Origin of the sequence: Streptomyces sp. NPDC127092, assembly GCF_042722475.1 — a bacterium.
Lineage (GTDB): Bacteria > Actinomycetota > Actinomycetes > Streptomycetales > Streptomycetaceae > Streptomyces.
Window position 1 is genome coordinate 222,377 of the sequence record NZ_JBHXFE010000003.1, and the last position, 55,395, is coordinate 277,771.

Below are 55,395 nucleotides of genomic sequence, written 5' to 3' on the forward strand. Positions count from 1 at the left end.
CAGGCCCTGGACGCCGAAGACCAGACCGGTCTGGAAGCCGGACAGGCCCAGCGTCTCCTGCAGGTACAGGGTCAGGACGAAGACGACCGTCGACATCATCGCGAAGGTGACGAGCCCGCCCAGGTTGCCGAAGGCGACCGTGCGCCGCTTCAGCATCGGGAGCGACACCAGCGGGGCCTCGTGCCGCGACTCGACGACCACGAAGACCACCAGCAGCGCCACGCCCGCCACCAGGGTGACCAGGACGTCCGCGCCGCCGAAGCCGCGCTGGGCCGCCGTCGACAGGGCGTAGATCAGGGACAGCAGACCGCCGGTGACGGTCACCGCGCCCGGCACGTCGAGGCGGGGCCGCTCGGGGGTGCGGGACTCGGGCAGCAGGCGCGGGGCGAAGGGCAGCACGAGCGCGCTGAACAGGGCGAGCAGGCCCATGGTGGAGCGCCAGCCGAACGTGTCGGTCATGACGCCGCCCAGGACCATGCCGACGGTGAAGCCCAGCGACAGGATGGTGCCGGAGATGCCGAGCGCCCGGTCGCGCTGCGGACCCTCCGGGAAGGTCGTGGTCAGCAGCGCCATGCCGGTCGGCACGATCGCCGCCGCTCCCAGACCCTGCAGGGCGCGGCCGGTGAGGAAGGCGGCCGGGCTCCAGGCGAAGGTGGCGAGCAGCGAGGCGGCGCCGAAGAGCGCGAGGCCCGCGAGGAACAGCTTCTTGCGTCCGTACAGGTCGCCGATCCGGCCGGAGAGCAGCAGGAAGCCGCCGGACGGCAGGGCGAAGGCGGTGACCGCCCACTGGAGGGCGGAGGTGCTGAGGCCGAGGTCGGCGCCGAGCACGGGAAGGGCCACGTTCAAAACGGAGAAGTCCAGCGACACCATGAACTGGGCGGCGCACAGGACGATGAGGATGAGGCGGGCGCGGCCGGTGAGCGCGGGAGCGGCCGGGGCGGTGGGCGTCGGGGGAGCGGGAGCGACCGGGGCGGTCTTGTCCGGGGAGGTCTCGGGGGAGGTGACGGTTGCCATGGCCACGACTCTCGTGGCGCGGGAATGTCCGTGGGGAGCGGGAACTTATCCTGTTGGTCGCACCACCAGGCACCACCATGCATCCAGGGGGAGGAAGCACACGTGGCCACGGCACTGGAGAGTACCGACGGCAAGGCCCACCGGCTGGCCGAACTGCGCGAGTTCCTGATGAGCCGCAGGGCCCGGGTGACGCCCGCCGAGGCCGGCCTGCCCGAGGGCGGCGCCCGGCGCCGCACGCCGGGGCTGCGCCGCGAGGAGGTCGCCGTCCTCGCCGGCGTCGGGGTCTCCTGGTACCAGTGGCTGGAGCAGGGGCGCGACATCACCGTCTCGCCGCAGGTGCTCGACTCCGTCGCGCGGGTGCTGCGGCTGAGCCCCGCCGAGCGGCGCCATCTGTACGTCCTCGCGGGCCTCAACCCGCCCGCGCCGGAGGTCGATCCGCGGTCGGCGGACATGTGCCACGGGCTGCGGCGGCTGATCGACGCGTGGATGCCGTTCCCGGCGCACATCATGGACGCCTACTGGAACACGGTCATGTACAACGACGCGGCGTCCTTCGTCCTCGGGATGCGGCCGGAGATCGTCCAGAACTGCCTGATCTCGTTCTTCACCGACCCGATCTACCGCGCCCGGTCGAACGACTGGGCGGAGCTGGCGCCCAAGGTCGTCGCCCAGTTCCGGGCGGCCTGCTCGGAGAGCCCGGACGACGACGGCTTCCGGGCGGTCGTCGAGGAGGCGAAGGCGGCCAGCGCCGAGTTCACGGAGCTGTGGGAGCGGCGGGACATCATGCCGGGCGGCCAGACCCGCAAGATCCTGGACCATCCCCTGGTCGGGCCCCTGCACGTGGAGGCCACCCAGCTCCGCGTACCGGCCCGTCCCGACCTGGTGATCGTGCTGCACACCCCGCTCCCCGAGGCCGACACGGCGGCGAAGCTGGAATGGCTGACGTCGCCGGAGGGGCGGCGCGGGGCGATGTATCCGGTGGCGGGCTGACGTCCGGCCCCGCGGGCGCCCTGGGACCGGGCCGGTGACAGGAGCTTGTCAGCGGCCCCGTATATTCTCCTCGCCGTTCGGTCGTCGACTCGGTGACCAGGCGTTTTCCGCTCATTCACCCACCCCCAAGAGGCAGTTCACCATGCGTACTCGCATCAGCCGCGGCCTGGCCGCCGCCCTCGCCGTCTCCGCGCTCTCGCTGACCGCCGCGTGCGGTGGCGGGGCGAAGGACGACGCCAAGAAGGACGGCGCCGACAAGCCGGCCGCCGGCGCGACGACCTCCGCCGCGCCCACCTCCGAGGCGCCGGCCACGCCGCTGACCGCCGCCCAGATGAAGGCCGGTCTCCTGGAGCTGAAGGACCTGCCGTCCGGCTGGAAGGCCAGCAAGGCCGAGGACGACGACACCGTGTACAAGGCCGACAAGCCCGAGTGCGCGCCGATCGCCGATCTGATGAGCGGGAAGCTCGACGGCGGCACCGAGGGTGGCGAAGCCGGCTTCAGCATGGGCAACAACGACTCCGAGATCGACGAGGCGACCGCGACCTTCCCCGGTACCGGCGCGGCCGACTTCACCAAGAAGATCGGCACCGCCCTGGAGAGCTGCACCGGCTTCACCACCGAGGTGGAGGGCTCCCAGTGGAAGATCACGCTGACGAAGCTCACCGCCCCGCAGGGCGTCGAGGAGGCGCACGCCTTCGTGGCCGCGATCGAGGTCGCGCCCGGCATGAAGATCGAGCCGAACGTGTTCGTCGCCCGCCAGGGCACCGGTGTCCTCCGCTTCCTGCACCTCGCGGACGCCGCCACCGCCAAGAAGGACTTCCCCACCCTCTCCAAGCTCGCCACCGACAAGTTCGCCAAGGCCGCCCAGGGCTGAGCCCCGTCCCGACCTATCCTCGGATCATGACAATCAACCGCGAGCACGACGACCTCGGCGCCGAGGACCTCAAGATCATCACGCTGGCGCGCAGCGCCCGCGCCCGCAACGGGGTCGCGGAGGGCGCCGCGGTACGGGACGAGACCGGTCGGACGTACGTCGCCGGGACCGTCGCCCTCGAGTCGCTCAAGCTGAGCGCGCTGCAGACCGCCGTCGCCATGGCCGTGGCCAGCGGCGCGCAGTCGCTGGAGGCCGCGGCCGTGGTCTCCACCGCGGAGGCCGCGTCCGACGAGGACCGCGCGGCCGTGCGGGACCTGGGCGGGCCGGAGACCCCGGTGCTGCTCGCCGGGCCCGACGGGCGGCTGCGGGTGGCGGTCACGGCGGGCTGAACCGCCCGTACGCCCATGACGTACGAAGCCCGGGGCCCGGCGCGTGGACCACGCGCCGGGCCCTCGTGGTACCGCTCCCGCACGGGCCTTGTGCTCTTGTGAAGAATGCGCGTCAATAGCAGCGACCGGTCCGACGGACCGTCAGTTCTCCGCCCTTCTCGCGGAGTTCCCTGACGCAGTGTCCGCACCCCTGCGTTCGTCATCGGAAACGGAAGGGGTTCGACCTCGCCATGAGAAGCAGAAGCAGCTTAGGGATCGTCGCGGTGCTCTCCGGAGCCCTCGCCGCCGCCGGTCTCGTCCTCGCGCCCGGCGCCGCCGCGGTGTCGCCGGGTTCGGCGACGGCCACGTACGACTGCGGGTCGTGGGGCGGCGGCGGTGCCACGCTCACCGCCACGCAGAGCGGCACCGCCGCGACCATCACGCTCACCTCCGCGGTGAAGACGCCGATCGCGGTCGGCGCCGACCAGATCAACGCCACGCTGACGATGGCCAACGGCGCCGGCGGCACCCGGGTCTTCACGGGCCGGAAGAACCCGCCGCTCGCCGCGAACCAGGCCGTCACCATCGGCCCGCTCAGTGGGACGGTCGCCTCCGGCGACAGCCTCAACTCCTACTTCGCGGGCACCGCGCTCAAGATGGTGATCTTCGGCGTCACGGTGAACTGCGACGCGCTCACCTCGCAGTCGCCCGGGCCCTTCGTGTTCAGCTGAGCCCTTCCCGCACGGCCGGCCGGTACCGCCGGGGGCGGTACCGGTCCTTGCTGTGCCGTCGCTCCGTCCCGCCGCGTCCGAACGGGCTTGACCTGGGGAAACGTCGTCGCGCTCGCCGATCTTGACAGTATCTGATGGGTCATCAGTCGGTGCATTTCGATTCCATTGACTTCTCTCGGCCCGCAGCCGTCAATGGCGCCCTCTCATCCCTCAGGAGGGGACCCACATGGCACAGACCCGAAGCCGCGCGGCGGCCCGAAGACGGCGTCGCTGGACCGCCGCCCTCGGCGCCACCGCGCTCGCGCTCACTGCGGGCGGCGCGTTCGCCGCGCCGGCCGGCGCACTCACCACCGCCTCCAAGGCCGTGGAGTTCGCCACCCACTGCATCCCGCCGCCGATCGCCGGCATCCCGCCCATCGACGGCACCACCACCGCCGAGATCACGGTCGACAACCCGGCGCCCAAGGTCGGCGACACGGTCACCGTCACCTACACGGTCACCAAGCCCGCCGCCTCCAACCCGGTCGACCTGGCCCTCCCGGCCGACATCATGACCCCGAGCGGCAAGGTCACCCTCGGCGGCGCCCAGACCGGCTCCGTCACCGTCACGGGAGAGAAGAAGAACCCGCCCGTCCCCGGCAAGGGCGCCTTCCCGCCCTTCTCGATGAAGGGCACCTTCACGGTCACCGCGCCCGGCGCGATCGACCTCTCGCCCGGCGACTACAACATCCACACCAGCTACATCATGGAGCTGGACACGCCCTGCACCGTGACCAACCCGCCCGCGCCCGTCTCCGAAACGGTCACCGCCACGGCCCAGCCCGGCGCCAACGAGCGGGCCCTGCAGCTCGACAACGCCTCCGGCGCACCCGGAGTCCGGGTCACCGTCACCGGCAGCAAGTTCACGCCGCTCACCGAGGTCACCGTCGTCGGCCGGGCCGGAGCGGCCGAGACCGCCGACCGGATGACGGTCACCACGGACAGCCAGGGCGGCTTCGCCGCACGCCTGAGGGTCAGCGACCTGGCGACCACCGGGATCGTGGCGTACGAGGGCGCGGCATGGGACCCCGGCAAGGGCGCGGGCCCCGTCGCGTACCAGGTCATCGACGACACCCCGGCCCCGCCGAACAGCCAGAAGGTCACCGCGTCGGTCAGGGCCGGCGAGCTGTCGATGACCCAGGCCGGAGACGCCGTCGCACTCTCGGCCGTCGACTTCGGGCAGGGCGGCGCGGCCACCGGCGCGCTGAAGACGGTGACGGTCAAGGACTTCCGCGGCGGCCCCGCGGGCTGGTCCCTGACCGGCAAGGTCACCGACTTCACCGGCCCCGGCGGGGCCATCGGGGCCGGCAAGCTCAGCTGGACGCCGGCCTGCACGACCAAGCCCGGCAGCCCCAGCACCTGCGTGCCCGGCAGCGCGGGCGCCGTCGGCAGCACCGGCGCGACCCTCGCCTCCACGCCCAACGGCACCCTCACCGGCGGCGAGTTCACCGTCGACGCGGGCCTGTCCCTCGACGTCCCCGCGTTCACCGCGCCGGGCTCGTACGCGGGCGTGCTCACGCTGACGCTGTCCTGACCAGGCCAGACCGGACAAGGCAGACCAGGCCTCACTGGGCCTGACCGTCCAGCGGGCCGGGCGCGCACCCGGCCGGCCCGCCACCTACCTCAAGGGGTCCGCACCCGTGCGCACGCTGTACGTCCTCCTCCTGTGCACCGCCCTGGCGCTGCTGGGCCAGCTGCCCGCCGCCGCGCCCGCCTCCGCCGCCGAGAACGGCGAGTGGGCCGTCTATCCGGCCGCGTCGCGGCTCGGCAGCCGCCCGTACTTCTACCTCTCCGCCGATCCCGGGACCACCGTCACCGACGAGGTCACCGTCGCCAACAAGACCGCCGCACCGCTCACCTTCCTCCTGTACGGCGCCGACGCCTACAACACCGAACGCGACGGCGGCTTCGCCGTCCGCACCCGGCAGGAGAAGCAGACCGGCGCCGGCGCCTGGATCAGGCCCGCCCGCGACCGGGTCACCGTCCCCGCGCGTTCCGCCGTCACCGTGCCGTACACCCTCACCGTCCCCGCCGACGCCGAGCCCGGCGACCATCCCGGCGCCGTCGTCGCCCTCGACGAACGGATCGCCAAGGGCGCGGGAGGCTCCGTCGCGCTCGGCGTGCAACGGGCGGTCGGCGCCCGGGTCTACCTGCGGGTCGGCGGCCCCACCGTCCCCGCCCTGTCCGTCGAGGACGTCACCCTCAGCCAGGACCGGCCGCTCGTCCCCGGCACCCGCACCAGCAGCGCCGTCGTCTCCTACACCCTGCACAACCGCGGCAACGTCACCCTCAGCCCCAAGGTCGCCCTCACCGCCCGCGGCCTCTTCGGCCGCACCCTGCTCTCCCGTGACCTGGACCGGCTGCCCGCCGAGCTGCTGCCCCGGCAGAAGATCCGGCTCACCGCGCGGTGGACGGGATCGCCGCAGCTCGACTGGGGTGACGTGACCCTCACCGCGACCGCCAAGGACGTCCGCGAGACCGGCCGCGTCTCCTTCCTGGCGCTGCCCTGGCTGCCGCTGGCCGTCCTCGTCACCGGCGCCGCCGGCGGCGTCCTCGCCCTGCGGCTGCGCCGACGGCGGGCACTGAGTACGTGAGGCGGGCGCTCATCGGGGACAATGGCCCCCATGAGCGTTCGCACCCCTGAGACCGATGAGAACACCGCCCCCCACCGGGCGGGCTTCGCCTGCTTCGTCGGGCGACCCAACGCGGGCAAGTCCACCCTGACGAACGCTCTGGTCGGCCAGAAGGTGGCGATCACCTCCAACCGGCCCCAGACCACCCGGCACACCGTGCGCGGCATCGTGCACCGCCCGGACGCCCAGCTGATCCTGGTCGACACCCCCGGCCTCCACAAGCCGCGCACCCTGCTCGGCGAGCGGCTCAACGACGTCGTCCGCACCACCTGGGCCGAGGTCGACGTCATCGGCTTCTGCCTGCCCGCCGACCAGAAGCTCGGCCCCGGCGACCGGTTCATCGCCAAGGAGCTCGCCGAGATCCGGAAGACGCCGAAGGTCGCCATCGTCACCAAGACCGACCTGGTCGACTCCAAGACCCTCGCCGAGCAGCTGATCGCCGTCGACCAGCTCGGCAAGGAGCTCGGCATCGAGTGGGCCCAGATCGTGCCCGTCTCCGCCGTCGGCGACAAGCAGGTGCAGCTCGTCGCCGACCTGCTCATCCCGCTGCTGCCGGAGTCCCCGCCGCTCTACCCCGAGGGCGACCTCACCGACGAGCCCGAGCAGGTCATGGTCGCCGAGCTGATCCGCGAGGCCGCGCTCGAAGGCGTACGGGACGAGCTGCCGCACTCCATCGCGGTGGTCGTGGAGGAGATGATCCCCCGCGAGGGCCGCCCCGCGGACCGCCCGCTGCTCGACATCCACGCCAATGTGTTCATCGAGCGCCCCAGCCAGAAGGGCATCATCATCGGCCCGAAGGGCAGCCGCCTCAAGGAGGTCGGCATGAAGTCCCGCAAGCACATCGAGGCCCTGCTCGGGACCCCGGTCTTCCTCGACCTCCACGTGAAGGTCGCGAAGGACTGGCAGCGGGACCCCAAGCAGCTCCGCAGGCTGGGCTTCTAGGCAGCCGGGCCTCCGGCCTGAGCGGCGAGACACCCCCTGGCCAGGCGCCTGGCTAGGCGCCTTCCTTCAGGACCCTCGTGATCAGGGCCCGCTGCGTCTCCGTGAGGTCCGGGTCGCAGCAGTGGATCGTCCTGCCGTCGATCGTGATCTCGTACGAGAAGCCGTCCGGCACGGCCCGGCCGTCTCCCCCGCCCTCCCTGAGGACGGTCTCGGCCAGACCGTGCCACTCGGTCGCGTCGGCCAGGCCGGCGGTGTCCACCTCCGCCGACCGTCCGATGCCCGCGAAGCCTCCCGTGCGCTGTACTCGAATCCGCATGGGACCTGTCTACAGGGCTCTCAGTTCGCCGGCACCCCGACGAGCGACCACGCCTTGAGAACGGCCGCCAGCTCGTCGCCGTCCCCGAAGAGCCTCCGCGCCGACGCGACCGTCGCCCGCGCGAACTCGGAGAACCGGGCCTCCTCGGTCAGCGTGCCGCCGGTCATCACGTCGTACCAGATCCGGCCGGCCCGCTCCCAGGCGAAGCCGCCGAGCTCGGTTGCGAGCAGGTAGAAGGCGTGGTTGGGGATGCCCGAGTTGATGTGGACGCCGCCGTTGTCGGAGCTCGTGCGGACGTAGTCGTCCATCGTGGCCGGCTGCGGGTCCCTGCCGAGGACGTCGTCGTCGTACGCCGTGCCCGGCTCCTTCATCGAGCGCAGCGCCACGCCGTTGTCGATGGCGGGGCCGAGCAGCCCGGCGCCGATCAGCCAGTCCGCCTGGTCGGCGGTCTGGCCGAGCGCGTACTGCTTCACGAGCGAGCCGAAGACGTCGGACACGGACTCGTTGAGCGCCCCGGACTGGCCGAAGTAGGCGAGGTTCGCCGTGTGCTGGGTGAAACCGTGGGCCAGCTCGTGGCCGATGACGTCGACCGGGATCGTGAAGTCGAGGAAGAGCTCGCCGTCGCCGTCGCCGAACACCATCTGCTCGCCGTTCCAGAAGGCGTTGTCGTACTTCTCGTCGAAGTGGACCGTGGCGAGCAGCGGCATCCCGGCCCCGTCGATCGAGCGGTGGCCGTAGACCTTCGCGAAGAGGTCGAAGGTGGCGCCGAGCCCGGCGTAGGCCCGGTTGACGGTGGTGTCGGCGACCGCCGCCTCGCCCTCGCCGCGCACCTCGACGCCCGGCAGATCGGTGCCGTGCTCGGCGTCGTACACGGTCCGCTGCGGCTTGTCGGAGGCCTCGCCGCCGGCCGGGGCCGGGGGCGCCTCCGCGCGGGCCGACCGCTGGGTGGCGTCCACGAGGAGGGTGCGCTGGGCGGCCTCGGCGAAGGCCGGATTGTCGGACTCGGCGAGCCGCTCCAGCATGTGCGGCGGCACGATCGAGCAGAGGACGGGGCGGTCGGCAGACGTGTGGGGAGTCATCCCTGCAATGTGGCACTGCGTGGCCCCACTGTCACGAGCAGCGACGGCGATTGGCGAAATGGAGTGATGGGTCACCTTTCTCCCTTGACGTGGGAGCCGTCCCGCATACTGAAACGGGACGTCCGCCTCCGCCGGTCCTGGGCTATGGTGACGCACATCATGCGTTTCGGGCTGCTTCTCCTTAGCTGCCGCGGCGAGGGCCTGTAGTCGTAGGCCGACCCCCTCCCCGCGGGTTTCGGTGTTGCGTTCGACAGTCGGCCGTCCTTCCCGCAGGACCCCTGAGGAGCCCTACGCAATGTCCCAGTCGCCCTTCATCAGCCGTCCGACGCCCGTCACCAACGCGACGCACCTGCAGAAGCCGTCGGGCATGCCGGTGCACAAGTACGGGCAGTACGAGGCCGTCGACATCCCGGACCGCACCTGGCCCGAGCAGCGCATCACCAAGGCGCCCCGCTGGCTGTCGACCGACCTGCGCGACGGCAACCAGGCGCTGATCGACCCGATGAGCCCGGCCCGCAAGCGCGAGATGTTCGACCTGCTGGTCCGCATGGGCTACAAGGAGATCGAGGTCGGCTTCCCGTCCTCCGGCGAGACCGACTTCGCCTTCGTGCGCTCGATCATCGAAGAGGGCGCGATCCCGGACGACGTCACCATCTCCGTACTGACCCAGGCCCGCGAGGACCTGATCGAGCGGACCGTGGAGTCCCTGGTCGGCGCCCGGCGCGCCACCGTCCACCTGTACAACGCGACCGCGCCCACCTTCCGCCGGGTCGTCTTCCGCGGCTCGAAGGACGACATCAAGCAGATCGCGGTCGACGGCACCCGCCTGGTCATGGAGTACGCCGAGAAGCTGCTGGGCCCGGAGACCACCTTCGGCTACCAGTACAGCCCGGAGATCTTCACCGACACCGAGCTGGACTTCGCCCTGGAGGTCTGCGAGGCGGTCTGCGACGTCTGGCAGCCCGGCCCGGGCCGCGAGATCATCCTCAACCTGCCCGCCACCGTGGAGCGCTCGACGCCGTCCACGCACGCGGACCGCTTCGAGTGGATGTCCCGCAACCTGACCCGCCGCGAGTACGTCTGCCTGTCCGTCCACCCGCACAACGACCGCGGTACGGCCGTGGCGGCGGCCGAGCTGGCGATCATGGCCGGCGCCGACCGCATCGAGGGCTGCCTGTTCGGCCAGGGCGAGCGCACCGGCAACGTCGACCTGGTGACCCTGGGCATGAACCTGTTCAGCCAGGGCGTCGACCCGCAGATCGACTTCTCGCAGATCGACGAGATCCGCCGCACCAGCGAGTACTGCAACCAGATGGAGGTCCACCCGCGCCACCCGTACGCGGGCGACCTGGTCTACACCGCCTTCTCCGGCTCCCACCAGGACGCCATCAAGAAGGGCTTCGACGCCATGGAGGCCGACGCGGCCGCCCAGGGCAAGACCGTCGACGAGATCGAGTGGGCCGTCCCGTACCTGCCGATCGACCCGAAGGACGTCGGCCGCTCCTACGAGGCCGTCATCCGCGTCAACTCGCAGTCCGGCAAGGGCGGCATCGCGTACGTCCTGAAGAACGACCACAAGCTGGACCTGCCGCGCCGGATGCAGATCGAGTTCTCGAAGATCATCCAGGCGAAGACCGACGCCGAGGGCGGCGAGGTCACGCCGAAGGAGATCTGGTCCGTCTTCCAGGACGAGTACCTGCCCAACCCGGACAACCCGTGGGGCCGCATCCAGCTGCGCTCCGGCCAGTCCACCTCCGACACGGACGGCACCGACACCCTGAAGGTCGAGGCGGTCGTCGACGGCGTCGAGACCGTCCTGACCGGCTCCGGCAACGGTCCGATCTCCGCCTTCTTCGCCGCGCTGCAGGCGATCGGCGTGGACGCCCGCCTGCTGGACTACCAGGAGCACACGATGAGCGAGGGCGCGTCCGCGCAGGCCGCCTCGTACATCGAGTGCGCCATCGACGGCAAGGTCCTGTGGGGCATCGGCATCGACGCCAACACGACCCGCGCCTCCCTGAAGGCCGTCGTCTCGGCGGTCAACCGCTCCGCGCGCTGACGCCCTTCCGCCACGCGCCGACGCCCCTTCCCCGGCCGCCCCGCACTCCTCCGAGGAGTGCGGGGCGGCCGCTTTAGTGAGGTGCGTCACGGTTTCAGGTTCGCTTAAGGAAGATGGTGCGGACATGCCGGAATCGCTGTCATATCAGGTGTGTTGACGGCACATCAGGGTCTGGCGGAAGGTCGGCTCGTCCACTCGGACACGCCTCCTCCCCGCACTCCCGACCTGGAGTTCCGCATGCGCACGCCCGCCGCCGTGGCCGCCGTCCTCGCCGTGACCGGTGCCGCCCTCACCTGGGCCCCCACCGCCTCCGCCGCCACGGAATGCGCGACGAACCCGCTGGGCACGGCCGGCCGGTACGCCGAGTTCGTGGAGCAGGACTCGACCCGCTACTCGGACTCCGAGGGCGCCGTCGCGGTCGGCGGCGACGCGCACTTCGGCGACGCGAAGACCGGCCACGGCTTCTCCGTCGGCCACAAGCTGACCGCCGCCGACCTCGCCGCCCTGCCCGGCGGGCACAGCCTCGTCGTCGGTGGCACCCTCCACGCCAACCAGGTCGTCCTCGACAACGGCACGGGCATCGCCGGCAAGGTCGTCGACCGCTCCGCCAAGGGCTCCGGCTTCGGAGTCGACGGCGACAAGGTCAAGGAAGGCCCGTCCCCGGTCGACTTCGGCAAGGAGTTCGGCTCCCTGCGCACCCTGTCCGCCGGCTGGGCCGCCGTCGCCCCCACCGGCACCGTCGCCGCCTCCGGCGACGGCCTGTTCCTCACCGGCGCGGACAAGCGGCTCAACGTCTTCGCCGTGAACGCCGCCGACCTGGAGAAGGCCCGCGCGATCACCCTGGACGTCCCCGTGGGCGCCTCGACCCTGGTGAACGTGCTCGGCACCTCCTACGACATGAACAGCTCCGCCACCTACGGCGTCTACTACAAGAACCTCGACGGCGGCGCGCCCGTCGTCGACGACTACTCCGTGCCCGCTGACGCCTACCGGCAGATCCGCGCCAAGCTGCTGTGGAACTTCCCGCAGGCCACCAGCGTGAAGAAGAACCACACCTCCTGGCCCGGCACCCTCCTCGCGCCGAACGCCACCGTCGCCATGGGCGGTGCGAACACCGGCCCCGGCCACGTCAACGGCTCCGTCATCGCCAGGAACCTGCTCACCGTCCCCGGCGCCGAAACCCACCACATGACCTTCACCGGCTGCCTCCCCGGCGGGAAGCAGCCCGGCCCGGTCGTCACCCCGGAGCAGCCGCAGCCGACCGACACCCCCGTGCCGACGGCCCCCGCGACCCCGTCGTCGCCCACCGACACCGCCTCCCCGAAGCCGTCCACTCCGGCCACTTCCGCCCCGACCCCCTCATCGTCCACGTCGGCCGCGGCGCCCGCGCCCACGCCGTCGTCCACCCCGGAGGGTGATCTCGCCCGGACCGGTTCGTCCTTCGGACCTGGCGCGATCGGGGTCGCCGCGGGCGTGGTCGTGCTGGGTGGCGGCCTTCTGGCCTTCGCGAAGCTGCGCAGGCGGGTCTCCTGAGGCCCGCGGGGGCCCGGCGGGTCTCGGCCATCTCCCTGGCGTTCTGCTGACGAGGTGCTGACGCCACATCATCGATGTGGCTAACATCACGCCAACGCCGGCGGTGTTGCCGGGACGTTAAGGAGGTGCGGCGTGCGGTCAGCGCGGAAGTCACGGGACCGGAGCAGGGTTCTCTGCGGAATTCGCACCTCGTGGAACACGATCGGCGACGGCGAGTTCTTCTGCGAGGAGTGCGGCGGCGACCGCAACTACCGGCGCCGCACCGGCCGCCGCCGGTTCGCCGTCCTCGGCGTGCCGCTGCTGCCCCGGGGCCACGCCGGCCCGGTCGTGGAGTGCGCCGCCTGCCACACCCACTTCGGTACGGACGTGCTGGCGCACCCGACCACGAGCCGGTTCTCCGGGATGCTGCGCGACGCCGTGCACACCGTGGCCCTGGCCGTCCTCGCGGCCGGCGGCACCTCCTCCCGTACCGCCGTCGACATCGCCGTGGGCGGCGTGCGGGCGGCCGGGTTCGCCGACTGCACCGGGCTCCAGCTCGTCGAGCTGGTGGAGGCGCTCGCCGCCGACACCGGCCGCTTCCTGCCGGACGTCAGCAGCGGAGGAGCGGCCCTCGCCATCGAGCTCCACGAGGCGCTCGAACCGCTCTCGCCGCACCTGGCCCCCTCCGGCCGCGAATCGATCCTGCTCCAGGGCGCGCTGATCGCCCTCGCGGACGGCCCGTACAGCCCCGCCGAGCGGGAGGTCCTCACCACCGTCGGCAACGCGCTCGCGCTGTGCGCGGACGACACGGCGCGGCTGCTCGCGACGGCACGCAAGGTCGGCTGAGGACCGCGACCGCCACGGCGCGGGGTCGGGCTAGGCGTCGCGGACCCGGCCAAGATCCGGAAGAGACGGCCTAGGCCAGGCCGTTGGCGTACGCGTACGCCGTCGCCGCCGTACGGGACGAGACGGCCAGCTTGGCGAAGATGCTGTGCAGGTGGCGGGCGACCGTGTGCTCGCTGATCACCAGCTCCCGGGCCACGTCCCGGTCGCTCGCGCCCGAGGCCACGAGCCGCAGGACCTCCGCCTCGCGCACCGACAGCCCGCCGGGCAGCCGCCGCGGCGGCCGGCCGGCCAGCAGGGCGGCGGCGCGGCGGGAGTCCGGTACGGCGCCGAGGCGGTCGAAGGCCGCGCGGGCGGCGAGCAGACCGAGGCGGGCCGCCTCCTCGTCCCCGGCCGCGCGGTCGGCCGCCGCGAGCAGCATCCGCACCTGCGCCGCCTCGTACGGCACGCGCAGCCGGAGCCAGAGCGACAGGGCACGCCGCAGCGGCGCGGGCGCGAGCGTGACGGAGCCGCGGGCGGTCGCCGCCATCGCGGAGAGCAGCGGCACGTCGGGGGAGGCGAGCCGTTCGAGCCCGGTGGCGGCTTCGGCGGCCGCGGCCGGGTCACCGAGCGCGAGGCTCGTCTCGGTCAGCGCGGCGAGCAGCCGGGCCCGGCCCAGCAGGTCGTGCGCCGGGTCGGACTGGCAGTCGAGCGCGAGCCGCAGCCCCGCGAGCGCGGTGTCCGCGCGCCCCTGCGCGAGCCGCAGCAGCGCGAGCCCCGGCTGCGGCACCCGGCCCAGTTCGTACGCCCTGCCGTACGACCGCGCCGCCTCCTCCAGGCGCCCCTGCCGCCGCTGGATCTCCCCGGCCGCGTACGAGGCGGCCGCCGCCGTGTCCAGCGAGTCGACGAACACCTCCTGGCACACCAGCCGCGCCGCCTCCTCCGCCCGCGCCCACTCCCCGAGCAGGTCGAGCACCTCGACGTGGTGGATGCGGCACAGGCCGCGGAAGGGGTTGCCGGGGGCCGCGCACCAGGCCATCGCCGCGTCCGTCCACGCGACCGCGCGGCGCAGGTCCGCGGCCGACATGCACCGGGTGAGGGCCAGGCTGTAGAGCCGGCCGGTGAACAGGCCGCTCAGTTCGCCCGCCGTCACCGAGGCCATCGCTTCGTCGAGGAGGGCGAAGGCCTCCGCGCGCCGGCCCTGGGCGAGGAGGACGGAGGCCTCCGCGTGGCGGCTGAGGGCGAGGAGGTCGGGGCTGCCGGAGCGCAGGGCGAGGCGGGTCATGCGGTGGGCGGCGGCGAGGGCCGCGGCCGGGTCGTGGTGCCCGTCGGCCTCCTCCGTGTCCGTCCAGGCGAGGAAGCACTGCTCGGGGCAGTCGGGCCGGCCCTCCAGCTGGTGCCGGGCGCGATGCAGCCAGCCCGCGGCGGCGGCCGGCCGGCCGAGGCGGCGGTACTCGAAGGACAGCCACCACGCGGTGAGCCCGGCGCCGCGCCAGTCGCCCTCGGCCACGTACGCCGCGTGCGCCCGCAGCCGGGCCGCGACGGACTCCTCGACCCGGCCCGACCACCACGCGGAGTCCGCGAGCACGTCGAGGTCACCGGGGGTCAGCGCGCCGGCGGGATGCCGGTCGGCCTCGTGCAGGAGCCGGTACGCACCGGCCCAGTCCTCGCGGGCCGCCGCGCTCCTGGCCCGCTCCAGAACGGCCATGACGGCTCCTTCCCGGCCCTTTCAGAATAGGACCGGGAGGGAACCGCGGCTGGCCGGACGGCCGCCGGGCCGGTACGGGACCGGCGCGAGGCCGGCACCGGGCGGGTGTCAGGCGAGTTCGACGCCGCTCGCGCGCAGCATGTCCTCGCGCTCGACGATCTTCACGCGCTCGCGGCCCTGCGGCTCGCCCAGCGCCTTCTCGGCGGCGTCGAGCGCGTACCAGCCCTCCCACGTCGTGTACGTGATGCCCTTGCCCTCCAGGAAGGACACGACCGCGTCCTCCTCCGGGGTCTCGGGCGTGAGCAGCCGGCCGTTGGCGAAGTCGTCCAGCAGGTTGGCCACGGTCTCGTTCGCGTCGCCCTTGGTGTGGCCGATGAGGCCGACCGGGCCGCGCCGGATCCAGCCGGTGACGTAGGTGGAGGCCATGTGCTCGCCGCCCTCCTCGATCACCCGGCCGCCCTCGTCCGGGACGGTGCCGCTGACGGTGTCCCACGGCAGCTTGGGCAGCTCGTCGGAGAGGTAGCCGACGGCGCGGTAGACGGCCTGGACGTCCCAGTCGGTGGTCTGGCCCGTGCCCTTGACGTTGCCGGTGCCGTCCAGCTCGGTGCGCTCGGTGCGCAGGCCGACGACCTTGCCGTCCTCACCGAGGATCTCGACCGGGGACTCGAAGAAGTGCAGGAAGAGCTTGTGCGGGCGGTCGCCGACGTCGCGGATCGCCCAGTTCTCCAGGGTCTTGGCGACCATGTCGGTCTGCTTGTTCTTGCGCCGCTCGGCGATCGAGCCCTCGTCGTAGTCGATGTCCTCGGGGTTGACGATGACCTCGATGTTGGGGGAGTGGTCCAGCTCGCGCAGCTCCATGGGGCTGAACTTGGCCTGCGCCGGGCCGCGGCGGCCGAAGACGTGGATCTCCACAGCCTTGTTGGCCTTGAGGCCCTCGTAGACGTTCGGCGGGATCTCGGTCGGCAGCAGCTCGTCGGCGGTCTTGGCGAGGATGCGGGCGATGTCGAGGGCCACGTTGCCCACGCCGAGGACGGCGACCTTCTCGGCGGACAGGTCCCAGGTGCGCGGGACGTCGGGGTGGCCGTCGTACCAGGAGGCGAAGTCGGCGGCGCCGAGGGAGCCGTCGAGCTCGACACCGGGGATGCGCAGCTCGCGGTCGAACATGGCGCCGGTGGAGAAGACCACCGCGTCGTAGAAGGAGCGCAGGTCGTCGAGGTGCACGTCGGTGCCGTAGTTCACGTTGCCGAAGAGACGGACCTGCGGCTTGTCGAGGACCTGGTGGAGGGCGGTGATGATGCCCTTGATCCGCGGGTGGTCGGGCGCCACGCCGTAGCGGATGAGGCCGAACGGGGCCGGCATCCGCTCGAAGAGGTCGATGGACACACCCGGTTCGGCGGCGGCCTCGGACTTCAGCAGCGCATCAGCGGCGTAGATCCCGGCGGGGCCGGCGCCGACGATCGCGACCCGGAGGGGGCGGGGCATGACTGGTTTCCCTTCGCAAGCGACGTGGCGGCGAAGGCGCCGCCACTTAGGTCACCCTAAATAATCCTGATCGCGGAGGAGTACCCGCCCCCGGTCTATGGCCCCATAAGACGGACTTATGGCTTCCATAAGTCCGTCTCGGAGGTCGGTGCGCACGTTCCGTGCTCGCGGGCTGCCGCGGACGGCTCGTCCCGGCTGTCACTTCTGGTCGTCGAACTTCGACGTCGACCAGAGGTAGCCGAGTACCGCGAGGCCCACGCACCAGGCGGCGGCGAGCCAGCCGTTGTGGCCGATTTCGGTGCCGAGGAGCAGTCCGCGCAGGGTTTCGATGGCGGGGGTGAAGGGCTGGTACTGGGCGATGGGCTGGAACCAGCCCGGCATGGCGTCGACCGGGACGAACGCGCTGGAGATCAGCGGCAGGAAGATCAGGGGCATCGCGTTGTTGCTGGCGGCCTCGGCGTTCGGGCTGACGAGGCCCATGCCGACGGCGATCCAGGTGAGGGCGAGGGCGAAGAGCACGAGGAGTCCGAAGGCGGCGAGCCATTCGACGGCGGTGGCGTCGGTGGAGCGGAAGCCGATGGCGAAGCCGACGGCGCCGACCAGGACGACGCTGGCCACGGACTGCAGGACGCTGCCGACGACGTGTCCGACGAGGACGGAGCCGCGGTGGATGGCCATGGTGCGGAAGCGGGCGATGATGCCCTCGGTCATGTCGTTGGCGACGGAGACCGCGGTGCCGATGGTGGTGCTGCCGATGGTCATCAGCAGCAGGCCGGGGACGAGGTAGGCGATGTAGTCGGCGCGGTCGGCGCCGCTGCCGCCGATGCCGGCGCTCATGGTGTCGCCGAAGACGTAGACGAACAGCAGCAACAGCATGATCGGTGTGAGCAGCAGGTTCAGCGTGAGCGAGGGATAGCGCCGGGCGTGCAGCAGGTTGCGGCGGAGCATCGTGGACGAGTCGCGCACGGCGAGGGACAGGGAACTCATCGGACAACCTCCGTGGACGGGCCGGATTGGGCGGACTGGTGGGACTGGGGTGACTGTCCGGGCTGGCCGGGCTGGCCGGGCTGGCCGGGCTGGTCGGACTGGTTCGGGATGTGGGTGCCGGCGGCGCCGCCGCCGGTCAGGGCGAAGAACACGTCGTCGAGGTCGGGCGTGTGGACGGTCAGCTCGTCGGCCTCGACGCCGGCCGAGTCCAGCCGGGCGAGCACGCCGGCCAGCGCGCGCTGGCTGCCGTCGCTCGGGAGCTGGAGGGTGAGGGACTCGTCGTCGCGGGCGGCGTCGGTCAGGGCCGCGACGGCCCTCGTGTACGCGACCGGGTCGGTGAAGCGGAGGCGGACGTGCCCGCCCGGGACGAGCCGCTTCAGCTCCTCCGCCGTGCCCTCGGCGGCGATCCTCCCGTCGTTGAGGACCGCGATGCGGTCGGCGAGCTCGTCGGCCTCCGCCAGGTACTGCGTGGTGAGGAAGACGGTCACGCCGTCCGTCACGAGCTCCCTGATGATCCGCCACATGTTGTGCCGGGAACGCGGGTCGAGACCGGTGGTCGGCTCGTCGAGGAAGATGATCCGCGGATCGCCGACCAGCGTCATCGCGATGTCGAGGCGCCGCTTCATGCCGCCCGAGTACGTCGACGCGGGCTTCTTCGCCGCCTCGGTCAGGTCGAAGCGCTCCAGCAGCTCCGCGGTCACCCGCCGCCCCTCCCGCTTCGGCAGGTGGTGCAGGTCCGCCATGAGCCACATGTTCTCCTCGCCGGTGATCAGACCGTCGACGGCGGAGAACTGACCCGTGACACCGATCGCCGCACGCACCGCCTGCGGATCGGCGGCGAGTTCGTGACCGCCGACGGCGATCCGGCCGCTGCCGGGCCCGGGCGCGACGAGGGTGGAGAGGATCTTGACGGCGGTGGTCTTGCCGGCGCCGTTCGGGCCGAGCAGGGAGAAGATCGTGCCTTCCGGGACGGCCAGGTCGATGCCGTCGAGCACGGTCTTGTCGCCGTAGGACTTGCGCAGTGCGGTCGCCGAGATGGCCAGGGCGGTCATGGGTGCTCCTTGTGTCGCGCGGCGGCGGTACGGGTCAGAGGCTGCGGGCGGTGATGTCGCCGTAGGAGGTGGTGGCGTGGATGGCGAGGGCGGCGTGGGGGCCTTCGGTGTTGGTGAGGCTGTTGTGGATGCGGCCGTAGGAGGTGCCGGCGTCGAGGGTGGCGGAGGTGCCGGGGGCGGTGGCGATGGTGATGTCGCCCTTCTGGGTGCTGAGGGTGACGGTGCCGCGGTCGGCCTCGGTGACGCGGATGTCGCCGCGCTGGGTGCTGATCCGGGCGGGGCCGTTGAGGCGGCCGACGGTGATGTCGCCGTCCTGGAGGGTGGCGTGGAGGCTGGTGGCCTCGTCGATCTTGACGGGGCCCTGGGCGGCGGTGACGGTGACGTCGCCGAGGCGTCCGACGCCGCGGAGGTCGGCGGCGGCGCCGTGGGCTTCGACGCGGGAGCCGGTGGGCAGCTGGACGGTGATCTCGACGGAGCCGGAGGGGCCGAAGAGCTGGTTCTTCGCCGGCGGGGCGGTGATGGCCAGGACGCCGTCGGTGTAGTCGATCCGGATGTCCTCGGCGGCCTTGATGTCGCGGCTCTTGGCGGGGTTGGCGGGCAGGACCTCGACGGTGGCGTCGGTGCGGTCGGCGGCGATGAGGCGGATGTGGCCGGCGGGGATGTCGAGGACGGCGGAGAGGGCGGTGGTGGTGGCCGGGGTGGCGAACTTCTGCATGGTGGGTTCCTTGGTCTCGGGGGTGTTCCCGTTGTCGCTGTCGGGGTTTCCGACATGGGAAAAGCTACGTTGCCTTCACTCATCCGGCAACAGGCTTGTTGCGCATCAACCCATTAATCGCAGGTCAGGACAGGGAAATCGTTGCAACGGGTTTGCGAGTAACGCAACGTCAGCCTCATAGCTCGTTGCAATGGAGTGAAGGTGAACGCTATAGTGGGGCAGACCACGCACCCTGAAGGAGGCCGCGATGCCCGGAGGCAGGCTCACCCAGCCCGAACGTCAGCAGATCGCCCTCGGACTGGCCGACGGACTCGCCTACGCGGAGATCGCCCGGCGCCTCGACCGCCCGACGTCCACCGTCACCCGTGAGGTCATGCGCAACGGCGGCCCCGCCGGCTACCGCGCCGACCTCGCCCACCGCGCCACCGAACACCGCGCCCAGCGCCGCAAGCAGACGTCACCGCGCGGCACCGGAGCCGGGGCCGGCCCCGCCGCGCACGAGGAGGCCTACGGCAGGGACGTCGAGGCCGTGCGCGCGTACGAGGAGATGTTCACGACCGTCCTCATGCAGTCGGGCATGCCCAAGATGATGGCCAGGGTCATGGCCTCCATCACCATCAGCGACGAGGGCAGCCTCACCGCGCCCGAGCTGGTGCAGCGCCTCCAGGTGAGCCCCGCCTCGGTGTCCAAGGCCGTCGCGTTCCTGGAGAGCCAGGGCCTCGTGCGCCGCGACCGCGCGGAGGGCCGCCGGGAGCGCTACATCGTCGACGACGACGTCTGGTACGAGTCGGTCATGGCCAGCGCCCGCGCCACCGCCCACGTCACCGAGACCGCGCGGCAGGGCGTCGTCGTCCTCGGCCGTGACACCCCCGCCGGCATCCGCCTGGAGAACATCGCCCGCTTCGCCGACTTCGTCTCCGAGAGCATCACCCGCGCCGCCCAGCAGGCCCGCGCCATCCTGACCAGCAAGCCCCAGACCGCGGACCTCACGGCCGCCTTCGACGAGGCCCGGGCGGAGGCGTCGGCGGAGGAGCCGCCCGGGGGAGGGGCCTCCTAACCCTGGCCCTGGCTCCGCGTGAGCTCCCAGACCCGGAACTCGCCCTCGTCCTCCCGCAGCGGCGCCAGCTCGGTGAAGCCGAGCTTCGCCGGGACGGCGGCGCTCGCGTGGTTCTCCGGCATGTGCAGGACCAGCAGCCGCTGGACGCCGGGCAGCCGGAACCCCTCGCCGACGAGGGCCCGCGCGGCCCGGGCGGCCAGACCCCGACCGGTGGCGGCGGGGTGGAGCCAGTAACCGATCTCGTACGCGTCGTCGGGCGTCTCCTCGCGCCGGTGCAGACTGCACGCGCCGACCATCGCCCCGTCGAGCACGATGACGTACGTGAACTCCGCGCCCTCCGCCCACCTTTCGGCCCGCCGCGAGAGGTAGTGGGCCGTCCACTCCGGGCTGTGGTCCTCGGCCCAGTCCATCCACGGCCGCAGGTGCTCGACGGACTCGTCGACGAGCTGGTGCAGCTCGGGCAGGTCGGCGGGGTGCTCGGGACGACGGAGGGCGAGGCGGTCGTCGACCTCGATCGTGGGGCGGGGGTACGTCGTGTCCGTCATGAGTCGCGCCCCAGGAAGATCATGAGGTACCCCCGTCACCCCTTGACGCCGGCCACGAACGCGGCCCAGGCGGCGGCGGGGACGACGAGCGCGGGGCCGTCGGGGACCTTGCTGTCACGGACGGGGACGACACCGGGGATGTTGTCGAGGACTTCGAGGCAGTTGCCGCCTTCGCCGTTGCTGTAGGAGCTCTTGCGCCAGGCGGTGGCGCCGGCGAAGTCGTAGGTGACTTCGACGCAGTCGCCGCCCTGGCTGTTGCTGTGGGAGCTCTTGAACCAGTGGGCGTTGGTCAGGTCGTACTTGCGCATCGTCTGAAGTCCTCCGCCGCCGACTCGATCAGGGCCAGGGACGCCTCCGGCGACAAGGCGGCGACCCTGAGCAGATCGTAGGCGCGCTGGGCGCGCTTCACCACAGCCGGATCTTCGACGAGCGTTCCCGAAAACGATGTCTCCGTATACGCCGTTGGCGGCTGATCGATGAACTCCATGAGTCGGAGCGAGCCGTCCATGGAGGCGTGCGCTCCCGTAGTGCGCGGCAGCACCGTCACCAGCACCCACCGTTGCCGGATCAGTGTCGCGATGTGCTCCAGTTGTGCGGCCATGGCCGCCGGGCCGCCCACGGGGGCGCGTACGGCGTTCTCGTGCAAGGTGACCCAATACTCGGGCCTTGTGGCGTCCTTGAGGATCGCCTGCCGTTTGATCCGAGAGGTGACCTTTTCTTCGACGTACTCCTCCGTCGCGAACGGATTTGCCGCCAGCGTCACCGTCCGCGCGTACTCCGGCGTCTGCAGCAGTCCCGGCACCACCGTCGGCGCGAACTCGCAGATCTTCGTCGCCACGGCCTCCAGCTCCGCCGCCGCGTTGAAGTATTCCGCGTACGGCGACTTGTCGATCAGCTTCCGCCAGGTCCGTTCGAAAATACCGCCGGTTTGTAGGACCTCGTCGAATCTCTGGGCCAGCTCCAGCTGCGGCTTCCTGATTCCCTGCTCGAACAGGCCGATGTACGCCCCCGAGACGAACACCCGTGCCCCCAGCTCGTTCTGTGAGAGCCCCGCCGCCTCCCGGCGTTCCTTCAGGAGCTCTCCGAAGAACTCCCACACTTCTTCCCGCTTGGCTTTGGCCATGGATTAACTCCCGAACCCCACACCGCACTTGTAGCCCCAGCGCGTCTGCCGATTCTACGGATCCGCCACCACCCTGGATGCGGAAAGCGGGAAATGGATTCGGAAAGGAGCGCGTTGGTGAAGGAAGACAGCATGCGGCCGACGGAAACTGAAGAGGTGCGGGAGGCGGTGAGGGAATTGCGCGACGCGCTCGGACGGGCCGGAATCACGCTTCCCTCGCTCGGGCTCGACGCCGTGACTCTCGCCGCCGATCCTCCCCGGCCGCTGATCGAGCTCGGGCGCTGTACGGCGGCCACGGCACGGCTGCTCGCCGCCGCGCTCACGCCCATGGACGAAGGGGGACGCGAATGAAACCGCCCATCGGCGCGTACGTCGTCGACATCCGCACCGGCAAGGTCGGCACCGTGATGGGGCACGAGGGTCCCTACCTCCAGGTCCGGCCGATCGGCGGCGGGCGCGAGTGGGACTGCGAGCCGGACGGCGTCCGGGTCGCGACCGCCGCCGAGCGGCTGCGCGCCGCCACCGCGCACGCGAACGCGCGCAGCCGGGGCGAGGTGCCGTGACGGCGTGCGGGGCTCCGGCCCGGTGAAGACGGCCCGGCCCGGTCGGGTGGGGTGTCGTCGTCCCCCGGCCTGTTAGTCCATCCGCCTCTCCTGCGCTGCAGACGCTTCGCCGTCCCGGTTACGTGGTCGCCGCGAACCCCGTTCGGTCGGTTCGCAGTTCGTTGACCACGAAAGCAATCGAGGTGTTCGGCATGGTGAGACCGGTGTATCGGCTGGTGGCGGTGTCCGCGGCGGCGGGAGCGCTGCTGGCGGGGGGACTCTCCGGGGCGGGGGTGACGGAGGCGCGGGCGGCCCAGCCCGAGGGGCGGTACGTGATCTTGCTGGAGGACTCGGCGCGCGACCGGCTCGAAGCGGTCATCCGGCAGCACGGCCGGGCCTACGGGGTGCAGGCGGGGCTGCGGTACCGGGACGCGCTCGTCGGGTACTCGGCCGTGGTCCCGGAGTCCCGGGTCGCCGAGCTGCGCGCGGCCGAGGGCGTGCGGACGGTGGCCGTCGACGCGCCCGTACGCGCCACCCAGCAGGTGCTGCCGGCCGGTGTGGACCGGATCCAGGCCGACGTGAGCACCACGGCCGCCGGGAACGGGACGGGTGACGTCGACACCGCGGTGGCGGTCCTCGACACCGGGATCGACGACCGGCACCCCGACCTCAACGTGGCCGGCGGGTTCAACTGCATGGATCCCTCGCGGCCCGGTGCGTGGCGGGACAACAACGGCCACGGCACCCATGTGGCCGGCACGGTCGCCGCCAGGGACAACGGCGACGACGTCGTCGGGGTCGTGCCCGGCGCCCGGCTGTACGCGGTGAAGGTCCTCGGCGCCAGCGGCGGCGGATTCACCTCCACCATTGTCTGCGGGCTCGACTGGCTGGTGCGGAACGCCGTCCCGCTCGGCATCAAGGTCGCGAACATGAGCCTCGGCGGCGACGGCGCCGACGACGGCAACTGTGGCTTCAGCAACGACGACCCCGAGCACCAGGCGATCTGCCGCGTGAACGTCGCCGGCGTCACGGTCGTGGTCGCGGCCGGCAACGACACCGACGACCTCGCCGACCACACCCCGGCGGCCTTCGACGAGGTCCTCACCGTGACCGCGATGGCCGACTTCGACGGGCAGCCCGGCGGCGGCGCCGCCGCGACCTGCCGGACGAGCAACCGGGACGACACCGCGGCGAACTTCTCCAACTTCGCCGTGAGCACCGCTGACGCCGCCCACACCATCGCCGGTCCGGGCGTGTGCGTCCGGTCCACGCGCCGGAGTACCGGAACGACGGTCTACTCCGGCACCTCCATGGCCTCACCGCACGTGGCCGGCGCGGCCGCGCTGTGCCTCGCCGCCGGGCGGTGCGCGGACCCGTCCCCGGCCGCCGTGGCCGCGCAGCTCCTCGCCGACGCCGCCGCCCAGCCCGCCTCGTACGGCTTCGCGGGTGACCCGAACGCACCGGTCAGCGGGCGCCACTACGGCCACCTCGTCCACGCCGGCGGCTACTGAGCCGCTTCGGGCGCGCGGGGAGCCCCCGGGTACCGGGTACCCGCCCGGGGCTCCCTCGCCGTACGGGACAATGACTCCATGAGTCTGTTCCGCGACGACGGCATCGTGCTGCGCACCCAGAAGCTGGGTGAAGCGGACCGCATCATCACGCTGCTCACGCGCGGTCACGGACGCGTACGCGCCGTCGCGCGCGGCGTGCGCCGGACGAAGTCGAAGTTCGGGGCGCGACTCGAACCGTTCTCGCACGTGGACGTGCAGTTCTTCGCCCGCGGGAGTGAGCTGGTCGGGCGCGGGCTCCCGCTGTGCACGCAGAGCGAGACCATCGCCGCGTACGGCAGCGGCATCGTCACCGACTACGCCCGGTACACGGCGGGCACCGCGATGCTGGAGACGGCGGAACGGTTCACCGACCACGAGGGCGAGCCGGCCGTACAGCAGTACCTGCTGCTCGTGGGCGGCCTGCGCACCCTCGCCCGCGGCGAGCACGCCCCGCACCTCATCCTCGACGCCTTCCTGCTCCGCTCGCTCGCCGTCAACGGCTACGCGCCCAGCTTCGAAGACTGCGCCAAATGCGGACTTCACGGGCCGAACCGCTTCTTTTCGGTCGCAGCGGGCGGAGTGATCTGCGCGGACTGCCGGGTGCCCGGAAGCGTCGTACCCTCTGCGGAGGCCGTAGGCCTGCTCAGCGCGCTGCTCACCGGCGACTGGGAGACGGCGGACGCGGCCGAGCCGCGTCACGTCAGGGAGGGCAGCGGACTGGTGTCCGCCTATCTGCACTGGCACCTGGAGCGCGGGCTGCGCTCGCTGCGGTACGTAGAGAAGAGCTAGGAGAGACCACGCCATGGCCATCGCACGACTCCTCGGGCGCCAGCGACGGGAGTACAGGACCCCCGAGCCGCACCCCTCCGGGGCCCGCCCGCCGAAGCTCCAGCCCGAGCTCGTGCCCGAGCACGTCGCGATCGTCATGGACGGCAACGGCCGCTGGGCCAAGGAGCGCGGCCTGCCGCGCACCGAGGGCCACAAGGTCGGCGCCGAGCAGGTGCTCGACGTGCTCCAGGGCGCGATCGAGATGGGCGTCGGCTCGATCTCGCTGTACGCCTTCTCCACGGAGAACTGGAAGCGCTCGCCCGAGGAGGTGCGCTTCCTGATGAACTTCAACCGGGACTTCATCCGCAAGACCCGCGACCAGCTCGACGAGCTCGGCGTCCGGGTGCGCTGGGTGGGCCGCATGCCCAAGCTGTGGAAGTCGGTGGCCAAGGAGCTCCAGGTCGCCCAGGAGCAGACCAAGGACAACACCAAGCTCACGCTGTACTTCTGCATGAACTACGGCGGGCGGGCCGAGCTCACCGACGCGGCGCAGGCGCTGGCCGAGGACGTGAAGGCGGGCAGGCTCGACCCGGCGAAGATCACCGAGAAGACGATCCAGAAGTACCTCTACTACCCGGACATGCCGGACGTGGACCTCTTCCTGCGGCCGAGCGGCGAGCAGCGCACGTCGAACTACCTGATCTGGCAGAGCGCGTACGCCGAGATGGTCTTCCAGGACGTCCTGTGGCCCGACTTCGACCGCCGCGACCTGTGGCGCGCGTGCGTGGAGTACGCGCAGCGCGACCGCCGGTTCGGGGGCGTGGACCCGGCGGACCTCGCGGTCCTCGACAAGGCGTGAGACCGGACGCGGCGGGCGCCGGGCCGACGGAGCCCGCCGAGCCGCTCTTCGAGCTGGCCGTCGGATCGGCCGCCGGAAGGGCCGTCGAGCTGGTCTACACGCCGACGCTCGCCGACGTGGCGGACGCCATGCGCGTTGCGATGCGTCGCGGTGATTTCCGGCAGCTGCGGTGGGCGCTGCCGCCCACGGCCGCCCTGGCGCTCTTCGTGGCCGGCTGGGACCGGTTCGGGTACGGCGTGATGGGGCCGGCGTTCCAGACCGTCCTGGCGGGGCTCGGGCTGTTCGCCGGCCTCTTGTGGCCGCTCGCGCCCTGGGTCTCCGCGCTTCGGGTTTGGCCGGCGGTCGTCCGGCGAGGGGGCTTCCGGACCCGGGTCGACGGGGACGGGGTGACCTGTGAGTCGGATGCCGGGACGCCGAGCGGCGGCGCCGAGGCCGCCGGTGTGGAGCCGTACTGCGACGCGTACGTCGAGACGGCCAGGCAGTTCGTCCTGTTTCCGTCGGAGCGGCCGGACGTCTGGGTCGCGCTGCCCAAGCGCGGCGTCTCCGACCCCGCCGACGTCGACCGGCTCCGGGCCCTGCTGGACCGGAACCTCACCCGCCTCTGAGCGCGCGAGAGGGCCCGCACCGAACGATGTCGGTGCGGGCCCTCTCGTATGTCAGGTCACTTCGCCGCGCACTCCGCGCACGTGCCGAAGATCTCCACCGTGTGCGCCACGTTCACGAAGCCGTGCTCCGCCGCGATCGTCTCGGCCCACTGCTCCACCGCCGGGCCCTCCACCTCCACGGCCTTGCCGCAGACGCGGCACACCAGATGGTGGTGGTGGTCGCCCGTCGAGCAGCGGCGGTAGACCGTCTCGCCGTCGCTCGTGCGCAGCGCGTCGACCTCGCCGGCCTCGGCGAGGGACTGCAGCGTGCGGTAGACGGTGGTGAGGCCGACGGAGTCGCCGCGGTGCTTGAGCATGTCGTGCAGCTCCTGGGCGCTGCGGAACTCGTCCACCTCGTTCAGGGCTGCCGAGACTGCGGCCCGCTGCTTGGTCGAGCGGCCTTTTACGGGGGGTCCTGCCGTCGCCACGGGGGCCTCCTTGAATCCTTGTCTGCCCCCGCCATTCTGCCAGCCCCCCGTTGCTGCGCCGTCAGACCTTCACGTCGTCCGTGGGACGGCGGGTGGCCGGAAGGCATCGTGCGTCGCACTCCGCGGTGGCCCGCTCGGCGGCACGGGCCCGGCGTCTGGCCAGCGGGGCGGCGAGGACCGCGAGCGCGATGAACACGCCGATCGCGAACAGCACGATCGTCGCGCCGGGCGGCACGTCCTGGTAGTACGAGGTGATCGTGCCGGACAGGGTGACGCCGGTGCCGATCACGACCGCGAGGACGAACGTCGTACGGAAGGACCGGGACAGCTGCTGGGCGGCCGCGACCGGCACCACCATCAGGGCGCTGACCAGGAGCAGGCCGACCACCCGCATGGCGACCGTGACGGTCACGGCGGCGGTGACCGCGATGAGCAGGTTCAGGGCGCGTACCGGCAGGCCGGTGACGCGGGCGAAGTCCTCGTCCTGACTGACGGCGAAGAGCTGCCGGCGCAGGCCGACGGTGACGAGGACCACGAAGGCGGCGAGCACGCTGATCGACGTGACGTCCTCGGCGGAGACCGTGGACAGCGAGCCGAAGAGGAAGGAGCTCAGGTTGGCGTTGGAGCCGGTCGGCGAGAGGTTGATCAGCAGGACGCCGCCGGCCATGCCGCCGTAGAAGAGCAGGGCGAGGGCGAGGTCGCCGCGGGTCTTGCCGTAGGCCCGGATCAGTTCCATGGCGACCGCGCCGGCGACGGCGACCAGGGTGGCCATCCACACCGGGTTGGCGGACATGAGGAAGCCGAGGCCGACGCCGGTCATGGCGACGTGTCCGATGCCGTCGCCCATCAGCGCCTGGCGGCGCTGGACCAGGTAGACGCCGACGGCGGGCGCGGTGATGCCGACGAGGACGGCCGCGATGAGCGCCCGCTGCATGAAGGCGAGTTCGAGGAATTCCATCGTCAGGTCAGCAGTCCCGTGCGGAGCGGCTCGTCGGCCGCGTGGGGGTGGACGTGGTCGTGGCCGGGCAGGGCGTGCTGGCCCACGGCCCGGGGCGGCGGGCCGTCGTGGACGACGCAGCCGTCGCGGAGCACGACCGCGCGGTCGATGAGGGGCTCGAGCGGGCCGAGCTCGTGCAGGACGAGGAGGACGGAGGTGCCGCCGGCGACCTGCTCGCGCAGGGTGCCGGCGAGGATCTCCTGGCTGGCGAGGTCGACGCCGGCCATCGGCTCGTCCATGATCAGCAGCTCGGGCTCGGAGGCGAGCGCGCGGGCGATCAGCACGCGCTGGTGCTGGCCGCCGGAGAGGGCGCCGACGGAGTCGCCGGCGCGGTCGTCGAGGCCGACCAGCTCCATGGCCCGGGCTATCGCGGCCCGGTCGGCCTTCGTCATGAGGCCGAACCTGCGGCGGGACAGCCGGCCGGAGGAGACGACCTCGCGGACGGTCGCGGGGACACCGCTGGCGGCGGTGGTGCGCTGCGGGACGTAGCCGACCCGGGACCAGTCGCGGAATCGCTTCTGCGGGGTGCCGAAGAGCTCGATGGTGCCGCCGGTCAGCGGCACCTGGCCGATGACGGAGCGCACGGCGGTGGACTTTCCGGAGCCGTTGGCGCCGAGCAGCGCGACGACCTCACCGCGGTGCACGGTGAGGTCGACGCCGCGCAGGACGGGGCGCGAGCCGAGGGCGGCGGTGGCGCCGCGCACGGAGATGACGGGCTCGTCGCTCACGAGAGAGCTCACGACTGCCTCCTGCTGGGTGTGGATCACTTCACGCTCACTTCGCCCCCACGGGCGCTCACTTCGCGCCGAGGGCCTTCTTCAGCGCGGCGAGGTTGGACTGCATGACCTCGATGTAGTCATCGCCCTTGGACTTGTCCGTGATTCCCTCCAGCGGGTCGAGCACGTCGGTCTTGAGACCGGTGTCGCTCGCGAGGGTCTTGGCGGTCTTGTCGCTGGCCAGGGTCTCGAAGAAGACGGTGGTGACCTTGTCCTTCTTCGCGATGTCCTGGAGCTCCTTGATGCGGGCGGGGCTCGGCTCGGACTCGGGGTCCATGCCGGAGATGCCCTCCTGCTCCAGGCCGTAGCGCTCGGCGAGGTAGCCGAAGGCGGAGTGGGTGGTGATGAAGGTCTTGGTGGAGGTGTTCTTCAGACCCGTCCGGAACTCGCTGTTCAGGGCGGCGAGCTTCGTCATCAGGGCCTGGGTGTTCGCCTTGTACGTGGCGGCGTGGGCCGGGTCGGCCTTCTCGAAGGCGGCGCCCACGCCCTGGGCGACCTCGCCGTACTTCACGGGGTCGAGCCAGATGTGGGGGTCGGCGCCGGCCTCGCCCTCACCGGCGTGCTCCTCGTGGCCCGCCTCCTCGGAGCCGTGCTCCGCGCCGTGCTCGGCGCCGTGGTCGTGGCCGACCTCGGTGCCGTGCTCCTCGAGCTTGGTGAGGGTGGTGGCGTCGATGGTGGTGCCGGCGTTCGACTGCGCGATGGCCTCGTCGACGGCGGGCTGGATGCCCTTGAGGTAGAGGATGACGTCGGCCTCGCCGAGCTCGCCGATCTGCTTCGGCTTGAGCTCCAGGTCGTGCGGCTCGACGCCCGGCTTGGTGAGCGTGTTGACGGTGACGTACTTGCCACCTATCTGCTCGGCCAGGAACTGCATGGGATAGAACGACGCGACGACGTCCAGCTTCCCGTCGTTCCCCTTGCCGCCCGTGTCGGCGGCGTCGGAGCTCCCGCCGCAGGCGGAGAGGGTCACGAGACCGAGGGCGACGGCTCCGGCGACGGCGGTGGTGGGTATCAGTCGGCGTACGTTCATGACACTCATTTTCAACAAAAGTGGAAACGGTTGTCAATTGCCGCACGTGTGTCCTGGCGCACGCGTGTTCGGTCGTACTGTTCGTCCATGCGGCGCGCGGAGATCAACGGCATACGCCTGTACTGGGACGAGATTCCGGGGCCCTTCACGGCCCACCTCCTGGTCGACGTGGGGGTCGAGGACGAGCCGTTCCCCTGCCTCGGCATCACCGGACTCGTCGAACAGCTCGCCCTCGTGGCCGTCTCCGACGGCGGCCACGGATGCGACGGACTCGACTCCGCCGTCAACGGTGACCACGTCCACTTCCGCGCCGTCGGCGAACCCGAGCGGGTCGCCGAGGCCGTCAACCGGCTCTGCCGCGCCCTCGCCGAGCCGCCCGTGAACCATCTCGCCGCCGCCGTGAGGCGCGTCGAGGCGCGACAGCAGCGCGAGGAGCGCTGGGAACGGTTCCAGGAGCACGAACTGGCCTTCCGGTACGGACTCCGGGGCCCCGGCAAGATCGGCTGGGAGGCCCCCGCCGTCGAACACGTCGGCGCCGACGCCGTCCGCGCCTGGGCCGCCGAGCGCTTCACCCGGCCCGGGGCGGTGCTGCTGCTCACCGGGCCGCCGCCGAAGGCCCTCGACCCGCGACTGCCGGACGGGCCGCGCACCGAGCGGCCCGTCGTCGCGGCGCTGCCGGGGACGACCGGCTGCTGGGTGGAGGCGCCCTGCCACCGGGACGACCTCGCCATGGTCTCCTTCGAGGGACCGGCCTCACCCGCGGGCCACCTCGCGGCCGAGCTGGCCCGGGGCCGGGCCCTGCGCGACCCGGGCGTGGTCGCCGACCTGACCGGGGACGTGGAGGTCCACTCCTCCTCCGTGGGCGGCGGGCGGATGCTGTTCTGGCTGGTGGCCGAGACCGACGGGGCGGGCGCCGCCGCGGTCGGCGAAGGACTCGACCGGATCCTGCGGGAGCTGGCCGCCGAAGGGCCGGCCGAGGACGAGATCCGGCAGACCGTACGGACCTGGCACGACCACCTCGACACCGGTGAGCGGCGGCACGCGCTGCTCGTCACCGCCGGCCTCGACCACCTCTCCGGCCTGGAGGTCCACGACGTCGCCTCCCTGCGGGCCCGGCTCGCCGCCCTCGGCGCCGCCGACATCCGTGGCGCCCTCGCCGCGTACGACTCGACCGCGCTGCTCGTGCTGCCCGCGCACTGCGCGCCCGTCGAGGGCAGCCGCTTCGTCCCCGAGCCCGATCTGCTGTCCGAGGACCTCCACGAGCCGTACGCGTACCGGCCGCGGCTCTTCGGACCCGTCGGGCGCCATGAGCGGATGTACCTGAACGACGAGGGCCTCGTCCACTGGAACGGGCACTGCATGCGCGGCGTTCGCTGGCATCAGGCGGCCGGGCTCGGGGTGTTCCCCTCCGGGCTGCGGCGGCTCTTCGGTACGAAGGGCGTCGCCCTCGATATCCATGCAGACTGGTACAAGTCAGGGAGCGATCTGACCGCCGCCGTGGACGCCCGCGTACACCCCTCCCTCCGCTTCCCGATGAGCGAGGGGGAACCGATTTGAAAGTGGGGGCCCGGGCGCCGGTAACCTGAGGCATTCGCACTTCGTCGTCGTAATGAAGAGAGCACCGTGGCCGCCGACAAGATCGACACCATCGTCAGCCTGAGCAAGCGCCGTGGCTTTGTTTTCCCCTGCAGTGAGATCTACGGCGGTCAGCGCGCCGCCTGGGACTACGGACACCTGGGCGTCGAGCTCAAGGAGAACATCAAGCGCCAGTGGTGGCGTTACATGGTCACCTCGCGCGAGGACGTCGTCGGCATCGACTCGTCGGTCATCCTGGCCACCGAGGTCTGGGAGGCCTCCGGCCACGTCGCGACCTTCACCGACCCGCTGACCGAGTGCACCTCCTGCCACAAGCGCTTCCGCGCCGACCACCTGGAGGAGGCGTACGAGGAGAAGCACGGCCGCCTCCCCGAGAACGGCCTCGCCGACCTCAACTGCCCCAACTGCGGCAACAAGGGCACCTTCACCGAGCCCAAGCAGTTCTCCGGCCTGCTCTCCACGCACCTCGGCCCGACCCAGGACACCGGCTCCATCGCGTACCTGCGTCCCGAGACCGCCCAGGGCATCTTCACCAACTTCGCCCAGGTGCAGACGACCTCGCGCAAGAAGCCCCCGTTCGGCATCGCGCAGATGGGCAAGTCCTTCCGGAACGAGATCACTCCGGGCAACTTCATCTTCCGCACCCGCGAGTTCGAGCAGATGGAGATGGAGTTCTTCGTCAAGCCGGGCGAGGACGAGCAGTGGCACGAGTACTGGATGGAGCAGCGCTGGAACTGGTACACGAACCTGGGTCTCCGTGAGGAGAACATGCGCTGGTACGAGCACCCGAAGGAGAAGCTCTCCCACTACTCGAAGCGCACCGCCGACATCGAGTACCGCTTCCAGTTCGGCGGCAGCGAGTGGGGCGAGCTGGAGGGCGTCGCCAACCGCACCGACTACGACCTGAAGGCCCACGCCGAGGCCTCCGGCGCCAACCTGACCTACCTGGAGCAGGAGGGCGAGCGCTACACGCCGTACGTCATCGAGCCCGCCGCCGGTGTCGGCCGCACCATGCTGGCCTTCCTGCTCGACGCGTACACCGAGGACGAGGCCCCGAACGCCAAGGGCGTCATGGAGAAGCGCACCGTGCTGCGCCTCGACCACCGCCTGGCCCCGGTCAAGGTCGCCGTCCTGCCGCTGTCCCGCAACGCGGACCTCTCGCCGAAGGCCAAGGGCCTCGCGGCCGACCTGCGGCAGAACTGGAACATCGAGTTCGACGACGCCGGCGCCATCGGCCGCCGCTACCGTCGCCAGGACGAGATCGGCACGCCGTACTGCGTCACCGTCGACTTCGACACCCTCGAGGACAACGCGGTGACCGTGCGCGAGCGCGACACCATGAAGCAGGAGCGCGTCTCCCTCGACCAGATCCAGGGCTACCTGGCCAGCCGCCTGCTGGGCTGCTGACCCCGGTCGTACCCGCACGGGAAAGCCCCCGGTTCCGTTCCCGGAACCGGGGGCTTTCCCGTGTCTGCTCTTCAGGCCCTCATACGTGTCAGGCCCTCACATGTGTCAGGCCTTCAGCGCGCGTTGTACCAGCGCGACCACCGCGTCGAAGGCCGCCTCGATGTCCGGGGCCGACCACTCGGCGGCGTGTGCCGGGTTGTGGAAGCGGTCGGTGGCGTGGAAGACGGCGCGGGCCGTGGCCGGCAGGTCCGCCTCGGGGGTGGAGAACACGCCCGCGCGGCGGCCGTCCTCCAGGATGCGGGCGATCTGCTCGACCAGGTGCTCCTCGTGCCGGTCGACCACCGCGCTGTTCTCGCCGATCAGCACCTGGAAGGTGGCCATCAGCTCCGGATCGCCGCCCGCCTTCTCGCGCTTGAGGGCGAAGAGGGCGGTGAGCCAGCCGGTCAGCCGCTCGTCGGCCGGCTCCGCGGCGTCGACGTACGGCCTGAGGGCGTCGATCGTCCGTCGCAGCCACCGTTCGGTGACCGACTCGCGCAGCTCCGCCTTGGTGCGGAAGTGGCGGTAGACGCTGCCGTGGCTGACGCCGAGGGCCCTGGCCACGTCCACGACGGTCGCCTTCGCCGGGCCGTAGCGGCGCAGCACCTCCTCGGTGGCTTCGAGGATGCGCTCGGCGGTCAGGGTCTCCGTGGTGGCCATGGAATGACAGTACCTGTCACCCGGACGGTGCTCAGTGCTCGCTGTCCAGGTGGGCCATCTGGTTCTCCGGGTAGCGGGCGCCGGACGCCGCGCCCGCCGGGACGGCCGCCTCGATCGCCGCGAGGTCGGCCGCGTCGAGCGTGACGTCGAGGGCGCCGAGGGCCTCCGCGAGCCGGTCGCGGCGGCGGGCGCCGATCAGCGGGACGACGTCCTCGCCCCGGGAGAGCGCCCAGGCGATCGCGATCTGCGCGACGGTCACGCCCTTGGCCTCGGCGACCGCGCGCAGCCGGTCCACCAGGTCCAGGTTGCGGCCGAGGTTGTCGCCCTGGAAGCGGGGCGACATGCCGCGGAAGTCGCCCGGCGCGAAGGTCTGCTCGCGGGTGACGTGGCCGCTGATGAGCCCGCGGGAGAGGACTCCGTACGCGGTGATGCCGATGCCCAGCTCGCGCGCGGTCGGCAGGATCCTGTCCTCGATGCCGCGGGAGATCAGCGAGTACTCGATCTGGAGGTCGGCGATCGGGGCGACGGCGGCGGCCCGGCGCAGGGTGTCCGCGCCGACCTCCGAGAGGCCGATGTGCCGGACGTGGCCCGCCTCGACCAGCTCGGCGATGGCGCCGACGGTCTCCTCGATCGGCACGTCCGGGTCGACGCGGGCGATCCGGTAGACGTCGATGTGGTCGGTGCCGAGCCGCTGGAGCGAGTACGCGGCGAAGTTCTTCACCGCGGCCGGGCGGCCGTCGTAGCCGGTGAAGCCGCCCTCGACCGTGCGCAGGGCGCCGAACTTGACGCTGGTGAGGGCCTGTTCGCGGGCGGCGGCGGGGGCGGTGCGCAGCGCCTCGTTGATCAGCAGCTCGTTGTGGCCCATGCCGTAGAAGTCGCCGGTGTCGAGGAGCGTGACGCCCGCGTCCAGGGCGGCGTGGATCGTCGCGATCGACTCGGCGCGGTCGGCCTCGCCGTACAGGGCGGACATGCCCATGCAGCCGAGACCGAGCGCGGAGACCCGGGGGCCGGTGGAGCCGAGGGTGCGGGTGGGGAGGGAGGTCAGAGTGCTCATGCCTCGACTATGGCATGAGCGATGACAGATTTCAATATCTGTCAGTCGCTCGATGTCTCTCCGTGTCCGTTCTTCGCCGGGAGGCGCAGGCTTAGCAGCAGCGTCAGCGCCACCACGCCCAGCTGCACCAGGAGCGTCGTCGTCAGCGCCGAGCCCATGTCGGCGGGGGAGGAGCCGAGGGAGAGGAAGAGCGAGCCCAGCGTCGCCACGCCCAGCGCCAGCGCCGACTGCTGCGTCGTGACCATCACGCCGCTGCCGACGCCCGCCCGCTCCGCCGGCACCTCCGAGAGCACCACGCGGAACAGCACCGGCAGCTGGAGTCCCTGGCCCAGGCCCGCGACCGCCATGCCGGGCAGCAGGCTCCACACCGACAGGTCGGGCCAGCCGCGCCACACCGTCCAGGCGATGAGGCCGATGCCGAGCGCCTGCAGCACCGCACCCGCCGGGACCACGCGGGTCGCGCCCCAGCGCCCGATGAGCCGAGGACCCGCGAGCGAGGCGCCGAAGAAGGCGACCGCCATCGGCACCAGCGCCAGGCCGGAGGCGACCGCGCCCATCGCGAGGCCCTGCTGGAGCGAGATCGCGATCACGAACATGAAGCCGCTGAAGCCCAGCGACAGCGGCAGCACCACCGCGAGGCCCCGGCGCAGCGAGACCAGGCCGAGCAGGCTCGGCGGCACCAGCGGCGTACGGCCCGCGCGGTCCGCCCGTACCTCGACCCACCAGAACGCGCCGGCCGCGAACGGGAAGACGGCCAGCGCCACCCAGGTCCACAGCGGCCAGCCGGCCGCCCGGCCCTCGGTCAGCGGGGCGAGCAGGGTGAGCAGCGCGACCGCGAGCAGCAGGGTGCCGGGCAGGTCGACCGGCGCGGGCCGGTCCGAGCGGGTCTCGGGCACGCCGCGGGCCGCGAGCACGAGGCCGAGCAGCGCCACCGGCACGTTCACCAGGAAGATCGACCGCCAGCCGGTGCCGGCGACGTCGGCGGCGACGAGCACGCCGCCCAGGATCTGGCCGGCCACCATGGCGAGGCCGGCGGTCGCCCCGTAGAGGCTGAGCGCCCGTGCGTGCCGGGCGCCGGACGTCGAGGAGTGAATCGTCGCGAGCACCTGCGGCAGCATCAGCGCGGCCGCGGCACCCTGTGCCACCCGGGCGCCCACCAGCGTCCAGGCGTCCGGCGCGAGGCCGCAGGCGAGGGAGGTGAGGCCGAAGGCGGCCATGCCGGCGAGGAAGAGCCGGCGCCGGCCGAACTGGTCGCCCAGCCGGCCGCCGAGCACGAGCAGGACGGCGTACGCGAGGCCGTAGCCGGCGACGACCAGCTCCAGCATCGCCGGTCCCGCGTTCAGGTCGTGGTCGATGGTGGGCAGGGCGACGTTGACGATGAAGAAGTCGATCAGCGGCAGCGCCGCACCGAGCAGCACGGTGAACAGACCGAGCGAGCCGAGCGCCGGGCGGGCGTGGTCGACGACCGGTACGGCGGTACGGGCGGCGGACGTGGAGGTTGTCGTAGTCACGTGATCGAGCCTCGCGCCCGGATCAACCTGGTACCAGAGTGGATTTATCCTGGTACAAGCACTACCTGGCAACAGGCTGAGAGCCCCGGCACCCTGGGAGCATGACCGTCATGACGCTCGACACGGCAGGTACGGCGGGCACGTCCGGCGCGGCGGGTACGGGGGCCGCGGGCGGCGCGGCCCGGGACACCGACGTCCGGCGGCACGAGCTCGCCGCCTTCCTGCGCAGCAGGCGTGAGCGGATCAGCCCCGAACAGGTCGGGCTGCCCCGCGGCCGGCGCCGCCGCACCCCGGGACTGCGCCGCGAGGAGGTCGCCCAGCTCTCCGCGGTCGGCGTCACCTGGTACACGTGGCTGGAGCAGGCCCGGCCGATCCAGGTGTCCCCGCAGGTGCTCGACGCCCTCGCCGGCGCCCTGCTGCTCGACCCGACCGAGCGCACCCACCTCTTCTCCCTCGCCGGGCAGTCCGACCCGCACCCCGAGACGCCCTGCCCGACCGTCACGCCCTCGCTGCGCGCCCTGCTCGACCAGCTGGAGCCGATCCCGGCCGCCGTGCAGAACAGCCGCTACGACTTCCTCGCCCACAACCGCACCTTCGGGCGGCTCTTCTGCGACCTGGACGCGCTGCCCCGCGAGGAGCGCAACAGCCTGTGGCTGGCCTTCACCAACGCGGAGTTCCGGGCCGCCGTCACCGACCTGCCGGAGGTGCTGCGCGCGCTGGCCGGCAAGCTGCGGGCCGCCATGGCCGAGCACCTCGCCGAACCGGCCTGGAAGGCGCTGCTCCAGCGGCTGGAGGAGGCTTCGCCCGAGTTCCGCGAGATCTGGGCGCGGCACGACGTGGTCGACCAGTCCGGTCGTGTCAAGCTCATCGACAACGCCCACGTCGGCCTGCTCCGCCTGGAGCACAACAACCTGTGGCTCGGCCCCGCCGCCGGCCCGCGCCTGGTCACGTACGTACCGGTCGACGAGGCGAGCCGGGCCGGGATCGAGCGGCTGCAGGCGCTGGTCCGGGCGGAGGAGACCGCCCGGGCCCGTCAGGGCGAGGACGCCCTCGCCGTCGCCTGAGCCCCGGCTTCCTCCGCCTGCAGCCGCCGCGCCGTCCGCTCCGCCGTGCGCCGCGCCCACGGGCCGCTGCTGACCGCCCCGGCGAGCAGCACCGCCAGGCCGCAGCCGGTGACGACCCAGTACACCGGCTTGCTCGCCTCGACGAAGCCCTCGGTCGTGTAGGTCGCGGCCGAGGCCAGGCCCGCGGACAGGACCGCGCCGGCCACGGCGACGCCCAGCGTCTGCCCGGTCTGGCGGCTGGTGGAGGCCACGGCCGCCGCGACCCCGGCCTGGGCGCGGGGCATGCCCGACACCGCGGTGTTGGTGATCGGCGCGTTCACCAGGCCGAAGCCGATGCCGAAGATGACGTAGCCGGTGAAGAGCAGCGGCGTGCTGGTCTCCGCGTGGAAGGCGGCGAACAGCAGCGCGCCGGTGGCCATCGCCGCGCCCGCGAGCAGCAGGGAGGGCCGGGGGCCGCGCGCCCCGACCAGGCGGCCGGACAGCGGCGCGAAGACGAAGGTCATCGCCGCCATCGGCAGCATGGAGAGCCCGGCGTGCAGGGGGGACAGGCCGCGGACGTCCTGGAGGTACAGGGTGTTGACGAAGAGGAAGGCGCCGAGCGCGGCGAAGGCGCAGACGGCGGTCACGGTGGCGCCGCTGAACGGCGCGCTGCGGAAGAACCGCAGGTCGATCAGGGGCTCACGACGCCTCGGCTCGTAGATCAGGACGCCGAGGAGGGCGAGCGCGGCGACGCCGGCGAAGAGCGCGCTGGTCTCGATGATCGCGTACGTGAGGGAGCCGAGCAGCACCGCCACCAGGACCTGGCCCACCGGGTCGGGCCGGCGGGGCCGTGGCGCTCGGGACTCGGGGACGTGGCGGAGGGTGAGGGCGAGCGCGGCGAGGCCGATCGGCAGGTTCACCCAGAAGATGGCCCGCCAGCCGACCGACTCGACGAGCAGACCGCCCACGAGCGGCCCGGCCGCCATGGAGACGCCGACGACCGCGCCCCAGACGCCGATGGCACGTGCGCGTTCGGCCGGTTCGGTGAAGGTGTTGGTGATGATCGACATGGCGACCGGGTTCAGCATGGAGCCGCCCACGGCCTGCACCATCCGGAAGGCGACGAGGGCCTCCAGGGTCGGCGCGAGCGAACAGAGCAGCGAGCCGAGGACGAAGAGCACGAGGCCGGTGGTGAAGACCTTGCGGCGGCCGATCCGGTCGGCGGTGGAGCCGGAGAGCATGAGCAGCGAGGCGATCACGAGCGTGTAGGCGTCGATGGTCCACTGCATGCCGGAGACGGAGGCGTCGAGATCGCGCCGCATCGAGGGCAGCGCCACGTTGAGCGCGGTGTTGTCCAGGCTGACGATCAGCAGGCTCATGCAGCAGATCGCGAGGACGAGCCGGCGTCGGGAGCGGCTGAGCGGCGGCTTCGTGGGCTCGGACGGCGGGGGACCGGGCATGTGCGGATCGTACGGCTGTCTAAGGACTTGCGCAGTGCGGGACAATGGGCGAATGACCGTGTTCTCCCCTCTCGCCATCGGGCCGCACATCGTGCAGCCGCCGGTGGTGCTCGCCCCGATGGCCGGCATCACCAACGCCCCCTTCCGCACCCTCTGCCGTGAGTTCTCCGGAGGGAAGGGTCTGTTCGTCAGCGAGATGATCACGACGCGGGCACTGGTCGAGCGCAACGAGAAGACGATGCAGCTCATCCACTTCGACGCGACCGAGAAGCCGCGGTCGATCCAGCTGTACGGAGTGGACCCGGTGACCGTCGGCAAGGCCGTGCGGATGATCGTCGACGAGGACCTGGCCGACCACATCGACCTGAACTTCGGCTGTCCGGTGCCCAAGGTCACCCGCAAGGGCGGCGGCTCCGCGCTGCCGTACAAGCGGCCGCTGCTGCGGGCGATCCTGCACGAGGCCGTGACGAACGCGGGCGACCTGCCGGTCACGATGAAGATGCGCAAGGGCATCGACGACGACCACATCACGTATCTGGACGCGGGCCGGATCGCGGTCGAGGAGGGCGTCACGGCGATCGCCCTGCACGGCCGGACGGCCGCCCAGCACTACGGCGGCACGGCCGACTGGGACGCCATCGCCCGTCTGAAGGAGCACGTGCCGGAGATCCCGGTGCTCGGCAACGGCGACATCTGGTCGGCGGACGACGCGCTGCGGATGATGCGCGAGACCGGCTGCGACGGCGTGGTCGTGGGCCGCGGCTGCCTGGGCCGCCCGTGGCTGTTCGGCGACCTGGTGGCGGGCTTCGAGGGCACGGGAGCCTATGCGACGCCCGGGCTGCGGCAGGTCGCCGAGGTGATGGTGCGGCACGCGACGCTGCTCGGCGAGTGGATCGGCGACGAGACGCGCGGTGTCATCGACTTCCGCAAGCACGTGGCCTGGTACCTGAAGGGCTTCTCGGTCGGTTCGGAGATGCGCAAGAGGCTGGCGATCACCTCGTCCCTGGACGAGCTGCGCGCTCAGTTGAGCGAGCTCGACCTGGACCAGCCGTGGCCGGCGGGCGCGGACGGCCCGCGCGGCCGTACGTCCGGAAACAACCGGGTCGTCCTGCCGGACGGCTGGTTGAAGGACCCGTACGACTGCGCCGGGATCAGCGAGGACGCCGAGCTGGACACGTCCGGAGGCTGAGATCCGGGCTCCTCGGAGGGCTCTCGGGCGAGTGATTCTCGCCACCCCTGATAGGGGTCCCGCTCAGATGAGCAGGTTACGGGCTTCTCTCCCGCTTGAAGGGTGGCACTGGGTGCCACCCTTTTTGCGTTCAAGAGTTGAACGCAGATGCTGGATTACGCGCTCATCTGAGCGTCGTACGCCTGCTTCGGGTCAAGTGGCCTTCGGGGTCTGAAAGCGGAAGCTACCCGTCAGTTACTTTCGAAGTGCTGGCGGACGGGTGGTTAAGACCGGATGACCGGTAGGCGTACCTCCCCAGACGCCTTCGATCTGGGTATGTTCCTCGCCGTCAGGGCAGCCAACCGAGTCGTCGAGGAGTCGAGACCCGTGTCGGAAAACAATGATCAGAAGTTCGTGTACGACTTCACCGAGGGCAACAAGGATCTGAAGGATCTCCTCGGTGGCAAGGGCGCGAACCTGGCCGAGATGACCAACCTCGGTCTCCCGGTTCCTCCCGGCTTCACGATCACGACCGAGGCGTGCAAGACCTACCTCGACAGCGGCTCCGAGCCGGCCGAGCTCCGCGACGAGGTCAGCGCGCACCTCGACGCCCTTGAGCAGAAGATGGGCAAGAAGCTCGGCCAGGCCGACAACCCGCTGCTCGTCTCCGTCCGCTCCGGCGCCAAGTTCTCGATGCCCGGCATGATGGACACCGTCCTCAACATCGGCCTCTCGGACAAGTCCGTCGAGGGCCTCGCCGCGCAGGCCGACAACGAGCGCTTCGCCTGGGACTCGTACCGCCGCCTGATCCAGATGTTCGGCAAGACCGTCCTCGGCGTGGACGGCGAGCTCTTCGAGGACGCCCTCGACGAGGCCAAGGCCGCCAAGAAGGTCACCAGCGACACCGACCTCGACGCCGCCGACCTGAAGAAGCTCGTCAAGCAGTTCAAGAAGATCGTCAAGACCGCGACCGGCCGCGACTTCCCGCAGGACCCGCGCGAGCAGATGGATCTGGCCATCAAGGCCGTCTTCGACTCCTGGAACGGCGACCGCGCGAAGCTGTACCGCCGCCAGGAGCGCATCCCGCACGACCTCGGCACCGCCGTCAACGTCTGCTCCATGGTCTTCGGCAACCTCGGCCCGGACTCCGGCACCGGCGTCGCCTTCACCCGCGACCCCGCCTCCGGCCACCAGGGCGTCTACGGCGACTACCTGCAGAACGCGCAGGGCGAGGACGTCGTCGCCGGCATCCGCAACACCGTGCCGCTCGCCGAGCTCGAGTCGATCGACAAGAAGTCGTACGACCAGCTCATGCAGATCATGGAGACGCTCGAGACGCACTACAAGGACCTGTGCGACATCGAGTTCACCATCGAGCGCGGCCAGCTGTGGATGCTGCAGACCCGCGTCGGCAAGCGCACCGCCGGTGCCGCCTTCCGCATCGCCACCCAGCTCGTCGACCAGGGCCTCATCGACGAGGCCGAGGCGCTGCAGCGCGTCAACGGTGCCCAGCTCGCCCAGCTGATGTTCCCGAAGTTCGACGAGAACGCGAAGGTCGAGCAGATCGGGCGCGGCATCGCCGCCTCCCCGGGCGCCGCCGTCGGCAAGGCCGTCTTTGACTCGTACACGGCCGTCAAGTGGTCCCGCTCCGGCGAGAAGGTCATCCTCATCCGCCGTGAGACCAACCCGGACGACCTGGACGGCATGATCGCCGCCGAGGGCATCCTCACCTCCCGCGGCGGCAAGACCTCGCACGCCGCCGTCGTCGCCCGCGGCATGGGCAAGACCTGCGTCTGCGGCGCCGAGGAGCTCGAGGTCGACACCAAGCGCCGCCGCATGACCACCGCCTCCGGCGTGGTCATCGAGGAGGGCGACGTCGTCTCCATCGACGGCTCCACCGGCAAGGTGTACGTCGGCGAGGTACCCGTCGTGCCGTCCCCGGTCGTCGAGTACTTCGAGGGCCGCATGCACGCCGGCGCCGACGACGCCGACGAGCTGGTCCAGGCCGTGCACCGGATCATGGCCTACGCCGACCGCGTCCGCCGCCTGCGCGTCCGCGCCAACGCCGACAACGCCGAGGACGCCTCGCGCGCCCGTCGCTTCGGCGCCCAGGGCATCGGCCTGTGCCGCACCGAGCACATGTTCCTCGGCGAGCGCCGCCAGTACGTCGAGCGCCTCATCCTCGCCGACACCGACGAGGAGCGCGAGGAGTCGCTGAAGGCCCTCCTGCCCCTGCAGAAGCAGGACTTCGTCGAGCTCTTCGAGGCGATGGACGGCCTGCCGGTCACCGTGCGCCTGCTCGACCCGCCGCTGCACGAGTTCCTGCCCGACATCACCGAGCTGTCGGTGCGCGTCGCCCTCGCCGAGGCCCGCAAGGAGCCGCACGAGAACGACCTGCGCCTGCTCCAGGCCGTGCACCGGCTGCACGAGCAGAACCCGATGCTGGGTCTGCGCGGCGTCCGCCTCGGCCTGGTCATCCCCGGCCTGTTCACCATGCAGGTCCGCGCCATCGCCGAGGCCGCCGCCCAGCGCATCGACGCCAAGGGCGACCCGCGCGCCGAGATCATGATCCCGCTCGTCGGCACCGTCCAGGAGCTGGAGCTGGTCCGCGAGGAGGCCGAGGCGGTCATCGCCGAGGTCCAGGCGCAGACCGGGATCGAGCTGAAGCTGGCGCTCGGCACCATGATCGAGCTGCCGCGCGCCGCCGTGACCGCCGGTCAGATCGCCGAGGCCGCCGAGTTCTTCTCCTTCGGCACCAACGACCTCACCCAGACGGTCTGGGGCTTCTCCCGCGACGACGTGGAGGCCAGCTTCTTCACCGCGTACCTGGAGAAGGGCATCTTCGGCGTCAGCCCCTTCGAGACCATCGACAAGGACGGCGTGGGCTCCCTGGTCCGCCAGGCCGTCGAGGCCGGCCGCGCCACCCGCCCGGACATCAAGCTCGGCGTCTGCGGCGAGCACGGCGGTGACCCGGAGTCGGTGCACTTCTTCCACGAGGTGGGCCTCGACTACGTCTCCTGCTCGCCGTTCCGGATCCCGGTGGCGCGCCTGGAGGCCGGTCGCGCGGCGGCCGAGTCGAAGGGCAGCGACAGCCGCTGACCTTCGGTTCAGTAGCAAAGACCACCGGAGCCGCCGTTCGTCCCCGACCCTCAAACCGATGGGCGGCGGCTCCGGTTTCCAGGAGAGACGGGGCGGACACCTTGTGCGGAGGTGTCCGCCCCGTCGTATTTCGTCCCGTTGGACTGTTGCATGATCGTTGGGGAAATGTGGGTTCCTGTTCAACTCATGCGCGGGCGAACATTGAATTATTCGTCCTTGAACATTCGCAAAGAATGGGACGGGCGCGACCTCCGGATCCCCACCCGGAGGTCGCGCCCTTTGGGTTCGTCGGGCGGGTGAGCCGCAACCCTCGCCGACCGCCGCCGGACGCGCCAAAGCCCCCCACGGTCTTCGTCGCGTCACCTCGGTCCTGAAGGTTTCCCGTCCGACGTGCACAGCTTTTCGGTTCCCGGCCGTTCGCCGCGAGGCTTTTCAAGTGTGGCTGAAACACCCTGGTAACGTGCAGTGATGATGTGCATACTCGTCCGCGGGGGTGGTTGCGAGTGCACAGGTGGGGGTTCCATGCTGCGGATTCATTTCACCGGAAACGACTTGGCGGGGGTGCGGATGGCCGCACAGCCGGACGTTCTGTGGGAAACGATTCTCAGTTTTCACCGTTTAAGGGACCGGCGCGGCTCCGTGGTCTACGGGGAATGGCGGTCCGAAGCCCGGATACGGCTGGGCGGCGAGACCCGGCTGCTGGCCGCGCTCGTCCCGAGCCGCGGCTATTTCCCCGACTTCCTCACCCCGCCCCAGGGCATCCTCGGCCTCGACGAGGGGCTTGACGCCGTCCGCGCCACGCCGCCCGCACGGCTCCGCTCCGAGCTCGCCCTGATCGGCGCCGCCCGCTCCGGGCGCCCCGCCGTCCCGTCCACCCTGCGGGCCCTCGCCGACGGCGGCTCCGGGATGCTCGGCCGGCTCCTCACCGCGCTGCGCGCGTACCACCGGGCCGCCGTCGAACCGTACTGGTCCCACATCCAGGCCCGGGTCGAGGCCGACCGGGCCCGCCGCGGCCGGGCCCTGCTCGACGGCGGGGCCGACGAACTCCTCGCGTCACTGCCGACGATGCTGCGCTGGCGCAGCCCCGTCCTGGAGGCCGACTACCCGGTCGACCGCGACGTCCACCTCGACGGGCGCGGGCTGCTGCTCCAGCCCTCGTACTTCTGCCGCGGCACCCCGGTCGTGCTGCGCGACCCCGAGCTGCCGCCGGTCCTGGTCTACCCGATCACCCACTGCGAGGCGCCGACCGTACGGACCCCGGGCCTGCCGTCGCTCGCCAAGCTGGTCGGGCACACCCGCTCGGCCGTCCTGAACGCCATCGGCGACGGCGGCACCACCAGCGAACTCGCCCGCCGGGCCGGGGTGTCCCTCGCCTCCGCGAGCCAGCACGCCGGCGTCCTGCGGGAGGCCGGCCTGGTGGCCACGCTGCGCCACGGCAACGCGGTCCTGCACACCCTGACGCCGCTGGGCGCCGCCCTCCTCGGAGGAAACGGCGCCCAGGGCACGGTGCAGGCTCCCGCCTACGAGCGGACCGCCTACGCGCGGAACGGGCCGGTCACCTCGTAGGTGATGCCGCCCGACGAGCTGCCGCTGGTGCCGCGCTGGCTGGAGAAGTACAGCCGGCGGCCGTCGGGGGAGAAGGCCGGTCCGGTGATCTCGGAGGAGGACTGGCCGTTGATCCGCAGGAACGGCGCGACGACGTCGTCCGGCGTGATGACGCAGATCTCCATGTTGCCGCCGTCCTCGGCGACGAACAGGTCGCCCGAGGACGAGCCGGTGACGTTGTCCACGCCGGTCAGCGGCGCGCCGCCGCCGGCCACCAGCGAGTCGTCGTAGGCCAGTTCGTACGTGCCGGCCGCCAGGTTGACCTGCCAGACCCGGTTGTCGCCCTTGGTCGTGAACCAGACGGTGTCGTTCGCGTAGTAGCAGCCCTCGCCGCCGTTGAACCGCTTGGCGCCGGAGACCTGGTTGCGGGTCGTCGTCGGCGCGCCGTCCGGGTCCGGGACCGTCTGCCAGGTGAAGGTGCCGGAGGTGGCGGTGCCGGCCTTGAAGACCTGGAGCGTGCCGGAGGAGAGGTTGCCCCAGGTGGTGGGCAGGAAGCGGTAGAAGCAGCCGTCCGACTCGTCCTCGGTGAGGTAGATCGCCCGGCGCACCGGGTCGGCCGCGGCCGCCTCGTGCTTGAACTTGCCCATGGCGTCGCGGCGGACGGCCGCGTTCACGCCGTACGGGTCGGTCTCGTACACGTAGCCGAGGCTGACCTCCTCGCAGGACAGCCAGGTGTTCCACGGCGTCTTGCCGCCCGCGCAGTTCTGCCGCGTGCCGGAGAGGATGCGGTAGGCGCCGGTGACGGCGCCGGTCGAGCTGAACTTCACGGCGCTCGCGCCGCCGCTCGGGTTGATCTCCGAGTTGGACACGTAGATCCAACCCGTTCCGTCGGCGAAGCAGGCGCCGCCGTCGGGGGCGTTGTGCCAGGTGTACGAGGTGCCCGGGACCGTCTGGCCGGACCGGGCGATCACCCGGCTGGTGAAACCGGCGGGCAGCTGGATGCCGTTGGCGTCCGCCGCGCCGAGGGCCCCGTAGGGGCCGGCGCCGGGCTGGGCGGGCGCGGCGGACGCCGACCCGGCCCAGAGGCTGCCGCCGAAGGCGGCGGCCGACGTACCGATGACCGCACCACGCAGGAAACTGCGTCGCTCCACGTCTCACTCCTGAGAGAGGGGGTGAACCGCCGCACCGGTCGGCGGCGGGTTCGCGCGCTTCCGGAACCTAGGGGTACGGAGTTGACCGGGCGTCAACGGGCGGTGACGGGGAGGAGGCGGGGCGGGGGCGCGGGGGCGGGGTGTCGGTGGCGCGCGCTAGGTTCCGGGGCATGGACTTCGTCGCCCGCCTGATCAACTCGGCCATGCTTCCGGGCCGTTCGGCCCTGGTCAGCCCTTTCGCCTTCGAGAGCCGCGCGGACGGCTCGTCCCGGGCCCTGCTCACGCACGAGACCGAACTCGCGGTGCATGACCTCTCGGCCCTGCTGGCGGGTGAGTCGGCCCCGACCGCCGTCTTCCCGCTGCCCTGGCCCGGCTGGCGCCGGGGTGCCCACTCGGTGGGGCCGGACGGCACCTTCGCCGTGTTCTCCGGCCAGCGGTCGGTCCGGGCCGTCGCGGCCGACGGCACGACGCTCTGGACGTACGGGCACGGCTGCTGGGACCAGCGGCTCGACCATCCGCACGACGGTGACGAACGGCAGATCTGCCCGAGCATCGAGTCCGGCTCCTGCCGGGTCTCCGACGACGGACGACTGGTGTGGGCGCACGTCGTGGACGCGGGGGAGTACGAGGAGTGCTGGGTCGTCCTGGACGCGCGCGACGGCCGTGAGCTGGCCCGGCTGACGCTGGACTCCGTCGCCTCGGGCTCGAACCACCTCTCCCACCCCGACGGGGTCCACATGGGCCTCGGCATCGGGATGGGACAGGACGGCGTCCTCGTGTACTGGGGCCGCTGGGACGGGCAGGAGCTCACGGTCCACCAGCAGCTGAACGACGGCCTCGACCGCATCCTCATCGACGTCCACCCCGCGCACCCCGGCTTCCTGACCGTCGAGCACTACGGCAACGACCTCCAGCTGCACGCCCTCGACGGCGAGGTGCTCGCCGAGGCCGACGCCCCCGCGGCCGACGACGAGGACGAGCCCCAGTGGGACTGGGGCTGCGGATTCCTGGACGGTGACACCGTGCTCGCGACCACCGGCATCGAGTACGCCGAGGACCCGGATCAGTACGGCACCTGGCTCCTCGACGCCCGCACCCTGGCGATACGCGGACGCGTCGACTACCCCTCGGGCACGGTCGACAGCGAGGTCCGGCCCCTCGGTGACGGCACCTGGCTCACGTACGACGGCGCCACGGACACCGTCCGCCGCTGGACGCTCTGAGGCGGGCCCAGGGACCTTCGGCACTGGTCCCGTCCGGGGTCGATCGGGGATTCTTGCCGTATGCGTGCCACCCGTGCCGTCCGTGACATCGGCTCCCGCGACGACCTTGACGTCCTGCTGCGCCGCTTCTACGAAGCGGCCTTCGCCGACCCGCTCATCGGGCCGTACTTCACCGAGATCGCCGGCACCGACCTCGGCACCCACCTGCCGAGGATCACCGACTTCTGGGAGCGTGCGCTCTTCCGCGGTGCCGAGTACCGGCGCGACGCCTTCGGGCCGCATGCCGCCCTGCACTCGGCGCGACCGCTCACCGCTGCCCACTTCGGCCGCTGGGTGCAGCTGTGGCACGCCACGGTCGACGGCCTCCACCAGGGCCCGGTCGCCGAGCGCGCCAAGGCGCAGGGCGAGCGGATCGCCGTCGCCATGCTCCGGCGGCTCGGCGGGCGGGACGCGTCCACCGACGCGCCCGAGGGCGTCGGCGGCAGCGGCGGCTTCGTGCCGCTGGCGGCGCTCAGGCTGCGGTCGGCGGCCTGAGCGGAAAAGATTTCCGAGGAAGGTGCCGAGCTGCCGATGAGTTCCGGCGGGCCCGCCCGTCTTAACTCCCGAAAGCGCCGACACGGCTCCTACGGAAGAGAGAGTGACACCATGGCCCCGCAGATGATCTTCGTGAACCTGCCGGTGAGGGACCTCGACGCCAGCAAGGCCTTCTACGAGCGGCTCGGCTACTCGATCAACCCGCAGTTCACGGACGAGACCGCCGCGTGCGTGGTCATCAGCGACACGATCTTCGCGATGCTGCTCACCGAGGAGAAGTTCCGGAGCTTCACCGCTCCCGGCAAGGAGATCTCCGACGCCACCAAGAACACCGAGGTGCTGATCACGCTGAGCGCCGAGAGCCGCGAAAAGGTCGACGAGCTCGCCGAGAAGGCGCTGGCCGCGGGCGGCAGCCCGGCGAAGGAACCGATGGACATGGGCTTCATGTACGGGCGCTCCTTCGCCGACCCGGACGGCCACCACTGGGAGGTCTTCTGGATGGACGTGGCGGCCGCCGAGGGCGAGGCCTCGCAGGGCTGAGCCGGCACCGCGTACGTCAGGCCGAGACGCCGCCGTCGATCACCAGGTCCGTGCCGACGGCGGAGCCCGCCGCGTCCGAGGCGAGGTACAGCACCGCGGCCGCGATCTCGGCCGCCGAGGAGATCCGCCCGAGCGGCGACTGCTCCTTCATCCGGACCTCCCGCTCGGCCTCCGTCTCGCCGGGCCGCAGCGACATCGAGGACTCCGAGGCCCCGGGGCTCACCGCGTTGATCCGGATCCCCTCGCCGATGTGGTCACGGGCGGCGGCCCGGGTGATCGCGGAGACGGCCGCCTTGGACACCTGGTAGCCGAACAGACCCGGAACGCGGACGTGGGCGCCCAGGTTGGACGCGATGTTGACGATCGACCCGCCGCCGTGGGCGCGCATGTGGGCGATCTCCGCCTGGAGCGCGTGCAGGACGCCCGTGACGTTGATGTCGAGCAGCGTCTGCCAGTCGTCCAGCGGGAAGTCGGCGGCGCTGTGGCCGCCGCGGAACACCCCGGCGTTGTTGACGGCGACGTCGAGCCCGCCGAAGGCCGCGACCGTGTCCCGTACGAGACGGTGCATGTCGTCGGCGACGGCGACGTCGGCGGTGAACGCGCGGGCCGTGCCGCCCGCGGCCCCGATCAGGGCCACCGTCTCGTCGAGGGCCGCCGCACCGCGGCCGGCGACCGCCACGTTGGCGCCCTCGGCGGCGAAGGCCAGGGCGATGGCCCGGCCGAGGCCGCTGCCGGCGCCGGTGACGAGGGCGGTGCGGTCGGCGAAACGGGACATGATGCCTCCAGGGCTTGGCTTCTGAAACTTGACCGTACGTTCTGTTATTCGGGCCTGGAAAAGGGCGCCCGAAGGCGCCCCTCAGGAGAAGCGTGCTCAGTCCAGCAGTGCCAGCGCCTGCTCCGCCGCGTCCCGCACCCGGGCCGGGTCGCTCGACGCCTTGCCGACCACCCGCAGCCCCTGCATCAGCACGAGCAGCATCCGGGCGAGCGTCCGCGGATCACGGTCCTCCGGCAGCTCGCCCTGCGCCCTGGCGCGGCTGAGCGCGCTGTGCAGCAGGGTCTCGACCTGCTCCCAGCTCAGCTCCACCCGGCGTGCCACCGCCCCGTCGTGCGGGGCCAGTTCGGCCGCCGAGTTGGTGACGAGGCAGCCGTTCTGGCGGACCCCGTCGGTCCCGGCCTCCGCCGCGAACCGGCGCACCAGGGCGCGCACGGCCGGCAGTGCCGGGCCCGGGGCGGACAGCTCCGCCATGATCCGCGGGTCGCGGGTCTCCAGATAGCGCTCCAGGGCCTTCATGTACAGCTCGTGCTTGCTGCCGAAGGTCGCGTAGAGGCTGGCACGGCCGATGCCGAGGTGCTCGACGAGGTCCGCCATCGACGTCGCCTCGTAGCCGCGCGCCCAGAACAGTTCGAGGGCTGCCTGGAGCGCGGCGTCGGGATCGAATTCCTTGGTCCTGGCCACGAGGAGACGCTACGTCTTACTGGAACGATCGGTCAAGACAGATGGTCGTGTCAGACCGTGCGGACCGGATAGACCGCCACCGTCACCTCGTCGTCGTCCAGGCACCGGCCCGTCTCCAGGTCGAAGCGCTGCTTCAGGAGCGGCGAGGCCACGAACGGCCGGCCGTCCGCCGAGCCGATCAGGCCGCGCGAAAGCACCTGCGCCCCCGTGAACGGGTCGCGGTTGTCGATCGCGTACGTCCGGCCCGCCCGGTCCTTGAAGACCGCGGCCTGCCGGCCGTCCGGCAGCAGCGCCGCCACACCCCGGCCCGGGGTGAGCCGGGACTCCTCGCAGACCGTCATCCACGAGTCGTCGGACGGCGAGAGTTCGAGCGTCGTCATCGGGAGGTGGCTCCTTCCAGGGTGCCGATCGTGAGGATCTCCAGGTCCGGCTTGATCTGGTCGCGCTCCGGCACGAACCGCACGGAGGGGTCCGGCGCGTCCGGCGCGTTGACGAAGGACACGAACCGCCGCAGCCGGTCGGGGTCGTCCAGGGTGGCCGCCCACTCGTCCTGGTAGTCCGCGACGTGCGCCGCCATCAGCGCCTCCAGCTCGTCGCACAGGCCCAGCGAGTCGTTCACGATCACGTCCCGCAGGTGGTCGAGGCCGCCCTCCAGGCGCTCCAGCCACGTCGAGGTCCGCTCCAGGCGGTCGGCGGTGCGGATGTAGAACATCAGGAACCGGTCGATCAGCCGCACCAGTTCGGCGTCCGACAGGTCCTGGGCGAGCAGGTCCGCGTGGCGCGGGGTCGCACCGCCGTTGCCGCCCACGTACAGGTTCCAGCCGCTCGCCGTCGCGATGATCCCGAAGTCCTTCGACTGGGCCTCCGCGCACTCGCGGGCGCAGCCCGAGACCGCCGACTTCAGCTTGTGGGGGGCGCGCAGGCCGCGGTAGCGCAGCTCCAGCTGGATCGCCATCCGCACCGAGTCCTGCACGCCGTAGCGGCACCAGGTCTGTCCCACGCAGGACTTCACGGTGCGCAGCGCCTTGCCGTACGCGTGCCCCGACTCGAAGCCCGCGTCGACCAGCCGGGTCCAGATCGAGGGGAGCTGGTCGACCCGCGCCCCGAAGAGGTCGATCCGCTGACCGCCGGTGATCTTCGTGTAGAGGCCGAAGTCGCGGGCCACCTCGCCGATCACGATCAGCCTCTCGGGAGTGATCTCGCCGCCGGGGATGCGCGGCACGACCGAGTAGGAGCCGTTGCGCTGCATGTTGGCGAGGAAGTGGTCGTTGGTGTCCTGGAGCGCGGCCTGCTCGCCGTCGAGGATGTACCCGTTGTTGAGGGAGGCGAGGATCGAGCCGACCGTCGGCTTGCACACCTCGCAGCCCTCGCCGCCCTTGGCCGCCTCACGGCCGTGCGAGTCGAGGAGCGCGGCGAACGAGGTCACGCGCAGCGTGCGGGCGATCTCGTAGAGCTCGCTGCGGGTGTACGAGAAGCAGCCGCAGAGCCCTTTGTCGGTGGCCGCCGGCAGCAGCTTCTCGATCACCTTCACGCAACTGCCGCAGCCGGTACCGGCCTTGGTGCACTTCTTCACCTCGGGGAGGCTCGTGCACTGGGTGATCGCGTGCTTGGTCACGTTGTGGCAGGAGCAGATGACGGCGTCGTCCGGCAGCGCGGAGGGGCCGAGCGCGACCGGCGCGCCCACGCCGGCCGGGAGCACCAGCTGCTCCGGCGAGACCGGCGGCCTGCTGCCGGTGAGCGGGCGCAGCATGCCGTACGACTCGGCGTCGCCGACCAGCACGCCGCCGAGCAGCCGGCCCTCGCCGTCGACGACGAGCTTCTTGTAGATCCCGGAGCGCGAGTCGGAGTAGACGACGTCCAGGCAGCCCTCGGCGGTGCCGTGCGCGTCGCCGAACGAGGCCACGTCCACGCCGAGCAGCTTCAGCTTGGTCGACAGGTCGGCGCCGGTGAAGCCCTTCGTGTCCTCCCCTTCGAGGCCGGCGATCGTCGCCGCCGCCGTCTGCGCCATCTCGTAGCCCGGCGCCACCAGGCCGTACACCCGGCCGTCCGAGGCCAGCGCGCACTCGCCGATCGCGAACACCGTCGGGTCGGAGGTCCGGCACAGCTCGTCGACGGCGATGCCGCCGCGCTCGCCCACGTCCAGGCCGCAGTCGCGGGCCAGCTGGTCGCGCGGCCGGACGCCCGCCGAGAACACCACCATCTCCGTGGCCAGTTCGGAGCCGTCCGACAGGCGCATGGCCGTCACGACGCCGTCCTCGGTGACGATCTCCTGGGTGCCCGTGCCGGTGTGGACGGTCAGCCCCATCTGCTCGATCGTGCGCAGTAGCGCCGCGCCGCCGCCCTCGTCGACCTGCACCGGCATCAGGCGCGGCGCGAACTCCACGATGTGGGTGTCGAGTCCGAGGCCCTTCAGGGCGCCGGCCGCCTCCAGACCGAGCAGACCGCCGCCGACGACCGCGCCGGTGGCCTTGTCCTTCGCGTACTCCTCGATCGCCAGCAGGTCCTCGATCGTCCGGTAGACGAAGCAGCCGCGGGCGTCCTTGCCGGGCACGGGCGGCACGAAGGGGTAGGAGCCGGTGGCGAGGACGAGGGTGTCGTACCCGAAGACCAGTCCCGAGCGGGCGGTGACCGTGCGGGCCTCCCGGTCGACCGCGACGGCCGGGTCGTCCGTGTACAGCTCGATGCCGTGCTTCTCCATGAAGCCGTCCTCGACCATCGACAGGTCGTCCGGCGTCCTGCCGGAGAAGTACGAGGTCAGCTGGACGCGGTCGTAGGCGGGACGGGGCTCCTCGCAGAGCACCACGACGCGGGCCCGCGCGGTGACGCCCCGCTCCGCGAGCGCCTCCAGGAACCGCTGGCCGACCATGCCGTGGCCGACCAGGACGATGGTGGGGGTGGTCGAGGTCGTCATCTCAGGAGCCTCCGTCGTGGGTGAGCAGGTGCAGCAGGGGGGCGTCGGGCAGGGCCTCGTCGCCCTCCCAGGCCCGGGCGAGCGTGCCGACCGCGGCGAGATCGCCGAGGAGCACGCCGCCGACGAGCCGGTCGCCACGGACGACGACCTTCCGGTAGGCCCGGCGGGTCGCGTCCGTGAGCTGCACGACGTCGTCGCCGGGGGCGGGGGTGGTCTCGCCGAACGCCGCGAGGTCGAGGGCGTCGGCGGCGCCGCCGAGGGTGAGGCGGGTGAGGGCACGGGTGCCGGTGTAGCGGGGGCCGTCCGCGGCGCCCGGGGCGGCGCCCGTGCGGAGCAGGTCCGCCAGGACGTCCGCCTGGTCGAGGGCCGGGCCGGCCAGGCCGTAGACCGTGCCGTCGTGCTCGGCGCAGTCGCCGATCGCGTGGATGTACGGGTCCGACGTGCGCAGCTCGTCGTCGACCACGACGCCCGTACGGACGTCCAGGCCGGCCTCGCGGGCCAGCGCCACGCGCGGCCGGACACCGCACGCCAGGACCACCACCTGGGCGTCCAGGACGAAACCGTCGGCGAGTTCGACGGCGGTGACCGCGCCGTCCCGCTGCCGCAGACCGCTCACCCGGCACTCGGTGTGGACCTCGACGCCCAGCTCCTCCATGTGCGTGCGCAGCAGGGCCGAGGAGTGCTCGTCCAGCTGGCGCTCCATCAGGCGCTCGCCCTGCTGGGTGAGCATCACCTCGGCGCCGAGCGCGGCGAGCGCGCGGGCCGCGGAGACGCCGAGCAGACCGCCGCCGATCACCACCGCCCGCACGCCGGGGCCGACCAGGCCGCGCAGCGCGAGGCAGTCGTCGAGCGTACGGAACGGGTGCACGCCGGACGGGAGTTCCGCGCCGCGCAGGCCCCGCAGCGGAGGCAGCACCGGTGCCGAGCCCGTCGCCAGGACCAGCCGGTCGTACGGGACGAGGGAGCCGTCCGCGCACTCCACCGTGCGGGCCGCGCGGTCGATCCGCACCGCCCGCACCCCGAGCCGCGAGGGCTCCCGCGGCTCGGGCAGCGCGATCACCTCGGGGCCGTAGCGGCCGGCGAGGACGTCCGCGAGCAGCAGCCGGTTGTACGGTGCGTACGGCTCCTCGCCGAGCAGGGTCACCGGCAGGCGCTGGGCGAGCCGGGCGCCCGCCGTTCCGCCCCCGACCACCACGATCCGTGTACTCATACCCGGAAGCGTGCGCGGCGGGTGTTTCCCGACGGCATCCCGACTGTTTCCCGCACGGAACGCTGATCTCACGGCGGCCCCGCCGCACTGTGAGGCTTAACCGGCCGTGAGGGCCTGCTCAAGACCGCCTTAAGGATCGCCGCGACGGCGCCGGACGGGCGGCCGGCGTATACGGGCCGCCCTAGGGTGCCGGACGTGACCACCGAGTCCCACCACCCGCTCTACACCCCGCTGCGCGTGCCCTTCACGGCTCCGGCCGCGCCCGCCGGGCGGCCCTCCGCGCCCGAGCCGCCGGCGCCCCGCCTCGCGCCCGGGCGGCTGCGCGGCGCGATCGTCGCCGGGGCCGGGGGCGTCGCGCTCTGCTGGGGCGCGCAGGCCCGGCCGTCCGCCCGGCTCGACGCGTTCTTCGCCGGCGGTGCCCATCTCACCGGCCTGCTCGCCGGGTACGGGGTGCTCGTCATGCTGCTGCTCATGGCCCGGGTCCCGGCCGTCGAGCACGGGGTCGGCGCCGACCGGCTCGCCCGCTGGCACGCCGTCGGCGGCCGGTACGTCCTCGGGCTGGTCGCCGCCCACGCGCTGCTCGCCCTGTGCGGCTACGCCGCCCACACCGGCACCGACCTGGTCACCGCGGGCCGCGGCCTGCTCCGCTACCCGTGGCTCGCCGCCGCCTGCGCGGGCACGCTGCTGTTCGCCGCCGTCGGCGTCTCCTCCGCCCCGTACGTACGCCGCCGGATCCGGCACGAGACCTGGCGCGGGCTCCATCTGCTCAGCCACCTCGCCGCCGCCCTCGGCTTCGTGCACCAGCTCGCCGGGCCCGACCTGGCCTCCTCGCCGCTCCTCGGCTGGCTCTGGTCGATGGCCCACGCGACCGTCGCCGTCCTGCTCGTCTGGTACCGGATCGTCGTGCCCGTACGGCGGGCGCTGCGGCACGGACTGCGGGTCGCCGAGGTGCGGGCCGAGAGCCCCGACGTCGTCTCGGTGCTCGTCCGCGGCAGGGGAGTGGCCGAGCTGAGGGCCGAACCCGGGCAGTTCTTCCGCTGGCGGTTCCTGCGGCCCGGCCTGTGGTCCACCGCCCTGCCGTTCTCGCTGTCCGCGCCCGTCCGCGACGACACCCTGCGGATCACCGTGAAGGCGCTGGGGGACCACACCCGCCGGATCCGCCGGCTGCGCCCCGGCACCCGGGTGCTCGCCACCGGGCCCTTCGGCGCGCTCACCGCCCACCGCCGCACCCGTCGCAAGGTCCTCCTGCTCGCCGGCGGCGTCGGCATCACGCCGCTGCGCGCCCTGTTCGAGACGCTGCCCGGCGGCCCCGGCGACCTCACCCTGCTCTACCGCGCCTCCGACGCGAGCGGACTCGTGCTCCGTGAGGAGCTGGAGGCGATCGCCCGGGAGCGGCGGGCCGCCCTGCACTACCTCCTCGGCCGCTCGGGCGATCCCTTCGACCCCCTCGCCCCGCGCGCCCTGCGCAACCTGGTGCCGGACCTCGCCGCCCACGACGTGTATCTGTGCGGGCCGCCGGGGATGGCCCGGGCGGCCACCGCATCCCTGATCCGGGCCGGGGTGCCGGCCCACCGCATCCACAGCGAGGACTTCAGCCATGCGCAGTGACCGCACCCCACGTCACCGGGCCGCCGCTCCACGCGGCGCCGCGCGCCGGGCCGCTGCTCGCCGGGCCACCGGGGGCCGGACCACCGGGGGCCGGGCGCCCGCCCACCGTGCCGCCCGGGTGCATCCGGCCGACGTGCTGCGACGGCGGGTCGCCGGAACGCTGCTCGCGGCGGGGGCGTTCGCCGCCACCCTGCTGACCGTCACGCTCGATCCGGCCGCGCCGCCCGCGCCGGACCGCGGGCACGGCCCCGGGGCCGTAACCTCTGACGTTGCTCAAGAGTCCCGGGACTGAGGGACCACCCGCGCGTCGGCCGCCTAGGCTCACGACCATGCCTGACATCACCCTGACCACTCTGGTCCTGCTCTGTCTCGCGGCGCTGGTCGCCGGCTGGATCGACGCCGTGGTCGGCGGCGGCGGGCTGCTCCTGCTGCCCGCGCTGCTGCTCGGGCTGCCGCAGGTGCCGGCCGCGCAGGTCCTCGGCACCAACAAGGCCGTGGCGATCGTCGGCACCTCCGGCGCGGCCGTCACCTATGTGCGCAAGGC

The 55,395-nt window shown here is 72.0% G+C and carries 53 protein-coding genes (2 of these 53 only partly in view); 28 read left to right on the top strand and 25 right to left on the bottom strand.

Going from position 1 to position 55,395, the window contains the following annotated elements; translation table 11 throughout:
• Positions 1-1,014: the 5' portion of an MFS transporter gene (locus ACFWJO_RS04095; protein ID WP_386863258.1), read on the bottom strand. 438 nt of this gene lie to the left of the window's left edge; the window shows 1,014 of its 1,452 coding nt (coding positions 1-1,014); the start codon lies at positions 1,012-1,014; its stop codon lies off the left edge, out of view.
• A gap of 102 nt (positions 1,015-1,116) precedes the next feature.
• Here ACFWJO_RS04095 and ACFWJO_RS04100 point away from each other — a divergent pair, with 102 nt between their 5' ends.
• The 7 genes from ACFWJO_RS04100 to era all read left to right on the top strand — a co-directional run bounded on the left by ACFWJO_RS04100 (position 1,117) and on the right by era (position 7,591).
• On the top strand, positions 1,117-2,004 hold the full coding sequence (locus tag ACFWJO_RS04100) for a helix-turn-helix transcriptional regulator (RefSeq protein WP_386863259.1): 888 nt from the start codon (positions 1,117-1,119) through the stop codon (positions 2,002-2,004).
• 142 nt (positions 2,005-2,146) lie between these two features.
• On the top strand, positions 2,147-2,878 hold the full coding sequence (locus tag ACFWJO_RS04105; protein ID WP_386863260.1) for a hypothetical protein: 732 nt from the start codon (positions 2,147-2,149) through the stop codon (positions 2,876-2,878).
• Between the two features lie 26 nt (positions 2,879-2,904).
• On the top strand, positions 2,905-3,267 hold the full coding sequence (locus ACFWJO_RS04110; protein WP_384416789.1) for a cytidine deaminase: 363 nt from the start codon (positions 2,905-2,907) through the stop codon (positions 3,265-3,267).
• A gap of 230 nt (positions 3,268-3,497) precedes the next feature.
• Positions 3,498-3,977, top strand: a complete 480-nt coding sequence (locus ACFWJO_RS04115) for a hypothetical protein (protein ID WP_386863261.1) — start codon at positions 3,498-3,500, stop codon at positions 3,975-3,977.
• A 226-nt stretch (positions 3,978-4,203) separates the two neighbouring features.
• The gene (locus ACFWJO_RS04120) at positions 4,204-5,550 is read left to right on the top strand and encodes a beta-xylosidase (protein ID WP_386863262.1); all 1,347 of its coding nucleotides are present in this window, start codon (positions 4,204-4,206) and stop codon (positions 5,548-5,550) included.
• Positions 5,551-5,656: 106 nt separating this feature from the next.
• On the top strand, positions 5,657-6,610 hold the full coding sequence (locus tag ACFWJO_RS04125) for a WxL protein peptidoglycan domain-containing protein (protein ID WP_386863263.1): 954 nt from the start codon (positions 5,657-5,659) through the stop codon (positions 6,608-6,610).
• A gap of 21 nt (positions 6,611-6,631) precedes the next feature.
• Positions 6,632-7,591 (top strand): GTPase Era, encoded by a 960-nt coding sequence (era, locus tag ACFWJO_RS04130; protein WP_384416801.1) that lies wholly within the window; start codon positions 6,632-6,634, stop codon positions 7,589-7,591.
• A 52-nt stretch (positions 7,592-7,643) separates the two neighbouring features.
• Here era and ACFWJO_RS04135 read toward each other — a convergent pair whose 3' ends face one another.
• Together ACFWJO_RS04135 and ACFWJO_RS04140 are read right to left on the bottom strand one after the other, a co-directional pair.
• Complete coding sequence (locus tag ACFWJO_RS04135) at positions 7,644-7,907, bottom strand: protealysin inhibitor emfourin (protein WP_386863264.1); 264 nt, start codon at positions 7,905-7,907, stop codon at positions 7,644-7,646.
• 20 nt (positions 7,908-7,927) lie between these two features.
• Complete coding sequence (locus ACFWJO_RS04140) at positions 7,928-8,986, bottom strand: M4 family metallopeptidase (protein WP_386863265.1); 1,059 nt, start codon at positions 8,984-8,986, stop codon at positions 7,928-7,930.
• A 295-nt stretch (positions 8,987-9,281) separates the two neighbouring features.
• Between ACFWJO_RS04140 and leuA the strand changes: the two genes are divergently transcribed.
• The 3 genes from leuA to ACFWJO_RS04155 all read left to right on the top strand — a co-directional run bounded on the left by leuA (position 9,282) and on the right by ACFWJO_RS04155 (position 13,403).
• A complete protein-coding gene (gene leuA, locus ACFWJO_RS04145) occupies positions 9,282-11,045 on the top strand; it encodes a 2-isopropylmalate synthase (protein ID WP_386863266.1) in 1,764 nt (587 codons plus the stop codon).
• Between the two features lie 237 nt (positions 11,046-11,282).
• The gene (locus ACFWJO_RS04150) at positions 11,283-12,578 is read left to right on the top strand and encodes a choice-of-anchor A family protein (protein ID WP_386863267.1); all 1,296 of its coding nucleotides are present in this window, start codon (positions 11,283-11,285) and stop codon (positions 12,576-12,578) included.
• 132 nt (positions 12,579-12,710) lie between these two features.
• Complete coding sequence (locus ACFWJO_RS04155) at positions 12,711-13,403, top strand: TerB family tellurite resistance protein (RefSeq protein ID WP_384416816.1); 693 nt, start codon at positions 12,711-12,713, stop codon at positions 13,401-13,403.
• Positions 13,404-13,473: 70 nt separating this feature from the next.
• Here ACFWJO_RS04155 and ACFWJO_RS04160 read toward each other — a convergent pair whose 3' ends face one another.
• The 5 genes from ACFWJO_RS04160 to ACFWJO_RS04180 form a co-directional block, all read right to left on the bottom strand.
• Positions 13,474-15,087, bottom strand: coding sequence for a LuxR C-terminal-related transcriptional regulator (locus ACFWJO_RS04160; protein WP_386863268.1), 1,614 nt, complete (start codon positions 15,085-15,087; stop codon positions 13,474-13,476).
• 108 nt (positions 15,088-15,195) lie between these two features.
• Entirely contained in the window at positions 15,196-16,569 is a 1,374-nt protein-coding gene (locus ACFWJO_RS04165) for an FAD-dependent oxidoreductase (protein WP_386863269.1), read from the bottom strand.
• 198 nt (positions 16,570-16,767) lie between these two features.
• The gene (locus tag ACFWJO_RS04170) at positions 16,768-17,556 is read right to left on the bottom strand and encodes an ABC transporter permease (protein WP_386863270.1); all 789 of its coding nucleotides are present in this window, start codon (positions 17,554-17,556) and stop codon (positions 16,768-16,770) included.
• Positions 17,553-18,608 carry an ATP-binding cassette domain-containing protein gene (locus tag ACFWJO_RS04175; RefSeq protein ID WP_386863271.1) on the bottom strand — a complete coding sequence of 352 codons (1,056 nt, stop codon included), beginning with the start codon at positions 18,606-18,608 and terminating at the stop codon, positions 17,553-17,555. The genes ACFWJO_RS04170 and ACFWJO_RS04175 overlap by 4 nt, the downstream gene beginning before the upstream one ends.
• Positions 18,609-18,642: 34 nt before the next feature.
• Complete coding sequence (locus tag ACFWJO_RS04180) at positions 18,643-19,323, bottom strand: DUF4097 family beta strand repeat-containing protein (protein ID WP_386863272.1); 681 nt, start codon at positions 19,321-19,323, stop codon at positions 18,643-18,645.
• A gap of 247 nt (positions 19,324-19,570) precedes the next feature.
• On the opposite strand from ACFWJO_RS04180, the gene ACFWJO_RS04185 reads away from it, so the two are divergent.
• Positions 19,571-20,380, top strand: a complete 810-nt coding sequence (locus ACFWJO_RS04185) for a helix-turn-helix domain-containing protein (RefSeq protein WP_386863273.1) — start codon at positions 19,571-19,573, stop codon at positions 20,378-20,380.
• On the opposite strand, the gene ACFWJO_RS04190 is transcribed toward ACFWJO_RS04185, so the two are convergent.
• From ACFWJO_RS04190 to ACFWJO_RS04200, 3 genes are read right to left on the bottom strand one after another with little or no spacing between them, the layout of a single operon-like run.
• Entirely contained in the window at positions 20,377-20,925 is a 549-nt protein-coding gene (locus tag ACFWJO_RS04190) for a GNAT family N-acetyltransferase (RefSeq protein ID WP_386863274.1), read from the bottom strand. The two genes, ACFWJO_RS04185 and ACFWJO_RS04190, sit on opposite strands and share 4 nt — an antisense overlap.
• 35 nt (positions 20,926-20,960) lie before the next feature.
• Entirely contained in the window at positions 20,961-21,233 is a 273-nt protein-coding gene (locus ACFWJO_RS04195; protein WP_386863275.1) for a DUF397 domain-containing protein, read from the bottom strand.
• Positions 21,215-22,048, bottom strand: a complete 834-nt coding sequence (locus tag ACFWJO_RS04200; RefSeq protein ID WP_386863276.1) for a Scr1 family TA system antitoxin-like transcriptional regulator — start codon at positions 22,046-22,048, stop codon at positions 21,215-21,217. Before ACFWJO_RS04200 ends, ACFWJO_RS04195 begins: the two co-directional genes overlap by 19 nt.
• A gap of 117 nt (positions 22,049-22,165) precedes the next feature.
• On the opposite strand from ACFWJO_RS04200, the gene ACFWJO_RS04205 reads away from it, so the two are divergent.
• The 6 genes from ACFWJO_RS04205 (at position 22,166) to ACFWJO_RS04230 (ending at position 26,372) form a co-directional block, all read left to right on the top strand.
• Positions 22,166-22,399, top strand: coding sequence for a hypothetical protein (locus tag ACFWJO_RS04205; protein ID WP_384415515.1), 234 nt, complete (start codon positions 22,166-22,168; stop codon positions 22,397-22,399).
• Positions 22,396-22,611, top strand: a complete 216-nt coding sequence (locus tag ACFWJO_RS04210; RefSeq protein WP_384415517.1) for a hypothetical protein — start codon at positions 22,396-22,398, stop codon at positions 22,609-22,611. Before ACFWJO_RS04205 ends, ACFWJO_RS04210 begins: the two co-directional genes overlap by 4 nt.
• Before the next feature lie 191 nt (positions 22,612-22,802).
• Positions 22,803-24,101 (top strand): S8 family serine peptidase, encoded by a 1,299-nt coding sequence (locus tag ACFWJO_RS04215; RefSeq protein ID WP_386863277.1) that lies wholly within the window; start codon positions 22,803-22,805, stop codon positions 24,099-24,101.
• A gap of 78 nt (positions 24,102-24,179) precedes the next feature.
• Positions 24,180-24,929, top strand: coding sequence for a DNA repair protein RecO (gene recO, locus ACFWJO_RS04220; RefSeq protein WP_384415523.1), 750 nt, complete (start codon positions 24,180-24,182; stop codon positions 24,927-24,929).
• Positions 24,930-24,942: 13 nt separating this feature from the next.
• A complete protein-coding gene (locus tag ACFWJO_RS04225; RefSeq protein ID WP_384415526.1) occupies positions 24,943-25,767 on the top strand; it encodes an isoprenyl transferase in 825 nt (274 codons plus the stop codon).
• Complete coding sequence (locus ACFWJO_RS04230) at positions 25,764-26,372, top strand: hypothetical protein (protein WP_386863278.1); 609 nt, start codon at positions 25,764-25,766, stop codon at positions 26,370-26,372. Before ACFWJO_RS04225 ends, ACFWJO_RS04230 begins: the two co-directional genes overlap by 4 nt.
• 56 nt (positions 26,373-26,428) lie before the next feature.
• Here the strand turns inward: ACFWJO_RS04230 and ACFWJO_RS04235 are convergent, their stop codons facing one another.
• The 4 genes from ACFWJO_RS04235 to ACFWJO_RS04250 all read right to left on the bottom strand — a co-directional run bounded on the left by ACFWJO_RS04235 (position 26,429) and on the right by ACFWJO_RS04250 (position 29,639).
• On the bottom strand, positions 26,429-26,839 hold the full coding sequence (locus ACFWJO_RS04235; RefSeq protein ID WP_386863279.1) for a Fur family transcriptional regulator: 411 nt from the start codon (positions 26,837-26,839) through the stop codon (positions 26,429-26,431).
• 61 nt (positions 26,840-26,900) lie between these two features.
• Positions 26,901-27,797 (bottom strand): metal ABC transporter permease, encoded by an 897-nt coding sequence (locus tag ACFWJO_RS04240; protein WP_384415534.1) that lies wholly within the window; start codon positions 27,795-27,797, stop codon positions 26,901-26,903.
• Between the two features lie 2 nt (positions 27,798-27,799).
• Complete coding sequence (locus ACFWJO_RS04245) at positions 27,800-28,576, bottom strand: metal ABC transporter ATP-binding protein (RefSeq protein WP_386863280.1); 777 nt, start codon at positions 28,574-28,576, stop codon at positions 27,800-27,802.
• Positions 28,577-28,631: 55 nt separating this feature from the next.
• Positions 28,632-29,639: a zinc ABC transporter substrate-binding protein gene (locus ACFWJO_RS04250; RefSeq protein WP_386863281.1), complete on the bottom strand. Its 1,008-nt coding sequence runs from the start codon at positions 29,637-29,639 to the stop codon at positions 28,632-28,634.
• Between the two features lie 87 nt (positions 29,640-29,726).
• Between ACFWJO_RS04250 and ACFWJO_RS04255 the strand changes: the two genes are divergently transcribed.
• Both ACFWJO_RS04255 and ACFWJO_RS04260 read left to right on the top strand, forming a co-directional pair.
• Positions 29,727-31,196, top strand: coding sequence for a hypothetical protein (locus tag ACFWJO_RS04255; RefSeq protein ID WP_386863282.1), 1,470 nt, complete (start codon positions 29,727-29,729; stop codon positions 31,194-31,196).
• Positions 31,197-31,262: 66 nt separating this feature from the next.
• Positions 31,263-32,642 (top strand): glycine--tRNA ligase, encoded by a 1,380-nt coding sequence (locus ACFWJO_RS04260; protein WP_385696155.1) that lies wholly within the window; start codon positions 31,263-31,265, stop codon positions 32,640-32,642.
• A gap of 105 nt (positions 32,643-32,747) precedes the next feature.
• Here ACFWJO_RS04260 and ACFWJO_RS04265 read toward each other — a convergent pair whose 3' ends face one another.
• From ACFWJO_RS04265 to ACFWJO_RS04275, 3 genes are read right to left on the bottom strand one after another with little or no spacing between them, the layout of a single operon-like run.
• Positions 32,748-33,338: a TetR family transcriptional regulator gene (locus ACFWJO_RS04265; RefSeq protein ID WP_386863283.1), complete on the bottom strand. Its 591-nt coding sequence runs from the start codon at positions 33,336-33,338 to the stop codon at positions 32,748-32,750.
• Positions 33,339-33,369: 31 nt separating this feature from the next.
• Complete coding sequence (locus ACFWJO_RS04270) at positions 33,370-34,392, bottom strand: aldo/keto reductase (protein ID WP_386863284.1); 1,023 nt, start codon at positions 34,390-34,392, stop codon at positions 33,370-33,372.
• A gap of 41 nt (positions 34,393-34,433) precedes the next feature.
• Positions 34,434-35,903 carry an MFS transporter gene (locus tag ACFWJO_RS04275; protein WP_386863285.1) on the bottom strand — a complete coding sequence of 490 codons (1,470 nt, stop codon included), beginning with the start codon at positions 35,901-35,903 and terminating at the stop codon, positions 34,434-34,436.
• A 110-nt stretch (positions 35,904-36,013) separates the two neighbouring features.
• On the opposite strand from ACFWJO_RS04275, the gene ACFWJO_RS04280 reads away from it, so the two are divergent.
• The gene (locus ACFWJO_RS04280; RefSeq protein WP_386863322.1) at positions 36,014-36,967 is read left to right on the top strand and encodes a helix-turn-helix domain-containing protein; all 954 of its coding nucleotides are present in this window, start codon (positions 36,014-36,016) and stop codon (positions 36,965-36,967) included.
• Here ACFWJO_RS04280 and ACFWJO_RS04285 read toward each other — a convergent pair.
• Positions 36,937-38,406, bottom strand: a complete 1,470-nt coding sequence (locus tag ACFWJO_RS04285) for an MFS transporter (protein ID WP_386863286.1) — start codon at positions 38,404-38,406, stop codon at positions 36,937-36,939. The two genes, ACFWJO_RS04280 and ACFWJO_RS04285, sit on opposite strands and share 31 nt — an antisense overlap.
• 52 nt (positions 38,407-38,458) lie before the next feature.
• Here ACFWJO_RS04285 and dusB point away from each other — a divergent pair, with 52 nt between their 5' ends.
• The 3 genes from dusB to ACFWJO_RS04300 all read left to right on the top strand — a co-directional run bounded on the left by dusB (position 38,459) and on the right by ACFWJO_RS04300 (position 44,239).
• Complete coding sequence (gene dusB / locus ACFWJO_RS04290; RefSeq protein WP_386863287.1) at positions 38,459-39,595, top strand: tRNA dihydrouridine synthase DusB; 1,137 nt, start codon at positions 38,459-38,461, stop codon at positions 39,593-39,595.
• A gap of 366 nt (positions 39,596-39,961) precedes the next feature.
• Positions 39,962-42,673, top strand: coding sequence for a pyruvate, phosphate dikinase (ppdK, locus tag ACFWJO_RS04295; RefSeq protein WP_386863288.1), 2,712 nt, complete (start codon positions 39,962-39,964; stop codon positions 42,671-42,673).
• Between the two features lie 522 nt (positions 42,674-43,195).
• Positions 43,196-44,239, top strand: coding sequence for an ArsR/SmtB family transcription factor (locus tag ACFWJO_RS04300; RefSeq protein ID WP_386863289.1), 1,044 nt, complete (start codon positions 43,196-43,198; stop codon positions 44,237-44,239).
• On the opposite strand, the gene ACFWJO_RS04305 is transcribed toward ACFWJO_RS04300, so the two are convergent.
• Complete coding sequence (locus ACFWJO_RS04305; RefSeq protein ID WP_386863290.1) at positions 44,209-45,369, bottom strand: alkaline phosphatase PhoX; 1,161 nt, start codon at positions 45,367-45,369, stop codon at positions 44,209-44,211. The genes ACFWJO_RS04300 and ACFWJO_RS04305 overlap by 31 nt on opposite strands.
• 170 nt (positions 45,370-45,539) lie before the next feature.
• Between ACFWJO_RS04305 and ACFWJO_RS04310 the strand changes: the two genes are divergently transcribed.
• The 3 genes from ACFWJO_RS04310 (at position 45,540) to ACFWJO_RS04320 (ending at position 47,666) form a co-directional block, all read left to right on the top strand.
• Positions 45,540-46,592 (top strand): hypothetical protein, encoded by a 1,053-nt coding sequence (locus ACFWJO_RS04310; RefSeq protein ID WP_386863291.1) that lies wholly within the window; start codon positions 45,540-45,542, stop codon positions 46,590-46,592.
• A gap of 60 nt (positions 46,593-46,652) precedes the next feature.
• Entirely contained in the window at positions 46,653-47,126 is a 474-nt protein-coding gene (locus ACFWJO_RS04315; RefSeq protein ID WP_386863292.1) for a group III truncated hemoglobin, read from the top strand.
• Between the two features lie 111 nt (positions 47,127-47,237).
• Positions 47,238-47,666: a VOC family protein gene (locus tag ACFWJO_RS04320; RefSeq protein WP_386863293.1), complete on the top strand. Its 429-nt coding sequence runs from the start codon at positions 47,238-47,240 to the stop codon at positions 47,664-47,666.
• Between the two features lie 16 nt (positions 47,667-47,682).
• On the opposite strand, the gene ACFWJO_RS04325 is transcribed toward ACFWJO_RS04320, so the two are convergent.
• The 5 genes from ACFWJO_RS04325 to ACFWJO_RS04345 form a co-directional block, all read right to left on the bottom strand.
• Entirely contained in the window at positions 47,683-48,441 is a 759-nt protein-coding gene (locus tag ACFWJO_RS04325) for an SDR family NAD(P)-dependent oxidoreductase (protein WP_386863294.1), read from the bottom strand.
• A gap of 96 nt (positions 48,442-48,537) precedes the next feature.
• On the bottom strand, positions 48,538-49,122 hold the full coding sequence (locus ACFWJO_RS04330; RefSeq protein ID WP_386863295.1) for a TetR/AcrR family transcriptional regulator: 585 nt from the start codon (positions 49,120-49,122) through the stop codon (positions 48,538-48,540).
• Between the two features lie 50 nt (positions 49,123-49,172).
• Entirely contained in the window at positions 49,173-49,502 is a 330-nt protein-coding gene (nirD, locus tag ACFWJO_RS04335) for a nitrite reductase small subunit NirD (RefSeq protein ID WP_386863296.1), read from the bottom strand.
• Complete coding sequence (gene nirB, locus ACFWJO_RS04340; protein ID WP_386863297.1) at positions 49,499-52,033, bottom strand: nitrite reductase large subunit NirB; 2,535 nt, start codon at positions 52,031-52,033, stop codon at positions 49,499-49,501. Before nirB ends, nirD begins: the two co-directional genes overlap by 4 nt.
• A 1-nt stretch (position 52,034) precedes the next feature.
• The gene (locus ACFWJO_RS04345) at positions 52,035-53,243 is read right to left on the bottom strand and encodes an NAD(P)/FAD-dependent oxidoreductase (protein ID WP_386863298.1); all 1,209 of its coding nucleotides are present in this window, start codon (positions 53,241-53,243) and stop codon (positions 52,035-52,037) included.
• Positions 53,244-53,429: 186 nt separating this feature from the next.
• On the opposite strand from ACFWJO_RS04345, the gene ACFWJO_RS04350 reads away from it, so the two are divergent.
• Together ACFWJO_RS04350 and ACFWJO_RS04355 are read left to right on the top strand one after the other, a co-directional pair.
• Positions 53,430-54,851 carry a ferric reductase-like transmembrane domain-containing protein gene (locus ACFWJO_RS04350; protein WP_386863299.1) on the top strand — a complete coding sequence of 474 codons (1,422 nt, stop codon included), beginning with the start codon at positions 53,430-53,432 and terminating at the stop codon, positions 54,849-54,851.
• A gap of 329 nt (positions 54,852-55,180) precedes the next feature.
• On the top strand, positions 55,181-55,395 hold the 5' portion of the coding sequence (locus ACFWJO_RS04355) for a sulfite exporter TauE/SafE family protein (RefSeq protein ID WP_386863300.1). Its footprint extends 571 nt past the window's final position; the window shows 215 of its 786 coding nt (coding positions 1-215); its start codon is at positions 55,181-55,183; its stop codon lies beyond the right edge, outside the window.

Excerpts from the sequence above, each read along its gene's own strand:
- ACFWJO_RS04300 (WP_386863289.1), top strand. The coding sequence starts at position 43,196 with ATGCTGCGGATTCATTTCACCGGAAACGACTTGGCGGGGGTGCGGATG.
- ACFWJO_RS04190 (WP_386863274.1), bottom strand. The coding sequence starts at position 20,925 with ATGACGGACACGACGTACCCCCGCCCCACGATCGAGGTCGACGACCGC.
- recO (WP_384415523.1), top strand. The coding sequence starts at position 24,180 with ATGAGTCTGTTCCGCGACGACGGCATCGTGCTGCGCACCCAGAAGCTG.
- ACFWJO_RS04200 (WP_386863276.1), bottom strand. The coding sequence starts at position 22,048 with ATGGCCAAAGCCAAGCGGGAAGAAGTGTGGGAGTTCTTCGGAGAGCTC.
- ACFWJO_RS04255 (WP_386863282.1), top strand. The coding sequence starts at position 29,727 with ATGCGGCGCGCGGAGATCAACGGCATACGCCTGTACTGGGACGAGATT.
- ACFWJO_RS04250 (WP_386863281.1), bottom strand. The coding sequence starts at position 29,639 with ATGAACGTACGCCGACTGATACCCACCACCGCCGTCGCCGGAGCCGTC.
- ACFWJO_RS04115 (WP_386863261.1), top strand. The coding sequence starts at position 3,498 with ATGAGAAGCAGAAGCAGCTTAGGGATCGTCGCGGTGCTCTCCGGAGCC.
- ACFWJO_RS04315 (WP_386863292.1), top strand. The coding sequence starts at position 46,653 with ATGCGTGCCACCCGTGCCGTCCGTGACATCGGCTCCCGCGACGACCTT.
- ACFWJO_RS04170 (WP_386863270.1), bottom strand. The coding sequence starts at position 17,556 with ATGAGTTCCCTGTCCCTCGCCGTGCGCGACTCGTCCACGATGCTCCGC.
- ACFWJO_RS04325 (WP_386863294.1), bottom strand. The coding sequence starts at position 48,441 with ATGTCCCGTTTCGCCGACCGCACCGCCCTCGTCACCGGCGCCGGCAGC.
- ACFWJO_RS04180 (WP_386863272.1), bottom strand. The coding sequence starts at position 19,323 with ATGCAGAAGTTCGCCACCCCGGCCACCACCACCGCCCTCTCCGCCGTC.
- ACFWJO_RS04150 (WP_386863267.1), top strand. The coding sequence starts at position 11,283 with ATGCGCACGCCCGCCGCCGTGGCCGCCGTCCTCGCCGTGACCGGTGCC.
- ACFWJO_RS04110 (WP_384416789.1), top strand. The coding sequence starts at position 2,905 with ATGACAATCAACCGCGAGCACGACGACCTCGGCGCCGAGGACCTCAAG.
- ACFWJO_RS04165 (WP_386863269.1), bottom strand. The coding sequence starts at position 16,569 with ATGCCCCGCCCCCTCCGGGTCGCGATCGTCGGCGCCGGCCCCGCCGGG.
- ACFWJO_RS04210 (WP_384415517.1), top strand. The coding sequence starts at position 22,396 with ATGAAACCGCCCATCGGCGCGTACGTCGTCGACATCCGCACCGGCAAG.
- era (WP_384416801.1), top strand. The coding sequence starts at position 6,632 with ATGGCCCCCATGAGCGTTCGCACCCCTGAGACCGATGAGAACACCGCC.
- ACFWJO_RS04280 (WP_386863322.1), top strand. The coding sequence starts at position 36,014 with ATGACGCTCGACACGGCAGGTACGGCGGGCACGTCCGGCGCGGCGGGT.
- ACFWJO_RS04160 (WP_386863268.1), bottom strand. The coding sequence starts at position 15,087 with ATGGCCGTTCTGGAGCGGGCCAGGAGCGCGGCGGCCCGCGAGGACTGG.
- leuA (WP_386863266.1), top strand. The coding sequence starts at position 9,282 with ATGTCCCAGTCGCCCTTCATCAGCCGTCCGACGCCCGTCACCAACGCG.
- nirD (WP_386863296.1), bottom strand. The coding sequence starts at position 49,502 with ATGACGACGCTCGAACTCTCGCCGTCCGACGACTCGTGGATGACGGTC.
- dusB (WP_386863287.1), top strand. The coding sequence starts at position 38,459 with ATGACCGTGTTCTCCCCTCTCGCCATCGGGCCGCACATCGTGCAGCCG.
- ACFWJO_RS04185 (WP_386863273.1), top strand. The coding sequence starts at position 19,571 with ATGCCCGGAGGCAGGCTCACCCAGCCCGAACGTCAGCAGATCGCCCTC.
- ACFWJO_RS04320 (WP_386863293.1), top strand. The coding sequence starts at position 47,238 with ATGGCCCCGCAGATGATCTTCGTGAACCTGCCGGTGAGGGACCTCGAC.
- ACFWJO_RS04345 (WP_386863298.1), bottom strand. The coding sequence starts at position 53,243 with ATGAGTACACGGATCGTGGTGGTCGGGGGCGGAACGGCGGGCGCCCGG.
- ACFWJO_RS04175 (WP_386863271.1), bottom strand. The coding sequence starts at position 18,608 with ATGACCGCCCTGGCCATCTCGGCGACCGCACTGCGCAAGTCCTACGGC.
- ACFWJO_RS04285 (WP_386863286.1), bottom strand. The coding sequence starts at position 38,406 with ATGCCCGGTCCCCCGCCGTCCGAGCCCACGAAGCCGCCGCTCAGCCGC.
- ACFWJO_RS04195 (WP_386863275.1), bottom strand. The coding sequence starts at position 21,233 with ATGCGCAAGTACGACCTGACCAACGCCCACTGGTTCAAGAGCTCCCAC.
- ACFWJO_RS04265 (WP_386863283.1), bottom strand. The coding sequence starts at position 33,338 with ATGGCCACCACGGAGACCCTGACCGCCGAGCGCATCCTCGAAGCCACC.
- ACFWJO_RS04225 (WP_384415526.1), top strand. The coding sequence starts at position 24,943 with ATGGCCATCGCACGACTCCTCGGGCGCCAGCGACGGGAGTACAGGACC.
- ACFWJO_RS04135 (WP_386863264.1), bottom strand. The coding sequence starts at position 7,907 with ATGCGGATTCGAGTACAGCGCACGGGAGGCTTCGCGGGCATCGGACGG.
- nirB (WP_386863297.1), bottom strand. The coding sequence starts at position 52,033 with ATGACGACCTCGACCACCCCCACCATCGTCCTGGTCGGCCACGGCATG.
- ACFWJO_RS04140 (WP_386863265.1), bottom strand. The coding sequence starts at position 8,986 with ATGACTCCCCACACGTCTGCCGACCGCCCCGTCCTCTGCTCGATCGTG.
- ACFWJO_RS04270 (WP_386863284.1), bottom strand. The coding sequence starts at position 34,392 with ATGAGCACTCTGACCTCCCTCCCCACCCGCACCCTCGGCTCCACCGGC.
- ACFWJO_RS04105 (WP_386863260.1), top strand. The coding sequence starts at position 2,147 with ATGCGTACTCGCATCAGCCGCGGCCTGGCCGCCGCCCTCGCCGTCTCC.
- ACFWJO_RS04310 (WP_386863291.1), top strand. The coding sequence starts at position 45,540 with ATGGACTTCGTCGCCCGCCTGATCAACTCGGCCATGCTTCCGGGCCGT.
- ACFWJO_RS04120 (WP_386863262.1), top strand. The coding sequence starts at position 4,204 with ATGGCACAGACCCGAAGCCGCGCGGCGGCCCGAAGACGGCGTCGCTGG.
- ACFWJO_RS04240 (WP_384415534.1), bottom strand. The coding sequence starts at position 27,797 with ATGGAATTCCTCGAACTCGCCTTCATGCAGCGGGCGCTCATCGCGGCC.
- ACFWJO_RS04215 (WP_386863277.1), top strand. The coding sequence starts at position 22,803 with ATGGTGAGACCGGTGTATCGGCTGGTGGCGGTGTCCGCGGCGGCGGGA.